Raw genomic sequence first — 55,207 nt, 5'->3', positions numbered from 1 at the left:
GCCCCTCCAGGGGCCGTTCGGGTGCCATGGCCCTGCAGAAGGACCGCCCAGAGTGGCACGATGCGTGCACGTGGTGCGTTTCATGGACAACATGCCCTGGACGCGGCACCGGACGAGGGGACGGAACGATTCATGAGCACTCTCGGCGCCGGACAGACACCCGGGCCCGTACCAACCGCCCGTACGACACCGGCGGGACGGACACCACCGGCCTCCCCCGCACCAGACCCCGGACCTGCGGTACCCGTCCCGCCGGTGCCGCCGGCCGCCTCCACGACGAGCACCACCACGGCACCGACCACTACTGCACCGATCACCACTACGACCACGGCAGCGGCTCGGGTCGAGCCCGCCGGCACCGAGGACGGCCCCATGCTCCAGGCAGGCCAGGCGCAGCACCCCCGCCCCCCGCAGCAGCGCGACCACTGCCGCCCGGCCGACATTCCCGATCTCTCCGGCCTGGGGCTGCCCGAGCTGCGGGTGGTGCGGCGTGACTCGCAGCAGGAGGAGGCCGATCTGAGCTATCTGCGGCGGCTGCTGCAGGGCCGGATCGACATCCTGCGGGCCGAGATCGCCCGCCGTACCGCCCAGCACTCACCGCTGCTCGACCGGCTGCCGGAGATCCTGACGGACCTGCCGTCCCGGCACCGCTCCTCGGCACGGCATGTGACGCTGGGCACCCCGCACAGCGAGGAGTACCGCAGGCTGGCCGACGAGATGCTCGGCGACGTGGAGCTGTCCGATCTCACCGCGCGTACGGACCAGGAACTGCACGACGCGATGGGCCGGCTGATCCGCTACGAGCGGCAGGTCTCGCAGCGCCGTCAGTCGCTGCAGCGGACCACCGACGAGTGCAGCGCGGAAATCGCCCGCAGGTACCGTGAAGGCGAAGCACAAGTAGACGACCTGCTGTCCTGAACGGGCCACAAGCTCGGGGCCAGAAGGTCACTCCCCCACCCGGAAGGCCGCCGATGACCTCGTCCTCGCCCACCCCGATCCCCGCGCCGACCCCGGCGTCCGCCGCTTCCGTGCCTGCTCCGGCTTCCCCGGCTTCTCCGGTTTCTCCCGTCCTCGCCGAGGTCGTGCGTTCCGGTTTCGTCGAGGGCCGCCATCGTGGCTCGCTGGTGGTGCTCGCGGCCGACGGCAGCGTGGAATCGGCGCTGGGCGATGTGGCCGCCCCGGTCTTCCCGCGTTCGTCGAACAAGCCGATGCAGGCGGCGGCGGTGCTGCGGGCGGGCCTGGAGCTGTCCGGTGAGCGGCTGGCCCTGGCCGCCGCGAGCCACTCCGGCGAGGCCTTCCACCTCGATCTCGTCCGCACGATGCTGGTCGAGCACGGACTGACCCCCGACCATCTGCAGACCCCGCCGGACCTGCCGCTGGACCCGGCGGAGGCGGAGGCCTACCTCGCCTCGGGCCGGGTCCGTGACCGCCTCGCCATGAACTGCTCGGGCAAGCACACCGCGATGCTGGCCGCCGCCGCGCTCAACGGCTGGCCGCTGGCCTCGTACCTCGACCAGGACCACCCGCTGCAGCAGCTGGTGGCCGAGGGCGTGCGCAGCGCCAGCGGCGAGGACGTCGCCCACATCGGCACCGACGGCTGCGGCGCGCCGCTGCTCTCGCTCTCCCTGACCGGCCTGGCCCGCGCCTTCCGGCACTTCGTACTGGCCGAGCCCGGCACCCCGGAGCGGCGGGTGGCGGACGCGATGCGCGCCCACCCGGAGTACGTCGCCGGCACCCGCCGCCCCGACACCTGGCTGATGCAGGCGATGCCCGGCACCCTGTCGAAGATGGGCGCCGAGGCCGTGCAGGCGCTGGCCCTCCCGGACGGCCGCGCCGTGGCCTTCAAGATCGACGACGGCGCCACCCGCACCCTCGGCCCGATCCTGGCCCGCACCCTGCGCCAGATGGGCATCGACTCCCCCGTACTGTCCCGCCTGGAGGACGCACCACTGCTGGGCGGCGGCGCACGAGTGGGCGAGATCCGAGCGGCGTTCTGAGGGGGGCGCGGGGACGCGTCCGCCCGGACCGGATCACACGACCCGTGCCGGTTTCCGCGCGGGCCGGATTCCCGCCCGGACCGGGTCTCCGCCCGAATCTCAGGCATCCGCCCGGACCGGGTCTCCGCCCGAATCTCAGGCATCCGCCCGGACCGGGTTGCCGCCCGGACCGGGTTTCGCCCGCATCGGCATACCGTCCGGACCGGATTTCCCCCGCGCACCGGATTCCTGCCCGGACGGGAATGCCACCCGGACCAGACTTCCGCCCGGACCGGGTCTCCGCCCGGACCGGGTCTCCGCCCGGACCGGGTCTCCGCCCGCACCGGGTCTCCTCCCGGACCGGACTTCCGCCCGGACCGGGTCTCCGCCCGCACCAGGTTTCCTCCCGGACCGGATCTCCGCCCGCACCGGAATACCGCCCACACCCACCACGTTGTGGACCCGCAGGGGGCCCTCGCACCCCCTACGGGATCTGTTCGCCCAGCCCGTAGGGCCCGTCGCGCCGAACATGGCCGGGAGCCGTCAGCAGACGGGCAACTCCCGGCCACCATCGGCCCCGCGACCGCTGCCGCGACGGTCATGGCCTGCATAAAGTGGCGATGACAGTGCACGCACCATCCACCACAGCAGGAGGCCGGCGACCATGAGCGACGCGAATCCCGAGCCGCAGGGACCCGAGGCGATCGAGCACGCGCACGACCCCGAGGTGCTGCAGCTCGCGGCGAAGGTCTTCGACCTGGCACGGCACGGTGACACCGACACCGTCGCCGCGTACGTGGACGCGGGCGTCCCCGCCAACCTGACGAACGACAGGGGCGACTCCCTGGTGATGCTGGCCGCCTACCACGGCCACGCCGCCACCGCGGAGGCCCTGTTGCAGCGCGGCGCGGACGTCGACCGCACCAACGACCGCGGCCAGACACCGCTGGCCGGAGCGGTCTTCAAGGGCGAGGACGAGGTCGTCAAGGTGCTGATCGCGCATGGCGCGGACCCGTCGGCGGGTGCGCCCTCGGCGATCGAGACGGCCCGGATGTTCCAGAAGACGGAACTGCTGAAGCTGTTCGGAGCGGAGTAAACCGGCGGGCGGCACCGGTGGCGGCGGGCATCCGCGCCCGTGACGGCGGGTGGGGAACGCCCGTGACGACAGGCGAACGACGCCCTTCATGGCAGCTGAGCAGGGTATTCGTGGCGCTTGACCTCAAGTTCGCTTGAGGTCCTAGCGTCGGGTTCCGACGACGGCGACACCGCCGTTCGCCGCCTCACCCGCCACGCCACGAAGGGCCACACATGTCCGAGCACCGCTACCGCCTCGCAGTGATCGTCGGCAGCACCCGGGAGCACCGGTTCGCACCGGTCATCGCGAACTGGTTCACCCGGCACGCCGAGAGCCACGCCCACATCGACGTGGACGTCGTCGACCTGGACACCATCCGCCCGTACGAACTCCGCCACGGCAGCGAGGAGTTCGAGTCGTTCGCCAAACGCGTCGACGAGGCGGACGCCTTCGTCGTGATCACCCCCGAGTACAACCACTCCTTCCCGGCCCCGCTCAAGCACGCCATCGACCTGCTGCACCCCCAGTGGCAGGCCAAGCCGGTCGGCTTCGTCTCGTACGGCGGGATCTCCGGCGGGCTCCGCGCCGTCGAGCAACTTCGGCTGGTCTTCGCCGAGTTGCACGCCACGACGGTACGCGAGACGGTGAGCTTCCCGTTCGCCGGCAACCTCTTCGACGACGCCGGCCGGCTGCACGACCCGGCCCCCGTCGCACAGGCCGCCGACGCCCTGCTCCACCAGCTGACCTGGTGGGCCGTGGCCCTCCGCGAGGCCCGTACGGCCCGGCCGTACGGCGCCTAGCGGCCCCCGGGGCGACACCCCTACGGGGAGGCCTCCTGGCCCGCCGCACCGTCCTGCGGGACGATCGCGCGGTCGACGAGCGCCGAGATCAGGCCGTCGGTCTCCTCGCCCGGGACCACCCCCGGCAGGGTGAGCTGCTCCAGCATCAGCCCGGTCATCGCGAGATAGATCAGCGTCACGCCGGTACGGTCCCCCGGCAGCCCGTTCTCCAGGTGGAAGCGGATGTCGTCGTCGAGCGTCTCCCGGATCGCCCGGACCATCTCCACCTGCAGTTCGGGGCGCCGGGTCGCCTCCAGACGCAACTCCAGCATCGCCAGATAGCCGGTGCGGTTCTCGGCCACCCGGCGGTTGATCCACCTCATCAGCTCGACGACCAGCGCCCGGCTCGGCGGCGCCGCCATCACCTCGGCGACCTCCTCCGGGTCGGGCGCGATGCGCTGGTGGATCTGCCCGGTGACCTGGCCCAGCAGGTCGTCCCTGTTGGCGAAGTAGTTGGAGGCGGTGCCCTTGGGCACGCCCGCGGCCTCGTCGACGGCCCGGAAGGTCAGCCCGCGCGCGCCGTCCCGCGCCAGCACCTCGATCGCGGCATCCACCAGCGCCGCCCGCCGCTCCGGATTACGCACCATGTCGTCCACCTCGCACCATGCCGACCGCACTCCTTCCGAGCATTTTCAGAAAAAGACTTGCAACCACTACAGTCAGAGTACTACAACTGCAGTTGTTGCCGCGGCCGGACCGGCCGGCCGCGAACAGAGAGGACCACCATGCGCTTCGCCAAGCTCGGAACCGCCCTGCTCACCGACGATGTCGCCGCCAGCACCCGCTTCTACGCCGACCACTTCGGCTTCCGCCCGCTGGCGGAACTGGACTGGTACTCCACCCTCCAGCACCCCCAGCACCCCGAATTCACCCTGGACTTCGTCCAGCGCGGCCATGCGTCCATGCCCGAGGGCTTTCGCGCCCAGGACACCGGCGGCATAGTGATCGCCTTCCTCGTGGAGGACGCCGCGGCCGAGGAGGCCGCACTGCGCGCCAAGGGTGTGCCGATCGCCGAACCGGTGCGCGACGAGCCGTGGGGCCAGCGCCGCTTCAACGTCTGGGGGCCGGAGGGCACCCTGATCGAGGTGCTGCAGCCCATCGACCCCGACCCGGAGTGGATGGCCGCCCAGGGCCTGTGAACGGGGCCGGGACCGGTGAACGAGACCGGCAGGCCCCCACCCCGCCGGCGCCCGGATCAACGAGGCGCCGGCCCCTGACCGCCCGGGGCACCTGGCACCCGCCCGTGGGCCATCGCCCGCACCGTCACCGCCGGACGGGCGGCATGGAAGGTTCACAGAAAGTCTTCCTGAGGCGTCGTCATCCACCAGACCCTAGGAGAGCACGCCGGCATCCGGCTCATGTCCGGAAAGCGGCGACCGGGGCGGGCGAGCCATCGGACCATTGCGGCGGTGGGCCGCCTCGGCCTCTCAGCCGCCCCCGGGCCCCCGGGCCCCGCCCCGGATCCCTCTCAGTCCCGCAGCAGCCCCCTCTCAGCCCCCCCGGCCCCCTCTCAGCCTCCCCCTCGCTCTCCTCAGCCCTCCTCGGGACGCTCCTGCAGTGCCCAGCCGTTTCCGTCCGGGTCGTTGAAGTAGACGAAGGAGTTCCAGGCCCCACCGGGGCCGTCGGCCATCGCGCCGTCCTCGACGTGCTGCACGGGGCTGACCGGGACCCCCCGTTCGACCAGCTGCGCACGGGCCGCGGCGATATCGGAGACCACGAGCTGCAGCCCCTGCACCGAACCGGGCGGCATCCGCGTGACGCCGGCACCGCTCCCGATGACGATCGAGCAGCCCGATCCCGGCGGCGTCAGCTGCACGATGCGCACCCCGCCGTCGCCGACGCAGACGTCGTGGTCCACGGCAAAGCCCAGCTGCTCGCTGTAGAAGCGCTTCGCCCGCTCCACATCGGACACCGGAACCGGCACCAGTTCGAGCTTCCAGTCCATGGGCGCGCCGTCCTTCCGTACGGGCGGCGGCCCCTGCTCGGGCCGCCGTCACCTCCGGCCTTGTCGCGCTGCAAAAAGTCTAGGGAGCGAAGGCGGATACCCGCATCCTGTACGCCGCAGAGGCCGTGGGCACGGACCATGCCCCCCTGCGCGCCCGCCCCGCCCGCCCCCTGGGCCTCCTCACCGGACTCACCCGCCCCCGGGGCCCCGCCTCTCTCCTTCGGGGCTGTCAGCCTCAGCCGTCGACGAACGTCATGCTCGCCTCGTCGTAACGGGTCCCGGCTATTCGGGCCGCGGGGGCCGCGGCGTCGATGGCGGCGAGTTCGTCGGCGGAGAGTTCGACGGCGAGTGCGCCGAGGTTCTCCTCCAGGTACTTCTGCCGACGCGTGCCGGGGATCGGCACGACATCGTCCCCTCGGTACTGGACCCAGGCCAGCGCGAGTTGTCCGGCGCTGACGCCCTTCTCCGCGGCGAGTTCGTTCAGCTTGCCGACGATGGCGAGGTTCTGTTCGAGGTTGCCGTCGGCGAAGCGGGGCTGGGACCGCCGGACATCGGACTCCGCCAGCCCCTGCACCGAGGTGTACTGCCCGGTCAGGAAGCCCCGGCCGAGGGGCGAGAACGGCACCAGGCCGATGCCGAGTTCACGGCACACCGGCGCGATCTCCTGTTCCAGATCACGGGTCCACAGCGACCACTCGCTCTGCAGCGCGGCGATCGGATGCACCGCGTGCGCCCGCCGCAGCGTCGCGGCGCTCGCCTCGGACAATCCGAGGTGCCGCACCTTTCCGGCCGCGACGAGCTCGGCCATCGCACCGACGGTCTCCTCGATCGGTGTACGGGGGTCGACGCGGTGCTGGTAGTAGAGGTCGATGTGGTCGACCCCGAGCCGGCGCAGCGACGCGTCGCAGGCCTGCCGTACGAAGGCGGCGTCGCCCCGGATCGCGGTCGGCTCGCCGAGCCGGTTGGCGAACCCGAACTTGGTCGCCAGCACCACCTCGTCGCGCCGCCCCGCGATGGCCCGGCCGATCAGCTCTTCGTTGTGCCCCGCACCGTAGAAGTCGGAGGTGTCCAGCAGGCTGACGCCGAGGTCGAGCGCCCGGTTGATGGTCGCGATCGACTGCTCGTCGTCCGATTCCCCATAGCCGTGGCTCATCCCCATGCAGCCGAGCCCCTGCGCGGGAACCACCAGGTCACCGAGCCTGCGTGAAGGAATGTTGATCGTGGTCATGCTGCTGCCACCTCCTGGGCCGGGCCTTTCCCGGAGTTCCCTTCGGGACGGTATGCATTGGAGCGCACTCGAAGTCAACGACGCCTGGATTGCGGGTTGCTGTCAGGGCGAGGCGCCCGTTCGGTACCGGTCCGCACAGTCGGCCCGCCCCCCACCAGCCGGCATCCCCCGTCAGCCGGCGTCCCCGTCAGCCGGCGCCCCCGTCAGTCGCTGTCACCCGCTATGGCCCGGAGGGCCTGGCAGTGGGCGGTGAAGGTGGCGCGGCCGGCGGGCGTCAGGGCGAGCCAGGTGCGTGGGCGCTTGCCGACGTACCCCTTGGTGACGGCGACATAGCCGGCCTTCTCCAGGGTGGCGACCTGGCGCGACAGCACCGAATCGCTCACCTCTACGGTGTCGCGGACGAAGGCGAACTCGGCTTTCTCCGCTGCCGCCAGCGTCGCCACGATGGAGAACCGGACCGGTGCGTGGATGACCTCGTCGAGCCCGTGGCGCGGATGGGTTCCCTGGTGCGGGTCGGTCACCGCCGGGCCTCCAAATAGCCGCCTATCAGCCCGGGAAGGGCTACCACCAGTGCGCCGGGCACCCACCATGCCGCCACGTCCTGAAACCAGATCATGCCAGGCACCAGCACCGCGCCGTAGAGCAGCGCCCAGGCGATGATCAGGCCGGCATGCCATCGGCCGAACCCGACCCGGGAGACGCGCTGCCGGGCCGAGTACACCGACAGGCCGGTGATGACGGCGACCCAGAAGCCGATGCCGAGCGCCACACCGTGGGGCCGGCCCAACAGCCCTATGGCGAGCACCAGGACCGCGGAGGCGCAGCCGTAGATCACTTGATACCGGACGTACCACTTCGTGCCGTCCTTGACCGTTGAGCGCAACTCCTGCGCACGGGCCAGCGCGGCCGCCGCGTCCTGTGCCGCGGATGACGCCCCAGAAGCAGATGCGTACTCCGACATGGTGTCAGTCCCCCCTGACGATCCGATGCTTCTTCTCCCCGCCGGCCCTTCGCCGGCCTCGTGCATTCATCGTGACAAGAACTTTCCAATCCGACAAGTACTTTCCGGCCAGGCTCTCCCCGCTCCCCTCCGCAGCCCCCGCCCCCTCCGCAACCCCTGCCCCCTCATGTGCCCCCGCCCCAGGTCAGGTACTGTTGCGTGCCAGCAGTGGACCGACCGAGGAGGTGAGACCGATACCCCGCCAGACCAGGCAGGCGCTTTCGTCTCACGCCCGTACGGCCCACCCGGTGCAGGTGACCGTCCGGCACGCGTGACCCGGTAAGCGCCCTCGGCGCCCCGAAAGGCTCACATGTCGTCATCTCAGAAGTCACCGCCCGTGCAGTCGTCACCTCTCACCCCCGCACAGTCGTCACCTCTCGCCCCCGGGCAGTCGCCCTCTCGCGCCCCCGGGCACGTGACACCGCTCCCCCGCTCCACCGTCGTCGCCAGGCTGCGCGCAGCCGGCTGTGTCTTCGCCGAGGACGAGGCGGAGCTGCTCGTCTCCGCGGCGCGTACGCCGGACGAACTCGCCGTCATGGTGGAGCAGCGCGTGATCGGCCTGCCCCTTGAACACATCGTCGGCTGGGCGGAGTTCCATGGCCTGCGGGTCGCCGTCGGCCCCGGTGTCTTCGTGCCGCGCCGCCGCACCGAATTCCTCGTGGGACGGGCCGTGGAGCTCGGCCGCCGGGCCACCGGCCGCACCCGGCGTCCCCTCGTCGCCGTCGATCTGTGCTGCGGCTCCGGCGCGGTGGGCGCCGCGCTGGCCGCCGGCCTCGAACGGGTCGAGTTGTACGCGGCCGACATCGAGCCCGCGGCGGTGCGCTGCGCCCACCGCAACATCGCCGCCGTGGGCGGTGAGGTCTACGAGGGCGACCTCTTCGACCCGCTGCCCGCCACCCTGCGGGGGCGTATCGACATCCTGGTGGCCAACGTCCCCTACGTACCGTCCGAAGAGGTCGGGCTGCTGCCCCCGGAGGCGCGCGACCACGAGCCGCTGGTGGCGCTCGACGGTGGTACGGACGGGCTCGACGTGCTGCGGCGGGTAACCGCGGCCGCCCCGCAGTGGCTGGCGCCGGGCGGCCATCTGCTGGTCGAGACGAGCGAGCGTCAGGCGCCCCGGGCCGTCGAGGCCTTCACCCGCAACGGGCTGCTGGCCCGGGTGGAAGCCTCCGAGGAGCTGTACGCCACGATCGTCGTCGGGACCCGCCCGGCCTGACGGCGGGGCGGGCCGGGTCTCCGTTCGTCGGCGCGTGCGCGCCGTCAGGCTCGCTTCCGGTCGGGGCGCCGGGCCAGCGCGGCGTCGGCGGTATCGAGGATGTTGCGGAACGTGCGGGTGATGATCGGCCGCGCCAGGTGCCGGGTGAGGAAGGCGCCGAGCAGGGGGACCGGGATCTCGGCGCGGGTGGTCCAGCACACGTGGGTGCCGCCGTCGACCTCGGTGAACGTCATCCGGCCGAGTTCGTGCCGGGACGGCGGCAGGCTGCGTTCGACGACGTACTCGGTGGCATACGGCGGGTCGTACCGGGTGATGCGCTCCCGGAACCAGCCGATGAGCCAGAGGTGGTTGCGTACCGCGCCGACCCCGTAGGGCGCGGCCTCGCCGTGCCGGGTCAGACGGCAGCGCAGGATCAGCGGCGAGGCCGTGTAGTTGGTGGTCGCGGTCAGCCAGGCGAACACGTCCTCGATCGGGGCGTCGATGACGCGCTCGACGGTCATGGTTTCCACGGCTGGTGGCCTCCTCTGTCGAGTGGGAGCACCGTCTCGGCGCGGTGCAGCTTGTCCGGGTTGCGGATGCCGTAGAGGCCGGTGATCCGTCCGTCGTGGATCTCGAACGCGACCAGCCAGTCGAGTTCGCCGTCGGTGACGAACCGGGCCGCGGGCATGCCGTTGTAGGTGGCGTGCTCGATGCGGGTCGCCGCGGTGGTGGTGCGCAGCACGCCGAGGACGAAGCGGGCGACCTCGGTACGGCCGGTGATCGGGCGGCGGGCGGCGACCACCTTCCCGCCGCCGTCGGAGATCTGCACGACGTCGGGGGCCAACAGGTCCATCAGCGCCTGGACTTCACCGGTCGTCGCCGCGAGCAGGAACCGCTGGACGACCTGGCGGGCGGCATCGGAGTCGGGGTCGAAGCGGCGGCGCCGCGCGTGGACGTGCCGGCGTGCGCGGTGGGCGATCTGCCGGACGGTGACCTCGGTCCTGCCGACCGAGGCGGCGATCTCGCCGTGGGTGTAGCCGAACACCTCGTGCAGTACGAAGACCGCCCGTTCGGTCGGGTTCAGCGTCTCCAGGACGAGCATCATGGCCATCGACACCGACTCGGCCAGGATCGTGTCGTCGCTCACGTCGGGCGCGGTGCGGATCGGCTCGGGCAGCCACGGGCCGACGTAGTCCTCGCGCCGCGCCCTGACCGTGCGCAGGTGGTTGAGGGCCTGCCGGGTCACCACGCGGACCAGGTAGGCGCGCGGATGCTCGACCGTGGCCGGATCGACCGCGCTCCACCGCAGATAGCTCTCCTGCAGCACGTCCTCGGCGTCGGCGGCGCTGCCCAGCATCTCGTAGGCGATGGTGAACAGCAGTGGACGGTGTTCGGTGAAGGCGTCCTCAGCCATGGCCCGCCCCCGCCATGAGCATGCGTTGGTACTCCGGCATCACACCCGGCTCCTCTCCTCGGACGCCCATCGAGACACCCCGCACCGGCAAACCGTGACAGCCCTCAGGTGTGATTCACTTCACCACCCGCCCGATGGGGCCGGAGCGCCACAACCTCCCTTACAGGAACGCGGGCCGGTGCGCTGCCCGCCGGGCTCAACCGGTGTGCGCGGGGCGGGAGTCAGGGAGCGTGTCGGCCGGCCAGAGGGTGTCGGGGAAGGCGGCCTCGTCGGAGTCGGTGTCGGGCATGAGGGTGGCGAGCAGCTGCCGTGCGGTCTTCGCGTGGTCGACGGCGCGGGGCAGCATGACGCTTTCGTAGGCGTCGAGTGCCGCGTCGACGGTGGGGTGGCCGATGACGGCCTGGGCGAGTTCGGCGCCGTCGAGCAGGGCGAGGTTGGCGCCGACGCCGACCGGCGGCATCAGGTGGGCGGCGTCGCCGAGCAGGGTGATGCCGGGAACGCGCTGCCAGGTGTGGGGAACGGGGAGGACGAACAGCGGCCGGTTGAGGAAGCCGCCCTCGTTGCCGCGCACGATCTCCAACAGGCTCTCGTGCCAGCCCTGGTACTGGGCGAGGAGTCGGGCGCGTACGGCTTCGGTGTCCGCGAGGTCGAGGCCGGCGTGCCAGTCCTCAGGGCCGCGGAAGGTGATGTAGACGCGCACATGTCCGTTGCTGTTGCGCTGCATCACCAGGCTGCGGCGGCCCGCCTTGGCGGACATGGTGCCGGGGCCGACCAGGTGGGCGATGCCGGGGTGGCGGCGGTCGACGTCGTCGAAGCGGGTTTCCACCATCGTGACCCCGGCGTAGGCGGGCCGGGCGTCGGAGAGCGCGGGGCGCACCCGGGACCAGGCGCCGTCGGCGCCGACGACCAGGTCGAAGTCCTCCGTGGTGCGGTCGTGGTGGTGCAGGCGGGCGGCGCCGTTCGGCAGCGGGGTGGCAGCCCTTACGGAGTGGCCCCAGCGGACCGTGCCGGGGGCGAGGGAGTCCAGCAGGAGGGTGCGCAGCTGGCCGCGGTCGATCTCGGGCCTGCTCAGATCGCCCTCGTCGGCCCGGTCGTGGCGTATCAGGGTCGCGTGACGGTCGTACAGGCGCCACTCCTGGCTTTCGGGCCGAGACAGGGCGAGGAACCGGTCGAACAGTCCGGCCGCGCGCAGGGCGACCTGGCCGGTGTCCTCGTGGATGTCGAGGGTGCCGCCCTGCGCGCGGGAGTGGGGGTCGGCCTCCTGCTCGAGGACCGTGACCGGCAGGCCGTGCCGCTGCAGGACGCGCGCGCAGAGGAGGCCGCCGAGTCCGGCGCCGACGATCGCGATGCGGGGAGTGGTGGACATAAGGGTCACGCTCCGTTCTACGGATCAAGAGAGTGCTGACGAATCAAGGGAGTGCTGACGCAGGGAGCCCTGACGAAGAGGGCGCTGCTGATGAATCGGGCGAATAGGACACCAAGGGGCGGCTCGGGGTCCGGCAGCCGAGTGCCGGTCAGGTGCGCTGCACCCCCTCACAGAAACACAGCCGCTCCAAAAGTACAACTGCTCCGACTTTCTATCCGATCGCCTTTACGATCGAATCCCCTCAAGGGGTAGGGTGGGGGCATGGCCGAGACGACGACGGGGCGCCGCGAGCGCAAGAAGGCCCAGACCAGGCAGGCCCTGTCGGATGCCGCGGTGCGGCTGTTCACCGAGCGCGGCTTCGACGACGTCGGCGTACGCGAGGTGGCGGAGGCGGCCGACGTCTCGCTGAGCACGCTCTTCAAGCACTTCCCCAGCAAGGAAGCCCTCGTCTTCGACCTGGACGCGGACGTCGAGAGCGCGCTGGTCGCCGCCGTCCGCGACCGAGCCCCCGGCCAGTCCGTGCTGCACGCCCTGCGCGACCACATGGTGCGCACCCGTACCGCCGTCCGGACCGACGACCCCACGTTCGTCCTCGTCGAATCCACGCCCGCGCTGCGGGACTACGCCCGGCGCATGTGGTCGCGCCACGAGAAGGCACTGGCCGCCGCCCTCACCGAGGCCACCGGCCTCGCCCCGGACGCCCCCGCCGTCACCGGCCTGGCCCGCTTCGCCCTGGAGGCCCCCGGCATCGCCCGCGCCAGCGAGGACCCGGCCCGGACCATGCGCGAGGTGTTCGACCTGCTGGAAAGCGGCTGGGGCGGCACCCCACTGGCACGGCAGGAAGAGCGCCCGGGCGAGGACGCGTAAGGGCGGCCGGACGCCGCCAACCGGCCGGTCCGAGCGCCACAGTGACCCCTGCACGGTCCCGTGGAGCGAGCGGATCGGGCGGGGAGAAGCCTGCCCGGTAGCGTGGCGATCATGGCGGACTGGGAGATACGACCGGCCTCGGCGTCGGACGTCGAGGCAGTGGCCGAGTTGCGTGCGGTGGTGCTGCGGGCGGATCTGGAACGGCTCGGGCGATACGACGAGCAGCGGGTGCGGCAGCGACTGCGGGACGGCTTCGACCCGGCCCACACCTGGGTGATCGAGGCGGGTGGCGCTTTCGCCGGCTGCGTGGCCCTGCGTCCGGCCGAGGACGCCCACTGGTTGGAGCACTTCTACCTGGCCCCGCATCTTCAGGGCGGCGGTGTCGGCTCGGGCGTACTGCGGCAGCTGCTGCAGTGGTGCGACCGCCGCGGCGTCACCGTCCGGTTGAACGTGCTCCAGGGCAGTGCGGCCCAACGGCTGTACGAGAGGCACGCGTTCTCGGTGGAGACCGAGGGCCCGGTGGACGTGTTCATGGTGCGCAAGCCGGACTGAGGGCGTCACGGCGGCCAACTCAAGTGCACAGGGCCGACCGGCGCCCTCGCCCCCGCCCCCCGCCCCCCCGCACCACTTTTGCTAGCACTTGCTTGCAATAGTTAGCACGAGGATGCAGTATCGAGTCATGGCATCACTCAACGTCGGCAATCTCGGCGAGTTCCTGCGGGAGCAGCGGCGCACGGCGCAGCTGAGCCTGCGGCAGCTCGCGGATGCCGCCGGGGTGTCCAATCCGTATCTCAGCCAGATCGAGCGCGGCTTGCGCAAGCCGAGTGCGGAGATCCTGCAGCAGCTCGCCAAGGCGCTGCGGATATCCGCCGAGACGCTGTACGTCCAAGCCGGGATTCTGGACGAGCGCCGTGGGCTCGACGGGGTCGAGGTGCAGACCGCGATACTCACCGACCCCGCGCTGAACGAGCGGCAAAAGCAGGTCCTGCTGCAGATCTACGAGTCCTTCCGCAAGGAGAACGGGCTGGTCGGCGGCGGCAGGGACGACACTGCGAACGGGTCCGGGAACGGGCGCGGCACGGATACCCGGACAGAGGCCGAAGACGGCCCGCACGCCACCTGAGCAACCGATTTCGTTTCCAGGAGGAACCACGTCATGGCCATCAACACCGATGACCTCCGCAAGGCCCTGACCGACACGACCCCGCTGTACGCCCTGGCCGGCACGGTCGACCTGGCCGCCGAGAAGCTCGGCGAGGTGCCGCAGCTCGTCGAGAAGCTCAAGGCCGAGGCGCCCAAGCGCTTCGAGTCCGTGCGCAGCACCGACCCCAAGGACGTCCAGGCGCTGGTCGCCAAGCAGGCCAAGGACGCCCAGGAGAAGCTGGCCGAGCTGCTGGACTCGCTCGACGGCGACTTCAAGAAGTTCCGCGACCAGGCGCAGGAGCTCGCGCTCCAGGGCGTGGGCCGGGTCGCCGAGACCGCGGTGCGGGCCCGTGAGGGCTACGAGGAGCTGGCCGAGCGCGGCCGCGGCGCGGTGGCGACCTGGCGCGGCGAGGCCGCCGACCAGGTCGAGGAGCTCGCGGTGGCGATCGAGCCGGAGCCGGCCCCGAAGGCGGCGGCCAAGGGCGGCACGAAGACCGACACCGCCAACGGGGCCAAGGCGGAGACCAAGGCCACCCCCTCGACGACCCAGGCCAAGCCCGCCGCCCCGAAGAAGCCGGTGGCGCAGCGCAAGCCGGCGCCGGCGAAGAAGAGCACCCCGCCGTCCGCGAAGTGAGCCGGCGCCCCCTTCACCGGGGACGCGGATTCACCGGCCGGGCCGGGCACCCTTGAGGTGCCCGGCCCGTTGTCCGGGTACGGTGGGGCCGCGGCGGGCCGGTGGACGGCCACGGCCGACGAAGACGACACGACCGGCGAACGGGCGGTGTATGGCGTGCTGATCTACGGGTTCCAGAGCCTTCTGAGCTGGGTGCAGCTCGCCCTGGGCGTCTATGCCGGCGTGATGCTGATCGATGCGGCGGTGCGCCGCGAGGACGCCTACCGCGCCGCGAGCAAGCAGACCAAGGGCATGTGGCTGATCTTCCTCGCCCTCGCCACGGCGCTGCTGTTCATCCTCCCGATCATGTCGTTCCTGCCGATCATCGGCGTCATCGCGGTGATCGTCTACACCGTCGACGTGCGGCCGGCGCTGCGGCAGGTCACCGGCGGCGGGCGCGGCCCGCGGCGCGGCGGCGGCTCCAGCTCGGACGGGCCGTACGGGCCCTACAACGGCGGGCGCTGAGCCCGGCGCCAGGCGGGCGCGTGGGCTCCGGCCCACCCACCGAGCCCGTCCGGCCGTCCAGCAGCAGTGACGTCGGCGGTCAGCGGTCCAGCAGCAGTACGGCCACGTCGTCGGTCAGCTCGCCGCCGTTGAGGTCGCGTACCTCGCGGACCGTGGCGTCGAGCAGGTCCTCGCCCGTGAGGCCGCCCGCCATCTGCCGGCTGACCAGTTCGGTCATGCCCTCCTGGCCCAGGCGCCGGTTGCCCTCGCCGACCCGGCCCTCGATCAGGCCGTCGGTGTACATCATCAGGCTCCAGGAGCCACCCAGCTCGACCTGCCGGCGCGGCCAGCGGGCCTGCGGCAGCAGGCCGAGCGCCGGGCCGCCGCATTCGTACGGCAGCAGCCGCGGGAGCTCGCCGGCGCGGGCCAGCAGGGGGGCCGGGTGGCCGGCCAGGGAGAGGCCGGCGTGGTGGCCGTCGGCGGAGATGTCGACGGTGCAGAGCGTGGCGAAGATCTCGTCGTCGGAGCGCTCGTGCTCCAGGACCTTCTGGAGGGTGGCCAGCAGCTCGTCGCCGGAGAGTCCGGCGAAGGTCAGCGCGCGCCAGGCGATCCGCAGTTCGACGCCGAGGGCGGCCTCGTCGGGGCCGTGGCCGCAGACGTCGCCGATCATCGCGTGGACGGTGCCGTCGGGGGTGCGGACCGTGTCGTAGAAGTCGCCGCCGAGCAGCGCGCGGCTGCGGCCGGGGCGGTAGCAGGCCGCGAAGCGCAGGTCGGAGCCGTCGAGCAGCGGTGTGGGCAGCAGGCCGCGCTCCAGGCGGGCGTTCTCCTGGGCGAGCATCCGCGACTCGGTGAGCTGGCGCTGCGCGAGGTCGGCGCGCTTGCGTTCGACGGCGTAGCGCACGGCGCGGCTGAGCACCGCGCCGTCCAGCTCGTCGCGGAAGAGGTAGTCCTGGGCGCCGACGCGTACGGCGTCGGCGGCGCGCTCGGCGTCCGTCTCGTAGGTCAGGACGAGGACGGCGTGCGAGGGCGCCATCCGCAGGACGTCGTGCAGCATGCCCAGCTCGGCGCCGGGTGCGCCGTCCGGGCCGCCGTCGCGCTCGGTGCGGTCGTCGCGCTCCGCCGGGGGCAGGTCGAGCAGGATGCAGTGCACGTCGTCGGTGAGCAGCCGCTCGGCCTCGGTGAGGTTGCGGGCGGTGCGCAGGCGCACCCTGCGGCCCGCCCAGTCCGACATCTCGGGGACATGGCTGTTGGGGTCCTCGCCGATGAGGAGAAGGGTCAGGCCCTGCTGGGCCGTCCCGTGGTCGGCCGAAAGTCGCCGTTCGCCCATCAGCGGCTCCTCGGGCTCCTGGAGGCCCTGCGGCGCCGCGTGGGCGGTCCAGCGGCCGGCGACGGGTGCCGGGACGCGCACGCCCTGGTCCGTCGCGTCCCCCGCGCCCGGCGCGCCGGCCGCCCGCGCGGAGTCCGCGCAGGCGTCGTTCACCGGTCCTGCCTGGTGAGGCAGCACGACCGTCCGCTGGTGCGGTACGGGTACGGGCATCGGTCTGCTTCCTTCCCTCCCCCCGAGGGGGTTCGGTGAGCGCCGATCGGCGCACCACCGTGCCCGGCTCCGCACCCGCCCGTCGGTCCACCGGGCGGGGCGCGCACCGGCACTGACAGGCGACCATAGCGGCAGCGTGGAGGAAGAGGGAATGGCCGACGGCAATCGGCCATTGTCATATGCCGCGCCCAATAAGGCGTTTGACCTGCGGCAGGCGGAATACGGAATGACGAATATCACCCCGCTTGAGTGCATTCAGCTACACCGCGACAACCCTCGGAGAGGAAACATTCCGGTCATTTATCGTGCGTGCGACCCTCGTCATCGATCCTCGTCATGGTGTCCGCCGTCACGATCGGGGCGGACCACTCCGAGGATCGGCATCGAGCCGGCGCCGGTGATCGTCACCTGGCGGCCGGGGCGCGGTGCGTGCACGATGGCGCCGTTTCCGAGATACATACCGACATGGCTGGCGTCCGAGAAGTAAATGATCAAGTCGCCGGGGCGCATGTCCCGCAGCGCGACGCGCGGCAGCTGCCGCCACTGCTCCTGCGAGGTCCGCGGGATCGTCCGGCCGCCGTGCTGCCAGGCCCGCAGGGTCAGCCCGGAGCAGTCGAAGGTGTCCGGCCCCTCCGCGCCCCACACATAATCCTTGCCGATCTGCGCGGTGGCGTACGAAATCGCCTTCTTGCCCAGGGCGGAGGCTTTGTTGCTGATGTCGTCGAGAACACCCGAGTCGAGCCACTTCTGCTGCTCCCTGAAGGCCCGCTCGTCCTCCAGTTTCCGCAGCCACTCCTTTTCCTTGGCGGCCAGCCTGGATTCCAGCTTCTTTGCCGCGTCGATCTTTTTCTTGATGTCCCGCTGGGCGCTTTCCTTCTTCTTGCGGTTCGCCTCCAGCCGCTCCCAGCGATCGGTGGCAGAGTCCGCATATTTCTTCAAGTCGCCTTCGAGACGGGCGAGTTCACCGATCACGCGCTTGGCGGCGAGCTGCCCCTTACGGGCCAGGGTGACATTGTCGAGAAAGGCCTCGGGGTCGGTGTTGAGCATCAGCTTCGCCTCGGCGGGCAGCCCGCCGCCGCGGTACTGGGCGCTGGCCAGCGCGCCCGCCTGCCGCTTGAGGGCGGCCAGTCTGTGCTGGGTGCCGTCGATGCTGCGGGCCAGCCTGACGATCTCCTTCTGCTGGAGTTCGACCTGCTCCTTGGCCGCGTTGTAGGCGTCGGTGGCCCGCTCGGCCTTGCGGTAGAGGGCGTCGATCTTCTGGCGTACGTCATCGAGGTGCCGGGCGCCGGACTCGGCCGTAGCGTCGGGTTTGGGGTCGTCGGCGTACGCGGTCCCCGCCGTGGCGCCGAGCAGACCCGTCACGCACAGGACGACGGCCGTGCACGCCACCAGCCGGCCGCCCCGGGCGCCGCGCCTGCCCCTTACGCCGCGTGCGCCCTCTTCATCCCCTGGTTCCCGCACATCCCGAACGCCCTGTTGTGCCCCCTGGCGCCCCACCAGCCACCTCCGGTCGTTCCGCACCGATTCGCGTGGTCCTCCGGCGCGGATGCTGCCATACCCATCAGTAATTCAACAGAGCGACGGGCCCTTTAGTACGAGTGGGCGAACACTTCTTCCCCCGCACCCATCCGATGGCCGAGGTTCACCTTGCGTTCACTCTCCTCCATCGGCTGCTTCACCTGATCTGCCTAATTTCGGCCGTACCGAGTGCGCGTCATGCCTGATCGGCAACCGCGGCACGGCTAGCTGACACCGCACCCCCACGGCGGTCACCACACACCACAGACCTCATCACCTCGCACGCCGGAGAAGCGGCGCGCCCCAGGAAGGAATTCCCGACTGTGAAGCTTCAGCGCAAGAACCGGGTTCGCGCCCTCGCCGTTGGCGCTCTCGCCGTCTCCGGTGCCCTGGCCCTGACCGCGTGCGGCTCCGACGACACCACCGGCGCCAACGGTGGCGGCGGCTCCGCCAAGGCCTCGAACATCAAGTGTGAGGGCAAGGGCAAGCTGCTCGCCTCCGGCTCCTCCGCGCAGAAGAACGCCATGGACGTCTGGGTGCAGAACTACTCCGGCGCCTGCAAGGACACCGAGATCAACTACCAGCCGACGGGCTCCGGCGCCGGCGTCACCACCTTCCTGCAGGGCCAGACCGCCTTCGCGGGCTCCGACTCGGCCCTCAAGCCCGAAGAGGTCACCAAGTCCAAGCAGGTCTGCAAGGGCGGCCAGGCCATCGACCTGCCGATGGTCGGCGGTCCGATCGCGGTCGGCTACAACGTCCCCGGCGTGGACGACCTCGTGCTGGACGCCCCGACCCTGTCGAAGATCTTCAACTCCGAGATCACCAAGTGGAACGACAAGGCGATCCAGAAGCTGAACCCGGACGCCAAGCTCCCGGACCTCAAGATCCAGGCGTTCCACCGCTCCGACGACTCGGGCACCACCGACAACTTCACCAAGTACCTCAAGGCCGCCGGCGGCTGGAAGCACGAGCCGGCGAAGAAGTGGGAGGGTGCGGGCGGCCAGGCGGCGTCCGGCTCGGCCGGCGTCTCCTCGCAGGTCAAGCAGACCAGCGGCGCGATCTCCTACTTCGAGCTGTCCTACGCGACCTCCAGCAAGATCCCGACGGTCAAGCTGAACACCGGCGCCAAGGAGCCGGTCGAGGCCACCGTCGACAACGCCTCGAAGGCCATCTCCGAGGCCAAGCAGGTCGGCAAGGGCGACGACCTGGCCCTGCAGCTCAACTACACCACCAAGGCCGACGGCGCCTACCCGATCACCCTGGTGACGTACGAGATCGCCTGCGACAAGGGCAACAAGGCCGAGACCCTGCCGGCCACCAAGTCCTTCCTGACCTACGTCTCCAGCAAGGACGGCCAGGCCGCCCTCAAGGAGCTCGGCTACGCCCCGCTGCCCACCGAGATCGCCGACAAGGTCCGCGCGACCGTCGCCAAGATCTCCTGACCTACCGGGCGGCGGCCCACAGCGCCGCCGTACGGCCGAAGGGGTCCTGTGACCAGGGCCCCTTTCGGGCCGCCGCCCGTCCGGTGCACCGCCGCGCCAGGAGCCCCCACCGGGCTCCGCAGACCGGAGAACCCATGAACACACCCTCCTCGACAACCGACAACCCGCCCGCGCCACGGGCCGACGGCTCCGCCGTGTCCGGCAAGGCGGTCCGTCCCGGTGACCGGATCTTCCTCGGGCTCTCCCGGGGCTCCGGCATCGCCCTCCTGGTGATCATGGCCGCCATCGCGGGCTTCCTCACCTACCGGTCCGTGCTCGCCATCTCCGGCGACAAGGCCAACTTCTTCACCACGCTGGACTGGAACGCCAGCGGCACCGAGCCCAAGTTCGGCATCGCCGTGCTCGCCTTCGGCACCCTGGTCAGCTCGGTGGTCGCGATGCTCCTCGCGGTCCCGGTCGCGGTCGGCATCGCGCTGTTCATCTCGCACTACGCCCCGCGCAGGCTGGCCTCGCCGCTCGGCTACGTCATCGACCTGCTCGCCGCGGTGCCCAGCATCATCTACGGCCTGTGGGGCGCGCTCTTCCTCGTCCCCCACCTGAGCGGCTTCTACGGCTGGCTGGACGACTACCTCGGCTGGACCGGCATCTTCGAGTACGGCGGCGGGGCGGCCCGCTCGCTGTTCACCGTCGGCATCCTGCTCGCGATCATGATCCTGCCGATCGTGACCAGCGTCAGCCGCGAGGTCTTCCTGCAGGTCCCGAGGATGCACGAGGAGGCCGCGCTGGCGCTCGGCGCCACCCGCTGGGAGGTCATCCGGATGTCGGTGCTCCCCTTCGGCCGCTCCGGCGTCATCAGCGCCTCCATGCTGGGCCTGGGCCGCGCGCTCGGCGAGACGATGGCCGTCGCCACGGTCCTGTCCCCCAGCTTCCTGATCAACGCCAGCCTGCTGGACCCGGGCGGCGGCACCTTCGCCCAGAACATCGCCAGCAAGTTCAGCGAGGCCGACGAATTCGGCCAGGACGCCCTGATCGCCTCCGGCCTCGTCCTCTTCGTGATCACGCTCCTCGTCAACGGCGCGGCCCGCCTGATCATCGCCCGTCGCAAGGAGTACTCGGGAGCCGCAGCATGAGTGAGCGAAGCGAACGAATCATCAACAGGTGCGCGTCTGGCGAATGCCACGCCTCGCGTAGCGAGGTGGCGGCATGAGTCTGACCACCGACCGCGTCACGGTCTCCAACGGAGGCACTCCGCTCCCGGTCTCCCTCAAGCACCCCCGGCTGCCCCGCTGGGCCCCCGCGGCCCTCGCGCTGGTCGCGGCCGGCGCGGGCTGCGGCATCGGACTGGCCGCCGGCCTGGACAGCGCGATCCAGTGGGGCCTGATCGCCGCCCTGCTGTTCGTCTTCGGCACCTTCGCGCTGGCCGCGGGCGTCGAGGGCACCCGGCAGGCCAAGGACCGGCTGGCCACCAGCCTGGTCTGGGGCGCCTTCCTGCTCGCCGTCGTCCCCCTCGCCTCCCTGCTGTGGGAGACCGTCGCCCGCGGCATCAAGGTCCTGGACGGCTACTTCCTGTCGCACTCGATGGGCACCCTCCCCGACGCGATGCCCGGCGGCGGTATCTACCACGCGATCATCGGCACCCTGGAGCAGGTCGGCCTGGCCACCCTGATCGCCGCGCCGATCGGTCTGCTCACCGCGATCTACCTCGTCGAGTACGGCCGCGGCCGGCTCGCCAAGGCCGTCACCTTCTTCGTCGACGTGATGACCGGCATCCCCTCGATCGTGGCCGGCCTGTTCATCCTGTCCGTGTGGATCCTGATCCTCGGCTTCGGCCCGTCCGGCTTCGCCGGCGCGATGGCCCTGGCGATCCTGATGATGCCGGTCGTGGTCCGCTCGACCGAGGAGATGCTCAAGCTCGTCCCGAACGAGCTGCGCGAGGCCTCCCTGGCGCTCGGCGTGCCCAAGTGGCGCACCATCCTCAAGGTCGTGCTGCCGACGTCGATCGGCGGAATCACCACCGGCGTGATGCTCGCCATCGCCCGTATCGCCGGTGAGACCGCGCCCGTGCTGCTCCTGGTGTGGGGCGCGAAGACGATCAACAACAACCCCTTCGAAGATGCCCAGCAGTCGCTTCCGCTCTACGTTTTCCAGCAGTGGCAGCAGGGTTCCGAGGCCTCCTACGACCGCGCCTGGGCCGCGGCACTGGTCCTCATCGCCTTCGTCATGATCCTCAACCTGGTGGCCCGCGGCATCGCCCGCTGGAAGGCCCCCAAGACCGGTCGCTGACGCGACCCGCTCCGCTCCCGGGAGCGGGGCCGACCAGCGACCCTCTGAAGCACCGAAAGAAGCAGTGATCCCATGGCCAAGCGAATCGACGTCAGCGGCCTCTCCGCCTTCTACGGCACCCACAAGGCCATCGACGACATCTCGATGACGGTCGAGCCGCGCTCCGTCACGGCCTTCATCGGCCCCTCCGGCTGCGGCAAGTCCACCTTCCTGCGCACCCTGAACCGCATGCACGAGGTCACCCCCGGCGGCCGCGTCGAGGGCAAGGTGCTGCTGGACGACGAGAACCTCTACGGCGCGGGCGTCGACCCGGTCGCCGTGCGCCGCACCGTCGGCATGGTCTTCCAGCGCCCCAACCCGTTCCCCACGATGTCGATCTTCGACAACGTCGCGGCCGGCCTGCGGCTGAACGGGTCGTACAAGAAGAGCGAGCTGACCGAGGTCGTCGAGAAGTCCCTCAAGGGCGCCAACCTCTGGAACGAGGTCAAGGACCGCCTGAACAAGCCCGGCTCGGGCCTGTCCGGCGGCCAGCAGCAGCGGCTGTGCATCGCCCGCGCGATAGCCGTCGAGCCGCAGGTGCTGCTGATGGACGAGCCGTGCTCGGCCCTCGACCCGATCTCCACCCTCGCCATCGAGGACCTGATCGGCGAGCTGAAGGAGCGCTTCACGATCGTCATCGTGACGCACAACATGCAGCAGGCCGCGCGTGTGTCGGACCGTACGGCGTTCTTCAACCTCGCGGCCGTCGGGCAGCCCGGCAAGCTGATCGAGATCGACGAGACCGAGCGGATCTTCTCCAACCCCTCGGTCCAGGCCACGGAGGACTACATCTCCGGCCGCTTCGGCTAGGCCCGCCCGGCCGACGCCCCCTGAGCGTCCTGCGGTGCTGCATGGCGGTGCCACCGCAAGACGAAGGGCCCGCCCCTCCTTCCCGGGGGGCGGGCCCGCTGTTCTTGTCCGGCGCCGTGGCGCCGGCCGTCAGCCGAACGCCAGCTGGACCAGCCAGTACGCCATCGCCGCGACCAGCGCCGCCGCGGGCATGGTGATGAACCAGCCCATCACGATGTTCTTGGCGACGCCCCAGCGCACCGCGCGCGAGCCCTTGGTCGAGCCCACACCCATGATCGCGGAGGTGATGACATGGGTGGTGGAGATCGGCGCGTGGAACATGAACGACGCGGTGTACATGACCGAGGCGGCCGTGGTCTCCGCGGCGAAGCCCTGCGGCGGGTCCAGCTCGATGATCCGGCGGCCGAGCGTCCGCATGATCCGCCAGCCGCCCGCGTACGTACCGAGCGAGAGGGTGATGGCGCAGGCCAGCTTGACCCAGATCGGGATGGCCGCGTTCGCCTCCTCGACATCGGCGATGACCAGGGCCATCACCACGATGCCCATGGTCTTCTGGGCGTCCTGCAGACCGTGGCCGAGCGCCATGCCCGCGGCCGAGACCGTCTGCGCTATGCGGAAGCCCCGCTTGGCCTTGTGCGGATTGGACTTCCGGAACATCCACAGGATGACGACCATCACCAGATAGCCGACGACCAGGCCGATGACGGGCGAGATGAACATCGGCAGGACGACCTTCTCGATCACCCCGGTCCAGATCACCTCGGTGCCGCCCGCCAGTGCCGCACCGACCATGCCGCCGAACAGGGCATGCGAGGACGACGACGGCAGACCGAAGTACCAGGTGACGAGGTTCCAGACGATCGCGCCGAGCAGCGCGGCGAAGAGGATGCCCATCCCCTTGCTGCCGTGCGGGGTGGAGATCAGCCCCTCGCTGACCGTCTTGGCGACGCCGCTGCCGAGGAAGGCTCCCGCGAGGTTCATCACGGCGGCCATCGCCAGCGCGGCACGTGGGGTCAGCGCCCGCGTCGAGACCGAGGTCGCGATGGCGTTCGCCGAGTCGTGGAAGCCGTTGGTATAGGTGAATCCGAGCGCGACCGCAATGGTCACGACGAGCGCGAAGGTGTCCATGGCCGGGGCTCAGGACTCCTTGACCGCGATGGTCTCGACGGTGTTGGCGACGTGCTCGAAGGCGTCGGCCGCCTCCTCGAGGATGTCCACGATCTGCTTGAGCTTGAGGACCTCGATGGCGTCGTACTTGCCGTTGAAGAGCTGCGCGAGCAGCTTGCGGTGGATCTGGTCGGCCTGGTTCTCCAGACGGTTGACCTCGATCCAGTACTCGGTGAGGTTCGACATCGTGCGCAGGTTCGGCATCGCCTCGGCGGTCAGCTCCGCCGCCCGCGCCAGCACCTCGATCTGCTGCTCGATGCCCTTGGGCAGCTCCTCGACCTTGTAGAGGACGACCAGATCGACGGCCTCCTCCATGAAGTCCATGATGTCGTCGAGCGACGAGGCGAGGTTGTAGATGTCCTCGCGGTCGAACGGCGTGATGAACGAGGAGTTCAGCTGGTGGAAGATCGCGTGCGTCGCGTCATCTCCCGCGTGCTCCGCCGCACGCATCCGTTCGGCGATCTCGGCCCGTGCGGAGGCGTCCGCCCCGAGCAGTTCCATCAGGAGCTTGGAGCCCGTGACGATGTTGTCCGCGGAGGCGGCGAACATGTCGTAGAAGCTCGTCTCCCTGGGGGTCAGACGAAAGCGCACGTGAAATCCTCGGGGTGCATGGGATTCGGTCGGGTTGATGCTAGGCGCATCATCCAGCCACAGCTAACCGGCATTCCCTCAGTGTCGCCCATCGGGCAGCATGCTCTGCACGGGGTACCGCAGGTGCCCGCAAAGTTCGGTACCATATACCCACCAGGGGTATATAGATCGCCTAGATACCACGGGAGACGGCCATGACGACCACGGACGCCGACGCCAACGGCCCCGCCGCAGCCGCCGCGGCCCGCCCCGCCCCGAAGCCGGAATCCACCCCCCACGGCGCCCCCCGGACCGTGACCGATACCGCAGAGACTTCCCCCACGACCGGCGTCCACGGCTACGCACAGCAGAAGGACGCGCACATCAAGCGACTGCGCCGGATCGAGGGGCAGATCCGCGGACTGCAGCGGATGCTCGAAGAAGATGTCTACTGCATCGACATACTCACCCAGGTCTCGGCGAGCACGAAGGGCCTGCAGTCCTTCGGTCTCCAGCTCCTGGAGGAGCACCTGCGGCACTGCGTCGCCGACGCCGCCGTCAAGGGCCCCGAGGCCATCGACGCCAAGGTCCAGGAGGCGACCAAGGCCATCGAGCGGATGCTGCGCACCTGACGGCGGCCGGGGGCTCCTCCCCCCTTAAGCCGGCTCACGCGGCGGTTCGCGGCCGTCCCCGTCCACGTCCAGTACCTCGTCGATACGGTCCGGGCTGAGCCGATCCTCGCTCGCGGCCGCGGCCGCGATCATCAGCTCACCAGTCAGGTCGATCTCGACGAGGGCTACGTGGTCCTGAACCGTCGTATGGCGGTGTCCGGCCACGTACGACACCTCCTCCTTCGAGCGCCTTCCCACGCCTCTGAGTGGTTACCGCCCAGCGTAAGGACGGCCGCCCCCTGGGCCCATGGCACGGATGGACCATTTCCGCCACGGGGCAACCGCCCTCGTCACGTGCCCCGGCCCGAGGGAGCGGCGGAAGCGATCTTTCCCGCGTAGATGTCGCGCCGGTCCGGCAGCCGGACGGCGATCCGGCCGCCGAAGCCGGACAGCTCCGTCGTGGAGGTCACCGAGGCCCCCTGGGGCGCGCCGTTGGCGAAGCGGAACCGCTGGCGCACCTTGCGCAGCCGGCCGGCCTCGTCCAGATACGCGTCGAACGGCACCACGTCGGTGGTGAACCCTTTCTCCGCGGCGACCAGCGCCGGCCTGGTGCGCGGCGAGGCCGCCCGCGCGGCCTCGCCGATGTCGGTCGTGCCGCGGTAGTGCCGCACCACGACGCCGTCCAGCCGCTCCTGGCCCTGGTAGGTCACGTCCCGCGCGCCGCGCAGCAGCTCCGCGGCGGCCAGCGGATCGGTGGCGCCGCCCGTGACCAGGTTTCCGTCGGTCAGCGTGCCGGTGTCCACCCGCACCCATTTGTCGGCGGGCACCCCCGCACCCCGGTTCTTCATGAACAGCGCGCCGGGCGCGAGGATCTCCGTGATCGGCTGGCGGCCCTCGCTGGGCCGGCCCGCGGGGTCGGGCAGGACGACGCGCAGCTGCCCGCTGCTGGTGGTGAAGTCATAGCCGCCGGTGCCGCGGATGGCGACGCGGGTGCCGCCGCTGACCGTCTCCATGGCCGTACGGACCTCGGCGGAGCGGGCGCGGACCAGGGCGTCGGCGCTGGCGCGTACGGCGGCCGCGGCGCCGGCGGCCCGGCCGGGCACCTGCTGGTCGTCGGCCGCGGCGCCCTCGGAGGAACAGCCCGTCGCCAGCAGCCCGACCGCCAGACCCGTCCCGCACGCCACGGCCACGGCGGCCGCCCCGCCTCGTCTGTCCTGCACCACCATCGCGTACGAGCCCCCTCGGCCGCCGTCTTCGGGAGCGGCCTGGTCCGGCCGGTCCGCTCGGGAGGGTCGGACGTACCGCCAACGCCACCTCTGACGTTCCGTCGACCGACCCGTTCAACGACCGTTGCGGGGGCTCGTCACGCAACGGTGGCCGGGGCGCGTAGCGTGGACGGGTGCCCGACCGAGCCCACCACGCGACCTCCACCACCGAGCGAGGTTCCTTCTGCACGGCCCGCTGCACCTGCGGCTGGCGCGGGCCGGCCCGCCGTGCCCGCTCACAGGCGCGCACGGACGCGGAGCGGCATCTGGTCGAGGCCGGGGCCGGAGCCGGCCCCCGGCCCCCTGTGGAATGACCCAGTCCGTTCCGGGAACCCCCAACGCCCTTACGGCATCTGGCTAATGGAGGGAAGCAACGGCGCGGCACGCCCCGCGACCACCGGCCGCCATCGGCCGCCGGGGCCGGGCCGCAGACATCGAGGGGGACTCATCCCAGTGAAGCGGCGCACACTCCTGCAGGCCGGCACCGGACTGGCGGCCACCTCGGTCGCCCTGGCCACCGGCTGCGACACCAAGACCGGCGCGGCGGCCGCGGCGTCCTCGACCTCGGCCAACGGGGCCGTCGCCGGTGGCGCGCGGACCCAGACGGCGGCCGCCGGCCGCGCCACCCAGGCCTCCTGGACCGCGCTCGGCAAGAGCCTGGACGGGCGGCTGATACGGGCCTCCGACGCCGCCTACGCGACCGCCCGCCGCCTCTACAACACCCGTTACGACACGCTCAAGCCGTCGGCCATCGCCTACGTCAAGCACCCGTCCGACATCGCCGAATGCCTCGCCTTCGCCCGGCGCCACGGCACCCCGGTCGCCATCCGCAGCGGCGGCCACTCCTACGCGGGCTTCTCCAGCGGCAACGGCCGGCTCGTCGTCGACGTCTCCGCGCTCTCCAAGGTCGGCGCGCCCTCCGGCGGTATCACCCGCATCGGCGCCGGAGCCAAGCTCATCGACGTCTACCAGGGGCTGGCCGCGCACGGCGTGACCATACCCGGGGGCTCCTGCCCCACCGTCGGCATATCCGGCCTCACCCTCGGCGGCGGCCATGGCGTGGTCTCCCGCGCCTACGGTCTGACCTGCGACAGCCTGGTCGGCGCGACCCTCGTCACGGCCGACGGCAAGACCGTCTCGTGCGACAAGGACCACCATCCGGACCTGTTCTGGGCACTGCGCGGCGCCGGCAACGGCAACTTCGGCGTGGTCACCGAACTCCGCTTCCGTACGCATCCGGCGCCGCGCGCGGTGATGGCGTACCTGACCTGGCCGTGGGCCAAGGCGGCGAAGGTCGTGGCCTCCTGGCAGAAGTGGGGGCCGGTGCAGGCCGACGAGATCTGGTCCGCCTGCCATCTCGACACTCCCCCAGCTAACGCTGGGGGTACCCCCAGGCCCCATGGGGGCACTCCGGCGGTGTCCGTCGCGGCGTTCTCCCTGGGCGGCTACGGCGAGCTGAAGAACGCCCTCGACAAGCTCGCCGACCAGCCGGGCGGCCCCGGCCCCGCCGCCACCGTCCGCCTCACCCCGATCGGCTATCTGGACGCGATGGAGGCCTACGCGGGCTGCTCGTCGAAGTCCACCGCGCAGTGCCATACGCCCGGTTCGCTGCCCGGCCAGACCGGCGCCGGCCAGCTCGGCCGCGAGACCTACGCGGCGCGTTCGCACTTCTTCGACCGCTCGCTGTCCGCGGCCGGCATCCGCACCCTGATGGACCAGATCGAGAGCGGCGGCCGCAAGGGCGTCGGCGGCAATGTGGCGCTGACGGCGCTGGGCGGTGCGATCAACCGCGTCGGCCGCACCGACACCGCGTTCGTGCACCGCGGATCGCGGTTCCTCGCCCAGTACTTGACGTCCTGGCCGGCGGGGGGCTCGCCCGGCACGCGCACAGCGTGGCTGAATTCGTTCCATGACGCGATGCGCCGCCATGCGTCGGGCGCCGCGTACCAGAACTACACCGACCCCGGACTGACCGACTGGAAGTCCGCCTACTACGGCGCCGCCGCCGGGCGCCTGGACCGGGTCAAGCGGACCTACGACCCGCAGCGGCTGTTCAGCACCTTCGCGCAGGCACTCTGAGCGCCTGCCGGCAGCCCGGCGGACATACGGACGGCCCGGCCCCGTGAGGGGTCCGGGCCGTCCCTATCCGCCAGGCTCCGTCGTGCTTCTGTGCCGCCCTCAGGCCGCCAGGTCCTTGTCCCGCTCCTTGTGTCCGCTCGGCAGCGCCGATCCCGCGGCCACCACCCGGCTGCCCTCGGCGCCGTCCTCCGCCTCCGTGCCCGGCGCCCGCACCAGCCACGCCAGCGGGGAACGGGCGACGGCCGCCGTCAGCGGCACCAGCAGCGCCTGGGCGAGCGGCGCGAGCAGCAGCGCGACGGCGGTGCCCAGCGCGAAGCCGCCGACCACGTCGGTCGGGTAGTGCACGCCCATGTAGACGCGGCTGAAGCCCTCGGCGAGCGCCAGCGCGATCCCGATCAGGCCGTACCTGCGGTGGGCGACGAACAGGCCGACGCCGACCGCCATCGTGAGCGTCGCGTGGTCGCTGACGAAGGAGAAGTCGCTCTTGCCGGGGATGAGCACTTCGAGGCCGGCGTGGTCCTTGAAGGGCCGCGGCCGCTCGACGAACTCCCGGATGGGGATGTTGGCCAGCAGGGCGATACCGGCGGCCAGCGGCGCCCACACCAGGCCCGCGACCGCGGACGGCGCGCCGGGCCGGCGGCGCGCGGACCACCAGGCGACCAGGCACAGCACCGCGAGGGCGGCGATGATGCCGTACTCACCGATGAACTCCATGGCCTTGTTGACCCAGTGGGGGGCGTCCTTCGCGAGGCCGTTGATGCCGTCGAGCACGTCGACGTCGGGGTTCGGCCCCTCGAGTGCGAGTCCAGCCATCTGCCGCGGCCCCTTATCTTTCGCGCGCGCGAGCGCCTTCGTGTTGCTGCCAGCCCCCGTGGTCGTCGAGCGTGTGCTGCTTCGAGCGCGCCTTACGTCCCCACGCAAAGGAAACGCCATGCCCGCCCCGGTCGTTCCACTCTCCACCGGAAGATCACCAGGACGTTATCGAAGCTTGACTCATCGCTGCAGTTCAGGGCCTTATGTTTACGCAGCGTTGGCGCGAGGGAGTGCTTTTGCGCCATCCGAGGTGACGCGGGTCGCACCGATGTAGTCCGGCGTATCGATCTTGTCGAACCGGATCACGGCACCGGTGTAGGGCGCGTTGATCATGTACCCGCCGCCCACATAGATCCCCACGTGGTGGATCGACCGCGGATCGTGCAGGTCGTAGGCGAAGAACACCAGGTCCCCCGGGAGCAGCTCGTCGCGCTTGGGGTGCGGACCGGCGTTCCACTGGTCGTTCGCCACCCGCGGCAGCTCGATGCCCACCGAGTGGTACGCGGCCTTGGTCAGCCCCGAGCAGTCGAACCGCCCGCCCTGCTCCGGCGTCCCGTTGCCGCCCCACAGATAGCGGGTACCGAGCCGGTCCTGCGCGAAGTAGATGGCGCCCGCGGCCTGCCGCGACGGCGCCACCGGCCCGGCCGGCGCCTCGAAGCTCTTCGCCAGCGTCGTGATCGTCTTCACGTAGTTCTGTGTCTCGCGGTACGGCGGGACCCCGTTGTACTGGATCACCCGGTACGCGCCCGCGTTGTACGCGGCGAGCATGTTGTGGGTGTCGTTGCCCGGCGCGCGCTCGACGTATCTGGCCAGCTCGCAGTCGTACGACGCGGCCGACGGAATCGCGTCCTCCGGGTCCCACACGTCCCGCCTGCCGTCGCCGTTGCCGTCGATGCCGTGCGTCTGCCAGGTGCCGGGGATGAACTGCGCCATCCCCTGCGCGGCCGCCGGGCTCTGCGCCTTGGGGTTCCAGCCGCTCTCCTGATAGAGCTGCGCCGCCAGCAGCGCGGGGCTTATCGCCGGGCACAGCGTGCCCCACTTCTGCACCAGCGACTGATACGCGGCCGGCACCGCACCCTTGGCCAGCCCGACCGCCCGGCCGCCGGTCAGCCCGGCAGCCGCCGTGTACGTACCGATCACAAGCAGCCCGAGCAGGCAGAACACCAGCCCTGCCCCGAGCCCGCCGGCCACCCAGAATTTCCGCACCTCACAACCCTCCCCCATTCAGCGGCGGTTCACTGCCTTTTTCCGGCCGCGCGGTGCGCGTTGCGTCACACGGGGGCGCAGCGGCGCTCCGGCCCGGGCGTGACTGCGCGCACCGCGGCGCCCGGGGGCTCCGCCGGATGCGCGACACTGCATCCAGCATCCGGAACAGGACGAGAGCCATGGACCCCAACAATCAGAAGCAGATGAACCGGCACCTGTGGTGGCGGGTGGCGTACTTCCTCTTCGCCATCCACCTGGTGGCCCTCGTGATGATCTTCGCCATGTCGCACGCCCCGAAGTAGCCGCCCGCGCCCGTCCAGGATCGCCGCGCACCCCCGGCCCGATGATCATTGCTCAGGGTTACCACCCGTGATACACACGGTGAGACCAGTCGGTTCAATGGAGGACGTGCGCCCACCCGCGCACGTCACTCGCATCGGATCCGCCAAAGAAAGGCGCCAAGTCGATTTCTGACGGCGCCTTCGTCAGCGAAGATAGAAGCCGACCCGTGCCGCACCGGCGCGGGCGAGGGCAACCAACTACCCATAAAGGGCGGTGAGTTCACACATGGCACACATGTCACACATGTTCCTTGCGGCCGAAAAGGGCGACATCACCACCATCATCGGCGGAATCGCCCCGGACTGGGGCCCGTTCGGCAGCCTGGGCAACGAGGCCCGTGTGATGGTCGAAGTGGTCATGGCGGTGGCGATCCTGCTGTGCCTCGGCATCGCGATCTGGGGCGCCGCCAAACAGCGCATCGGCGCCACCGCGCTGCGCGACACCTTCAGCGCCGAGCAGGGCAAGGGCCTGATCGTGGCCGGCCTGACCGGCGTCTTCATCATCGGGTCCCTGGGGACGCTGTTCACGATCGTCTACGGCATGGCGGTCTAGCCCGGCCGCGGCGCGGCGCCCGGCGCGCCGCTGTCGTACCGCGCGGCGGCCGCCACCGCCGCCACACCGCCCGCGCACCCTGGGCACCCGCCCGTCCCCGTGCCGCCGCGCGTGCGCCCCCGTCCGACATCTCTCCGCCGTCCCGTGCCCCCACTCGCCTCCACCGGCCGCCCCCACCCTGCCGAGGCCCCATGCTGACGCCCCCTCACCCCGGACCGCCGCACATCGCCGCCACCCCCGCCACCAGCGGACCGATTGGGCGGCCCACCGCACGGGGACAGGTCAATCCGGGGCCAGCAGGCTCCGGACGGCGATGGCGCACGCGGAGCAGGCGATGATCACAAACAGCCCCAGAGTCCCCCATGTCCCCCATTCGCCTCCGCCGCACCGCATCTGAGGACCCGTCACGGTGAGATGTACTCGTACCACTGCGCCCGAGCCGCCGCCCGCGCGGCTACGGTCATATGAGGGCGGCACGACAACAGCACGCACGGCGGCGGCAGAGGGGGCACAGGCGCGATGAGTCTCAGTGACGACGGCGGCTACGGCGGCGACGGCCACCGTGGGTCCGAGACGGGCCAGACACGGACCAGACTCCCCGTCGACGACGGCGACCTGTACGGCTCGGGGCGCCGGCCCCGCGCCGGCATGTCCAGCCGCAACCTCGTCACGATCGTCGGCGTGATCGTCCTGCTGCTCGCGGCCATCGCCTTCGCCAACCGCGACGGGAGCGGCAACAGCGAGTCCGGCGGCGACTCCCCCAAGGACGCCGGCGCCGGCGCCGCCCGCCCCACCGCCCCCACCGGCACCAAGCCGGTCACGGGCAAGAACGGCCAGATCGCCTCGGGGTTCGCGAAGACGGAGCAGGGGGCCGAGTCGGCGGCGGCGAACTACGTGGTGGCGCTGTCCAGTGACGGCATGTACGCCTCGGACCGGCGGGACGCGATCGTCAGCGCCGTCTACACCCCCTCCGCGGCCGCGGCCCGCAAGGAGAGCCTGCGCAAGGTCTACACGGACCCGAAGTTCCTCGGCCGGGTCGGCCTCAAGCCGGACGGCAGCGCGCCCGGCGGGATGACCTTCGTCTCCCGGGCGAACCCGGCGGGCACGAAGACCGAGAAGTTCGAGGGCACCACCGCCAAGGTCGCGGTCTGGTACTCCCAGTTGTTCGGCCTCGCCGGCCAGGGTTCCCAGACTCCGGTCGCGGAGAGCTGGTACACGTCCACGATGGAGCTGCAGTGGGTGAACGGTGACTGGAAGGTCGCCGGCTTCACACAGAAGGCCGGGCCGGCCCCGGTCGGCGGCGACCAGACCGCCGCGACCGCCAAGGACATGTCCAAGGCCGTCCAAGGGTTCGGAGGGTTCACCTATGCGAGGTAACAACCGACGCCGGGCCCTCGCCGTCGCCTCGGCGCTGACCGGCCTGCAGGCGGCAGGCGTGCTGCTGTCGACCCGAGCCTTCGCCGCTCCCTCGCCGAAGCCGACCGAGGGCGCCTGCGACCTGCTCACGGACAAGGCCAAGGAGCTCTGCGAACAGCGGAGCACGGGCGGTGGCAGCGGTGGCACGAGCGATCCGGGCGGCGGCGGCCTCACCGACGCCAACCCCCTAGACCCCCTCGAATCCCTCGCCAAAGGCTGCGCCAAAGCCGCCGCGTGGATTGTCGACAAGCTGTCCGGCGCGGTGAACGCCACCTCCCAGGTGGACTTCACCAACGCCGCCTTCCTGCGGCAGTACGCCGTCGTCTTCGCCGCCTCCACCGTGCTCACGCTCGTGCTGTGGCTGCTGGCCGTCGCCAAGCGGGCGGTGCGGGGGGTGCGGCTGACGGAGGCGATCAGCGAGGCGATCGGGTTCCTCTGGCTGACGGTGCTGGCGTCCGCCTTCACGCCGCTGATCCTCTATACGGTCGTCTCGGCGACGGACGGCGTCACCGAGATCATCGCGAAGGGGACGGGGGCGCAGACCGACACCTTCTTCGGGTCGTTCTCGCAGGCGCTCACGAAGGGCACCGACATCGGCGGCGGCCCGATCATGCTGATCGTGGTGTCGCTGGTCTCCGTGCTGGCCGCCGGTGTGCTCTGGCTGGAGCTGGTGATCCGGGCCGCGCTGCTGTACGTCGGGGCGCTGCTGGGGACGGTGGTCTACGCCGGGCTGGTCGACAAGAACATGTGGGGGCATGTGCGCCGCTGGGCGGGCATCATGATCGCGGTGATCATGGTGAAACCGGTCATCGTGATCGTGCTGGGCGTCGCCGGGGCGCTGTCGTCCGACAAGGGGCCGAACGCCATCTCCGCGGTGGTCTCCGGGCTCGCGATCATCCTGCTGGCCATCTTCGCCAGCGCCGTGATCTACCGCTTCGTGCCCGGTTTCGGCGACGAGATCGCCGCGTCGCGGAACAACCGGATGAGCCGGGGGGCGGAGAACACCGCGGCGGCCGTCCTCAGCTCGCCGGCCGCGCTGGTGTCCCAGGGCATCAAGACGCACAGCTCCCGCAGCTCCGGCGGGGACGGCGGCGGCCAGGCGCAGGGCGGCCAGTCCCGGCCGGCCGACGCGGTCTCCGGTGGCGTCGCGGCCCACGGCTCCCGCTCCGGCGGCGGCTCGTCCCCCGCCGCCCCCGCTCCCCGTACGAACCCCCGGACCGGCAGCGACGCCCGCACCGGCAAGACAGCAGGAGGTGATGGGCGTTGAGCACGCAGTCCCACCCGATCGCGCCGCGTCGCACATATCTGATCGGCCGCGCCCGGCCGCACGCCATCGTCGGCAAGAACCGCGAGACCGGCGAGATCGCGCTGATCATCGTGGGCGCGTTCCTCGGCATGATGTGCGGGCTGCTGGTGCCCATGCTGCCGCTGCGGATCATGACGCTCACGGGCTTCCCGATGCTGGGCCTGGCCGCCGTCTACGTCCCGTACAAGGGCCGGACGTTCTACAAGTGGTTCGAGATCCGGCGCAGCTTCCGCCGTACGGTCCGCAGCGGCGCGGCCTACCGCTCCGGCGCCGCCGAGGCGGGCGTACGGCTCGACGGCCGGGAGGTCGAGATCGGCCCGCCGCCCGGGATCGGGCGGATCAACTGGCTGTCCGCGCCGTTCGGCCCGGACGAGATCGCCGTCCTGCTGCACGCCGACCGCAAGACGGTGACGGCCGCCATCGAGATCGAGGGGCCGGGCGTCGGGCTGCGCGACAGCGAGGACCAGGAGGCCCTCGTCGACCGATTCGGCACGCTGCTCAAGCACGTCGCCAACGGGGACGGCTTCGTCACCCGGCTGCAGATGCTGGCACGGACGCTGCCGGCCGACCCCGACGCGCACGCCAAGGACGTCGCCCAGCGCGGCGACAAGGGCTCCCCCCGCTGGCTGCAGGACTCCTACGACCAGCTGCAGTCGATGGTCTCCACCTCCTCCGAGCAGCACCGCGCCTACCTCGTCGCCTGTATGCACTACACCCGCGAACTGGCCTCCGAGGCGCAGACGATGGCCCGCGCGGCCCGGATGCACCAGGGCGGGCTGCTGCGCAGGAAGCTCGACCGGGACGCCGGGCTCGCGGTGGTGATGGCCCGTGAGCTGACCGACATCTGCGCCCGGCTCGCCGAGGCCGACATCCGGGTGCGCCAGCCCCTGGGCCAGGCCCGGCTCGCCTCCCTGGTGCACTCGATGTACGACCCGGACCACCCCATCGACCACATCCAGGCGATGAGCAGGCGCAACGCCTGGCCCGCCGAGCTCGATGCGATGGAGCCGACGTATCTGCAGGCCAAGACGCGGGAGTCGACGACGCGGGCGCCGTGGTGCCATGCCACCGCCTGGGTCAAGGAGTGGCCGCTGACCCCGGTGGGCGTCAACTTCCTCGCGCCGCTGCTGGTGCACACCCCGGATGTGATCCGCACGGTCGCGGTCTGCATGGACCTGGAGCCCACCGAGGTCGCCATCGAGCGGATGCTGACGGAGAAGACCAACGACGACGCCGAGGCGAGCCGGGCGGCGAAGATGAACCGGGTGGTCGACCCGCGGGACGTGGCGCACCACGGGCGGGTGGACCAGCGCGGTGAGGACCTCGCGTCCGGCGCGGCCGGCGTCAACCTCGTCGGCTACATCACGGTCTCCTCCCGCTCGCCCGAGGCGCTCGCCCGCGACAAGCGCACCATCCGCGCCTCGGCCGGCAAGTCCTATCTCAAGCTGGAGTGGTGCGACCGCGAGCACCACCGGGCGTTCGTCAACACCCTGCCGTTCGCGACCGGGATCCGCCGCTAAGCCGCTGGGAGGCGCGTACGTCATGGCCCTGCACGATCCGCTCGGAGCGCTCACCGACGCCTTCACCAGCTTCCTGTTCGGGAAGGTGGAGACGACCCGGCTGCCCGTACGCACCTCCACCGGCCAGGCCCAGGCGGTGTATCTGCCGACCGCGGCCCCCGGTCTCGGCGACTCCGGCGTGATCATCGGCCGCGAGGTCTACAGCGGCAAGGGGTACATCTACGACCCGTTCCAGCTGTACGGACAGCAGCTGCCGGCGCCGCACTGGCTGGTGCTCGGCGAGTCCGGCAACGGCAAGTCGGCACTGGAGAAGACCTACGTCCTGCGGCAGTTGCGCTTCCGCGACCGGCAGGTCGTCGTCCTGGACGCGCAGGGCGAGGACGGCGTCGGCGAGTGGAACCTCATCGCCGAGGAACTGGGCATCACCCCCATCCGCCTGGACCCGACCGCCGCCCTCAACGGCGGCATCCGCCTCAACCCGCTCGACCCGTCGATCACCACCACCGGCCAGCTGGCCCTGCTGCGTACGATCATCGAGGTCGCGATGGGCCACGGACTCGACGAGCGCTCGGGCTTCGCCCTCAAGGTCGCGCACGCCTACGTCAACGAGACGATCACCGACCGCCAGCCCGTCCTGACCGACATCGTCGAGCAGCTGCGGCACCCGGAGGCGGAGTCCGCCGAGGCGATGAACGTCGACATAGACGACGTGCGGGCCTGGGGCCTGGATGTGGCGCTGGTCCTGGACCGGCTCGTCGACGGCGACCTGCGCGGCATGTTCGACGGGCCGACGTCGGCGGGCATCGACCTGGACTCGCCGCTGATCGTCTTCGACCTCTCGCACATCGACCGCAACTCCATCGCGATGCCGATCCTGATGGCGATCGTGGGGGTGTGGCTGGAGCACACCTGGATCCGGCCCGACCGGAAGAAACGCATCTTCCTGGTCGAGGAGGCCTGGCACATCATCAATTCGCCGTTCGTGGCGCAGCTGTTCCAGCGGCTGCTGAAGTTCGGGCGCCGGCTGGGCCTGTCGTTCGTCGCGGTCGTCCACCACCTGTCCGACGTGGTGGACGGGGCGGCCGCGCGGGAGGCCGCGGCGATCTTGAAGATGGCCTCGACGCGGACCATCTACGCCCAGAAGGCGGACGAGGCGCGGGCCACCGGACGGGTGCTGGGCCTGCCGCGCTGGGCCGTGGAGATCATTCCGACCCTCACCCCCGGCATCGCGGTCTGGGACGTCAACGGCAACGTCCAGGTCGTCAAACACCTGATCACCGAGGCCGAACGCCCGCTGGTCTTCACCGACCGGGCGATGACCGAGGCGTCCGCGATGCCGACGGACGAGGCCCGCGCCCTGGAGGCGGCGGCGGACGCCGAGGCCGAGGCGCGCGCGGAGGCGATGGCGATGGAACGCCGGTGGTCGGACGAGTCGAGCGAGACGGTGGCGTGAGGCGCGGATACGACGACGAACGAGGCGGCGGCCGAGGCGGCCACCGCGATCAGCACGGCGGCCGGGGGCGCGGCATCCCCGACTCCCTGCTGGTCGGGCTGCTGGCCTTCCTGCTGGGCCTGACCGTGCTGGTGTGGACGGCGACCGGTCTGGCCGGTCTGTTCGCGCACGGCGCCTGGCCCGACGGCGTCAGCTACCCCCAAACTCCCATGGCCCTGCGCCATCTCGTCTCCGCACCGCACGACATGGCCGCCGCCTGGCCCACCACCCCCAAGGGCCAGCTCTCCGGCTACGGCCTGTTCTGGGGCATCCTCATCGGCGAGCTGATGGTGCTGCTGGTCCTGGCCATCTTCACGATGGGGACGGTCACCCGCTATCGCGCCGTACGGGCCGCGCGGCGGGCGAAGATCCGGGAGGCCGGGTCCGCGCGCACGGCCGGGGAGGCCGAGCGGGCGGCAGAAGACCTCGCGCGCCGGGACCGGGAGGAGCGGGAGGACCGCGAGGCCCTGGCGGCGGCCCGCGCCGCGCGGGCGGGCGCGGCCGTACCCGCCGTACCGTCCGCGCCCGCCGAGGACGCCCTCGCCGAGGACGCCCCCGCCGTCCCGGCCGTCCCCGCCGCCCACGCCACCCCGGCGGGCCCGGTCCCCGAGCAGCGCACCGGCTCCCCGGCGGCCGCCGGCCCACTGGCCGAACCCACCCTCCCCCGCGTCCAGTTCGCCACCTCCGGCCGGGCCGCGGCCCTCGCCGCGGCCGTCGCCACCGCCACCGCCGCCCCGGGCCCCCTGATCGTCGCCACCACCGATCCCACGCTGTGGTCCGAGACCAAGGACGCCCGCGCCAAGCTCGGCCCGCTGCTGACCTACGATCCGACGCACCGCCTCGACACCCCGGCCCGGCTGCGCTGGTCGCCCACGTCCGGCTGCGACGACCTGGCCACCGCCGCCGCCCGGGCCGCCGCGCTGCTCGCCCCCGTACGGCCGTCCGGCGCGCCGGACTCGGCGGTCGCCGACGCCGCGCAGACCCTGCTGCGCTGCTGGCTGCACGCCGCCGCGGTCGACGGCCGCCCGTTCCGCCAGCTGCACCGCTGGGCCCATGCCGCGGGCAGCGCCCAGGAGCCGGTGCGTATTCTGCGCACCAGCCCGAAGGCGTCCGGCGGCCAGGCCGGCGAGCTGGAGTCGGTGCTCACCGCCCACGCCGAACGCCGCGAGCTGGCGACGGAGTTGGTCGGCCGGGCGCTGACCGCCCTGTCCTCCCTCCACATCCGGGATGTCTGCAATCCACTTCGAGCGGATTCGGTCATTCTCGAATCATTCATCGATGAGGGGGGAACGCTGTACGTGGTAGGCGAACCCATCGAGGATCCGCGTACCGACCCGGGTGCGATGCCACTGCTCACCGCACTCCTCTCCAGCGTGGTCGAGCACGGCCGCCGCATGGCCGAACGGTCATCTGACGGTCGGCTCGACCCACCACTCACCCTCGTCCTGGACGACATCGCGGCGCTCGCCCCGCTGCCCGCCCTCCCCGACCTGCTGGAAACGGGCCGGACGCGCGGCCTTTTGACCCTGGCGACGATGCGTTCCCAGGAGCAGGCCCGGGCCCGCTGGCCGCACCGCTCACTGCCGGTGTGACGCCGCCGGCCGCGCCCCCTGGACCAGCCGCTCCGCCAGCTCCGGCCAGTGCGCGCGCAGCGCGAAGTGGTCACCGCCCGGGAAGATCCGCATCCGGAAGTCCCCGGCGGTGTGCGCACGCCAGGCGGCCGCGTCTCCGACGGCGACCAGCGGATCGGCGTCGCCGACCAGCGCGGTGACGGGCGTGCGCAGCGGCGGGCCCGGACGGTGCCGGTAGCTCTCCACGGCCTTGTAGTCGCCGCGCAGCACGGGCAGGGCCATGGCCAGCAGCCCTGGGTGCTCCAGCAGCCGGGGGTCGGTGCCCTGTGTCCGGCGGATCTCCTCGATGAGGCCGGCGTCGTCGCGCAGGTGGACGGTGCCGCCGCGCACCCGGGACGGGGCCCAGGCGCTGGAGACGACCAGCCGGACCGGGTCGTGCCCCTCGTGCTCCAGCAGCCGGGCCACCTCGTACGCCACCAGCGCGCCCATGCTGTGCCCCAGCAGGGTCAGCGGCCGGCCGGCGAGCGGCGCCACCGCCTGGTGGGCCCCGGCCGCCAGCGCCTCAAGGTCCTCGATCCGCTCCTCCGCGACGCGGTCGTGGCGGCCCGGGTACCGCACCGCCAGCACCTCGGGGCGGGCGCCCTCGGGAACGGCGGCGGCGAGGGCCTTCCCCAACGGCCGGAAGGCGCCCGCGCCGCCGCCCGCGTGCGGGAAGCACACCACGACGGCGGCGCCGGCGCCGGCCGCCCCCGGAGCCAGCCGGCGCAGCCAGGGGCTACATGCCACGGGTGAAGCCCCCGTCGACGGTCAGGCTCTGCGCCGTGATCGCCGCCGCCCGGCCGGACACCAGGAAGCCGACGAGGTCCGCGGCCTCCCGTGCCTCCACCAGCCGGCGCAGCGGGATGCCCTTGCGGGCCTGGCGCAGCATCCGTACCGGGTCGGCGCCGATCTCGTCGGCCTGGGCGGCGAGTTCACGGCGGAGCATGGGGGTGTCGATCCAGCCCGGCAGCACGGCGTTGACCGTGATCCCGCGGGCGGCGAGATCGAGGGCGAGGCCCTTGGTGTAGCCGATCAGGCCGTGCTTGGAGGCGCAGTACGCGGTGTTCCGCATCTTGCCGGCCTTGCCGAGGATGGAGGACACATTGACGATGCGGCCGTGGTCGGCGAGGTACTCCAGGCAGGTGGCGGTGACCGCGAAGGTGCCGTTGAGGTTGATGTCGAGCACCCGCAGCCAGGTGCTCTCGTCGTCGGGCCCGTTCTCGTCGGCCACCCCGGCGTTGTTGACGAGGATGTCGAGCCGGCCGGCGGCCCGCAGTTCGGCGCGCAGCCGGGTACGGACCGTCTCGCGCTCGCGCAGGTCGGCCGCGACGGCCACGGCGGCCGCGCCCAGCTCGCGGACCTCCTTGACGACCGTCTCCAGCCCGCCGGCGTCCCGGTCGAGGAGGATCAGGCGGGCCGCGCCGGCCTCGGCCAGCACCAGCGCCACTTCGCGGCCGATGCCCTGGGCGGCGCCGGTGACCACGGCCGTCTTGCCCGCCAGTTCGCCGGGCCGCGGCCGCTCGGTGCGCCCGCCGTCCTCGCTCACGTCGCCTTCGCTCACGTCGCTCATCTTGCGCTCCCTCACGCCATCTTCAGTCCGCCGTCGACGTGGAGTACCTCGCCCGTGGTGTAGGTGTTGCGGGGGCTGGCGAGGTAGGCCACGGCGTCGGCGATCGTCTCGGGTTCGGCGTAGCTCTTCACCAGCAGCCGGCGCATGATCTCCTCCTCGCCGTGACTGCGGATGGTGTCGGTCATCTCGGTGTTAATCACGCCGGGGGCGACGGCGTTGACCAGGATCCCGCGGGAGCCGAGTTCCACGGCCATCGCCTTGGTGAACGCCTCCAGGCCGCCCTTGGCCGCCGCGTAGTTGGACTGGCCGCGGCCGGGCTTGGAGGCCGCGGACGAGGAGATGTTGACGATCCGTCCGTAGCGGCGGCGCAGCATCAGAGGCGCCGCGGCCTGCACGGTGAGCATCGGGGCGACCAGGTTGGTGGCCAGCACCTCCTCGATGTCCTTCAGGCTCTGGTTGACCAGCAGCTCGTCGCGGGTGATCCCGGCGTTGTTGACGAGTACGTCCAGCCGCCCGAAGGCGCCGCGTACGCCGCCGACGACCGCCTGCGGCACATCGGGATCACAGACGTCCCCCTGGAAGAGCTCGACTCTGCGGCCGAGTCCGGCGATGTGCTCGGCGACCTGCTCCGCCTCCCGGGTCGCGCTGCGGTAGTTGAGCGCGATATCGCACCCGGCCGTCGCCAGCTTCACGGCGATCGCGCGGCCGATGCCCCGGCTGCCGCCGGTCACCAGCGCCACCTGGCCTTCGAATTCCATGGTGTCCTCTCGCATCGGTGGGCCCGGTCCTCAGACCGAGTGCGCGCTCTTGTAGTCGGCGAGCCGCAGCCCGTGGGCCTTGGCCAGCGCGGCGATGTCGATGACCTGTTGGCGGCTGATGTTCCCGTAGGAGTAGTGGTGGTCGAGGCCGGCCAGGCCCATCAGAGCCGTCTCCGCCATGCAGGCGAACAGCTGGCCGGCCTGGAGGAAGGCGCGCGCCGAGGGGTGCAGGCTCTCGCCGTGGGGCGTGGCGACGATGCCGCCGAGCATGTACGCCAGGTCGGGCCGCTGCTCGGCCAGGCCCGCGACGGCGTTGTTGGGCACGGCGATGTCGCAGATCACCGTGTTCGGCGCGAAGTGCTCGCCGGTCAGGAACGGTTCGGGGCTGTTGGAGGCGCACAGCACCAGCTGCGCCTCCTTCAACGCGGCGCTGTCCTGGGTGACGGTCAGGAACGGGTCGCTGCCGTAGCGCTCCCGCAGGTACTCCGCGATCGCCCGGCCCCGGCCCGCGTCGTCGGCCGGCCCCTCGGCCAGCCACTTGGTGATCAGCGGCTCCTCGGCGAGCCGCGCCGGGATCCCGGTCAGCTCCCCGCCTTCCGCGATCCGCGACCAGCACTCCTGGTAGACGCCGTGCACGGTGTTCTGCAGCCGCCGGGCCGAGCCGTCCCGCCGGCTGCCGACCAGCACGATGCGGCCGAGCCGCTCGGCGAAGAGCTGGCTGTAGACCGAGGCGATGTTGCCGGCCGCGCCGACCACGGCCAGCGTGGCGTCCTCGACCCGCCAGCCGCGGTCCTTCGCGCCCCGCTCCATGGCCTGCACACCCATGGCCACCGTCAGCGCGTTGCCGGAGGTCAGCGCGATCCCCGGGACCCGCAGCGAGGTGCAGTTGGCGGTGACGATGGAGGTGTACATCCCCAGGCCCGCCACCACACAGCCGTCGTCGCGGGCGGCCTGCACCCGCTCCTCGATGTCCGCGCGGATGCCCGTGACATCCCCCGAGGCGAGGTAGCCGCCCATCTGCTCGGAGGCGACCATCAGCGGATAGAGGGCGAACTCGACGGCGCTGCCGAGCGGCGAGTCGATCCGCACGCCGGGGTAGGGCGCCGCCGTCTTGACCGGGTCCATGCCCAGGACGAAGGAGCGCAGCGCCGCGTCGCCGAAGTCGGCGAGCGCCGGGTCCACCTGCCGCAGATGGGCCGGTTCGATGAGGTGGTTGAGGAACGCCACCTTGCGCACCGGCCCGGTCGCCGGGCGCCCCCCGTCCTGCTCGTATCCGGCCACCGCGCCCCGGAAGTCCCTGATCTCCGCCCGCGGTTTGGGGATCCGCCGGTCGCTGGCCGGGTGGACCAGGTGCAGGGTGTCCTCGTAGCGCAGGATGCGGCACAGCCGCTCCAGGGCCCCGCGCAGGTGCTCGATCTCCTCGTCGGTGAGGTACGCCGAGGGCTGGATGCGCAGCACGTTGCCGGCGCTGCCGGTCGGCGCGATCCGGATGCCTTCCTGGCGCAGCAGGTAGCCGGAGAGCAGATAGCCCAGCGAGCCGGTGTAGGCGCTGCCGCGCAGCACCATGGAGCGGGCCTCGCCCTGGTCCTTGAGCTGCAGGCCGATGAACAGGCCCGTGCCGCGGACGTCCTCGACGACGTCGGGGAAGGCCGCCTGGAGGCCGGTGAGCATGGCGGTGAGTTTCTCGCCGCGCTCGGCGACCCGCCGGTAGACCGCTCCGTCGTCCGCCTCCAGCAGCTCGACGACCTTGTGCGCGACGGACGAGGAGAAGTCGTCCATGGCGAAGGTCGAACTGTGGATGATGTCGAACTCGCCCTCGTACAGCGACCGGCGGACCAGCATGGCGGAGATCTTGGCGAGCCCGCCGCCGAGCGACTTCGACAGCGCGTAGTAGTCGCCGCGCAGCCCGATGAGCGAGCTGGCCAGGAACGCGCCGCAGCGGCCCATGCCGCTCTGCACCTCGTCGAGGATCAGCGGGGCGCCGGCCTGGTTGCAGAACAGCCGGATGGCCCGGCCCTGCTCGGCCGTCAGCGCGTGGATGCCGCCCTCGCCCTGCACCGGCTCGGCCAGGAACGCGGTGATGACCGGCAGGCCGCGTTCGACGACCTTGATCCGCCCGGCGTCGATCTCGGTGTCCAGCAGCGTCACCCGCTCCTCGTCGGCGATCTCCTCCAGCGTCTGAAGCCCGTCCATGGGCACGAACCGCACCCGCGCGCCGAGGCCCGTGAACGGGGCGCGGAAGCCGCTGTTGTAGGTGAGCTGGACGCTGCCGACGAGCTTGCCGTGGAAGGAGCGCTCCAGCGCCAGGAACAGCGGCCGGGTGGCCAGCGCCGCCGCGTTGTGGGCGTCGAGGGCCGCCAGCAGCGCCTCGACGCCCCGGTCCTGCGGCGCCCGCTCCCGCACGGCCGGCAGCCGGAAGGCGTCCGCGTCGAGGACGGCGTCCCCGCGACCGACGGCCTGCCGTGCGGCCGCCGCGTTGCCGGCGATCTCGTCGGCGAGCGCGGTGACCTTGCGCACCCGGACGAGTTCGGCGTGCTTGACGGCCGCCTCGACGGCCTCGGCGCCGCTGTTGCCGAAGGTGGCGACGTACGGTTCCTTGACCGAGGTCTCCCGGCGGACGACGTCGCTGAGCGCGGCGCCGAGCCGGCCGGCCTCGCCGCGCAGCGAGAACTGCGCGTGCACGGCCGGGTTCCGGTCCAGCAGCGCCCGGGCGTGCGCGACGATCTCGGGGTGGTTGTGGCCCAGGATCAGGGAGCCGTAGCCGCCCATGAGGTCGAGGACCGGGATGTCCCTGCCCTGCTCGTCACGGTGGTAGAGGGTGTTGCCCTGCGCCCGGACGTACTCCACGTCCAGCCCCAGGGCGGCGAAGATCCGTCCCATCCGGGGCTGAACGAAGTCGGTGAACTGCGACATGGTGATGGTGTTCCCCTCGTGCGTCAGGGCGTGTGCGGGCGCTGGGCGAGCAGCGCGCCGGCGAACCCGTTGAAGGTGCTGTGCAGGCTCAGCACGGAGTCGATCCGGCGCTTCCTGGGCGCGCCCATGACGAAGTCGGTGCCGTCGTCGGGCGGGGTACGCAGATGGGCGATCGGCGGCAGCTCACCCTCGTCGAACAGGTGTGGCGCCAGGGCGAGTTCGGCCAGCGGCCCGGCGGCGCCGAGCGTGCCGGTGACCGGGCGCAGCGAACCGACCGGGACGCCGCTGTCCTTCAGCAGCGCCCGCAGCAGCTCGGCCTCGGCGGCGTCGTGTGCGACGGTGCCCTTGCCGTCGGCGAGGACCGCGCCCAGGGTGTCGGGCGTCAGACCGTGGTCGGCCAGCAGCCCGCGGGGCCCTTCGGCGAGGGCGGACGGGCCGACGCCGCTGTCCACCGCGGGCCGCAGCGCGGCGCCGAGGAACTCCACCAGCGGCCGTGCGCCGCGCCGGGCGGCATCGCCGGCCCGCTCCAGTACGAGCGCCACCGCGCCCTCCGCCAGGACCGTGCCGTCGCGCTCCGCGTCGAAGCTGCGCACCGCCGCGCCGCCGGCGCCGCCCGCGCTCAGGTGCCCGGCACGGTACTGCGCGGCCAGCTTCAGCGGCTCGTTGTAGCTGCCCGCGCCGACCACCAGGGCCGTGTCGCAGTGGCCCTGGCGCAGGGTGAAGGCGGCCCGCTGCAGCGCCCCGAGCGCGGCACCGGCGTCCTGGACGAACGCCGCGCAGTCGCCGCGGAAGCGCTGGGCGATGCTGACCATCGCCAGGGTGTTGTTGTTCAGCGCCCTGATGACGGTGAACGGGTTGAAGGTGGCCGCGTTGCCGAACGCCTCGGCCACCAGCCGCTGCAGGTCCACCCCCGCCTGCGGGGAGGTGTCCGACCGGGCCCGGTCGAGCGCCTTGTGGAAGGCGGCGGCGCTCAGTTCGGTGGAGTCGTCCTGGGCGACGTAGAGCCCGCGGCGCTCCTCCGGGATCGCCTGCCAGCTCTCGCCGGCCTGCTCCATGGCGTCCTGCGCGGCGAGCACCGCGTTGAAGGTGAAGGCCGTGCCGAACTTCCGCAGCTTGTGCGGCACGCTCTCCCGGCTCTGCTGCTGCAGCTCGTCGGGGACGTGCCCGAAGTGGGTGATCTTCTCGGTCCGTACGTAGGGGTCCCGGTAGCGGGAGAGCGCGGGCTGCGCCGCGCGCCAGGCCGACCACAGGGCCTGCGGCCCGCGACCGGTGGGCAGCACCGTACCGATGCCGGTCACCACGACGGCGTCGGGGTCGGGGGAGCGGTCCGCGGGGCCGCCGGGAGGGTTCGTGTTCGCAAGGTCAGGAGTCATAACCGCGCACCACCAGACTGGCGTTGAGTCCGCCGAAGCCGAAGGAATTGCTCACTGCCACCGACACCTCCTGGTGCCGGGCCTTGTCCGGGACGTAGTCGAGGTCGCAGGCCGGATCCGGGTTCTGCAGGTTCAGCGTCGGCGGCACGATGCCGTCGCGCACGGACAGCACCGTGGCGATCAGCTCGGGCGCGCCGGCCGCCGCGATCAGATGGCCCAGGGCGGTCTTGTTGGCGGTGACCGCGAGCCTGCGGTAGTGCCCGCCCCGGGCGAAGACGTCCTTGATCGCCCGGGTCTCGGCCGGATCGTTGAGCGGCGTGGAGGTGCCGTGCGCGTTGACCGAGGCCACCTCGTCCGGCTCCACCCCGCCGTCGGCCAGCGCCCGGCTCATCGCCAGCGCCGCGCCCCTGCCCTCCGGATGCGGCGCGGTGACCTGGTACGCGTCCAGGGAGCTGCCGAATCCGGCCACCTCCGCGTAGATCCGCGCACCGCGCCGGCGGGCGCTCTCCGCGCTCTCCAGCACCAGCATCGCCGCGCCCTCCCCGGCGACCAGACCGCTGCGGTCGCGGTCGAAGGCGCGGCACAGCCGGTCCCCGAACAGCTCGGACGTCGACGGCGCGCCCAGCAGGTGCAGGCCCGTCATCGTCGGCAGGTTCAGCACCGAGTCGGCGCCGCCCACCAGCATCGCGTCCACCTCACCGCGCCGGATCATCCGGAAGCCGTGGCCGATGGCGTGGGTGGCGCCCGCGCAGGCGGTGCTGTAGTTCAGCGCCGGCCCGCGCAGCCGGTGGCGGGTGGCGATCCCGGCGGCCAGCGCGTCGTTGGTGCAGAACAGGCCGCTTGCGCGGTCGAGTGCGGCGCGCCGGTCGTACAGCGTCTGCCAGCTGGGCTGCCCGTCGTCGCCGAGGGCGTGCAGCAGTTCGTGGGCGTCGCGTTCGGGGACGCCCGAGCCGACGGCCGTACCGATCCGGCGCGGCGGGCGCGCGACGTCGCCGCCGGCGTCGAGTCCGGCGTCGGCCAGCGCCTGCCCGGCGGCCGCCAGGCCGAACCGCATCCGCCGCTCCATCGGCCGGTCCATGCCCTCGTCGGCGCCGTGGCGCCGCGCGAACTCCTCGTCGTCGACCGGCGCCGCATAGCGCACCGGAAAGTCCTCGATACCGGGCAGCTGCCAGGCGCGGATCGCCGAGCGCCCCTCGCACAGGCCCTCCCACAGCGTCCGCCAGTCGAGCCCCAGTCCGCAGACGGCGCCCATGCCGGTCACCACGACGCGGCTCATCTGTCCCCTCCTTCCAGTACGACGGCGCACACCTGGCCGCGCACCCCGCACGCCAGCACCAGCACCCGCGGGATGCCCAGGTCCTCCTCGCGCACCGCGGCGCCGTCGGCCACCAGCCGGCGCCCGCCGGCCAGGCCGTGCAGCGCCAGCAGCACATGGGCGAGCGGATGGGCGGGACCGAGCACGCCGGTGACGGAGGCACTGGTGAACTCCGCGGGCCGCTCGACGGCCTCCGCGAAGACCGCGTCGAGCGCGGCGCGCTGGGCCCGCCGCCCGTCCGGCGTCCAGACCGCGTCCGGCAGCACCCAGCCGATGCCGCCGGCGTCGGTGCCGGCCATCCGCAGCGCCGCGCGCACGGCCTCGGCGACCGCCTCGGTCCGGCCCGCGCCGTCCGCGCCGAACGCCCGCCCGTAGCCGGCCAGCCGGACCGCCGCCGCGGGCACGTCCGGGGTACGCGCGGCGAGGAGGAAGGCGGCCCCCTCGCCCGGGGCGGCCCCGTCCCAGCCCAGCTCCTCGTACTGCGGCAGCAGCAGCGGATGGACCTTGGGGCTGACCGCCCCGATGACGGCCGCCTCGTTCTCGTCCTCGGCGACCGAGAGCACCCCGTCGATCAGGGCCTGCAGCCCCGCATCGGAGAACGGCGAGTACGCGGCCATCGCCCCGGTCAGCCCGAAGACGGCCGAGATATGGGCGGCGGCGGTGCTGTTGAGGTGGGACAGGCCGCTGAACGGCGGGACCTCGCGGGCGTAGAGCGCCGCCACCGCGTCGGGCGAGCCGGCGGCCCTGCGCAGCCCGTCGAGCGCGGAGAAGCGCACCAGCTCCTCGTCCACCGTGGGCAGTCCGAGGTAGAGCCCCCAGCGTTCCCCGCCCACCGGCCCGGGGTGGCCGCCCAGCGACAGCCGGGCGCCGTAGAGCGCCATCCGGGCCTGCTTCTCCGAGGTGCGCAGCACCCGGCGGTGCACGCCGAGCGTCGCGGCATCGGGGTCGTCGACGAGGAAGGCGCTCACGGCCCCGGGCCAGGGCGACGCCGGCAGTCCGCTCGGCCGGCTGGTGTCCTTGCCGGCGACCAGGGCCTCCCACAGGGCTGCCGGGTCCGGCCCCGCCGCCGTGTACAGGCCGGGTGCGGTCAGCCGGACCGCGTCCAGGTTCGTCATCGCCCGCTCACCCCGCCTTGGCCAGGATCAGCGAGCAGTTCTGCCCGCCGAAGCCGAAGGAGTTCGACAGCACGGCGTTCACCGGCGCCGCCCGGCGCTCGGTGACGATGTCCAGCCCGCTCGTCACCTCGTCCGGCTCGGTGAAGTTCAACGTCGGCAGCACGGACTGCCGCTGCAGGCTGAGCACCGACAGCACCGCCTCGGCCGCGCCGCTGTTCGCCAGGGAGTGCCCCATGGCGGACTTGTTGCCGGTGACCGGGATACGGGCGGCCCGCTCCCCGAACACGGTGTGCAGCGCCGCGGCCTCGCAGGTGTCGTTGGCCTCGGTCGAGGTGCCGTGCGCGTTGACGTGGTCGATGTCGCCCGGGGTGAGCCCGGCGTCGGCGAGGGCGGCGCGGATGCACTGCGCGTAGTCGGCGCCGTCGCGGGAACTGGACGTCATCTTCACCGCCTCGGTCACCCCCGCGTACCCGGCGACCCGGGCCAGGATGTGCGCGCCGCGGGCCTCGGCGTGCGCCCGCGACTCCAGTACGAGGAAGGCGGCGCCGTCGCCGATGACGAAGCCCGAGCGGTCCTTGTCGAAGGGGCGGCTGATCCGGCCGGCCTCCCGCCCGTCGGAGGGAGCCAGCGCACCCACCCCGTAGAAGGCGGCGACGGAGGTCAGCGTCGTCAGGCTCTCGGCGCCCCCGGCGAGCGCCACGTCCAGCGCTCCGCTGCGGATGTAGCGGTAGGCGCTGCCGATGGCCATGCCGCCGGCGGCACAGGCGTCCGCGTGGGTCTCCAGGACGCCGGCCGCGCCGAAATAGTCGGCCAGGCGCACGGTGGCGGTGTCCGGCTGGATCTGCTCGTAGCGCCGCGGGTCGAGGCCGCCCTCGTCGAGGTAGCCGTCCAGGTCCAGTGCGCCGCGCTCGAAGTCCACATGGCCGGCCAGGCCGGTCAGTTCGGCGGGTTCCATGACCATGCGGTTGCAGGCGAGGAAGACGCCGCCGCGCTCGGTCCGAAGCCGTCGGGGCAGGCCGCTGCGCTCCCAGGCCTGGGCGGCGGCGTGCCAGGCGAGCGTCCCGGCCGGCCCCAGCGGCCCGGCCTCCTCGGGCACCGCGTCCGCCAGCGCCTGCCGGACGTGGGGGTCGATGTGCGCCGAGACGGCGCAGGGCACCCCCCACTCCTTGTGGAGCGGGTGCTCGGCGATGAGCGTGTGTCCCTGCCCGAGATGGTCGAATAACGACTCGGGGTCGGTCAGCTGACCGGCCACCAGGCCGATCCCGGTCACCACGACCTCATGACCGGCCCCGGCGGGTGTGTGGGGGTTCACGTGCGTTCCTTTCCGGCGAGGGGAGCCATCTGCGACTGCCCGCCGCCTCAGCCGACGGGCTGGGCGTGCCCCAGCGCCTCGAGTGCCGCGCGGACGCCGTCCGCCATCACCTCGTCACCGGTGGCCGGCTCCAGCGCCACGCCGCAACCGGCGCACTGGGCCTTGCCGGACGGGGCGATCTGCGCCTTGTCTGCGGCGCACTCGGTGCACACCTCGGGCAGGTGGTCGAAGATCCGGTGGGTGAAGGCGGCCCAGTGCGCGCTGGTGGCCGCCCCGGCGACCTCGTACGGGCGCATCCCGGCGTGCACCTGCTCCTCGGAGTAGCCGAACGCGCTGCGCCGCAGCACCTCGGCGGCCAGCTCGGAGATGCCGCCCCGCTCGTCGTAGAGCTGCTCCGAACCGCCGAGCGCCGACGCCAGCTGGTCGAGCACGTTCGACTTGGGCAGCGCCACGCCGAGCTTGGTCTCCATCTCGAAGCGGAACTCGACCAGGTCGAGCGATTCGGCGCCGAGGTCGGCGACGAGGGTGGCGTCCGCGGTGATCTCGTCGATACCGCTGCCCAGGACCTGTGCCAGGCCCTCGCGCACAATGTCGTGGATCTGCTCCGTCTCGAAGGGGTTCTGCATCGTTCTCTCCTCGTCTCTGCGCACTGCGGACGCATGGGTACGCACTGTGGATGCGGCCGTTTCCAGCCATGGAAAATCCAGGAAAACGGCAGCGGAAGATAGTTGGAGACGCGCTTCCTCGCGCATGTGAATCGATAGGCCGGCGCCGGAACGAAAGCGTCGGCAAAGGGCACTGATAAGACCTGAAAAAACCCGCGGCAAAATAGACCGGAGCTACTGTGAGTCGGTCCGCGCGAAGGGTTCAGAAATTCACGTCAGGAGTGCCCGACAAGAGGTGAAGGCCGCCGCGGCGGCGCACTCAACCTAGGAACACAGAAGGTCGGAACACGCTTCCCGTCTGCGGGAAGGTCCGATTTCAGACACCGATTCAGACACAGCTGAAGGTGCTACACATGCCATCCCCCGTAGCAAAAGATCCCCCGGTACCTGTATACACAGGAACAGGCCAGAAATCGTCGGCGAGCACCTCGTCGTGATCCCCCACAAGGCCTGCACCGCCTCTCCTGGAGGCGCGATAAAAACGTTACCAGAGCCGCCCGGCACCGTCACGGAAATGTGCGATAGGTCACCTGACCCAATCACATCCGGAAGGGATTAATCCAAAAGCATCCGTGGTAATGGGAACCTTAACGACCGGTTCACATTCCCGAGGTTTTGTTTTCCACCGGCCCGTTGCACCGCTCCGCGCGCAGCCGCCGCGCGTACACCGGCAGCAACCGCCCCTGGTCCACACTCACCGCACCGACCAGCCGGTCCCCGCGGTAGTGCGCCACCAACGCCGTGCCCTCGGCCGGCTCCCCCGCCTCCACGACCACCCGGTCACCACTGCCGGGCAACCCGACCGACCTGATCCGCAGCCCGAACGCCGCCGTCCAGAACGAGGGCACATGGTCATACGGCTCGGCCGCCGCCGGCCCGGCCAGCAGATTGCGCGCCGCCAGCTCCCCCTGCGCCGCCGCATTGCTCCAGTGCTCCAGCGGAACCGGCCCGTCAGCCCCCCGCACCGCATCGCACCACGCCGCGTCCCCGGCCACCACCACCCCGGGATCCGGCGCCCCCGGCGCCCCGGCACCCCGCGCGAAAAGCCGCTCGTCACAGTGGATCCGACCACCCGGCAGCGCCAGCCCCGACCCCGCCAGCCACCCGGTCGCGGGCTCCATCCCGATCGCCACCACCACACAGTCCGCGGGCAGCACACCCCCGTCGACCAGCTCCACGGCGCCGACCCGCCCGCCAGTGGCCCGAAAACCCCGCACGCCGACGCCCAGCCGCAACGCCACCCCCGCACGGCGCGCCGCCGCGGCCACCACCTCGGAGACCACCCCGCCCAGCGCCCGCAGCGGCGCGTCGGACGGCTCCACCAGCGTCACCCGCACCCCCAGCCCGCTCAACGACGACGCCAGCTCGACCCCGACGAACCCGGCCCCCACGACCACCACCTCACGGGCCCCGCCGGCCACTTCGGCCCGCAGCGCACGGACGTCCGCCAGCCCCCGCACCGTCAGCACCCCGGCCGGCACCGGCGCCCCGGGCCAGGACCTGGCCTTGGCGCCGGGCGCCAGCACCAGCCCGTCGTACGGCAGCGCCCTGCCGTCGGCCAGCCGGACCCGCCGCCGCTCCCGGTCCAGTCCCACCGCCGCGGTCCCCCGGATCCAGCGGGCGCCGAAGTCCTCGGCGCCCGCCAGCCGGATATCGGCCTCCGTCAGCGTCCCGGACACCAGCTGCTTGGTCAGCGGCGGCCGGTCGTAGGGCAGTTCCCGCTCGTCCGACACCAGGGTCAGCCGGCCGGCGAACCCCTGCGCCCGCAGCGACTCGCCGGCCCGCACACCCGCCAGGCCGGCCCCCACCACGACCACCTCGCGCAAGGTCAGGCCCCTTCGACCGAGATGGCCCGCACCGGACACGCCCGCGCCGCCGCGGCCACCCTGCCGGCCAGCTCAGGAGCCGGGTCCGGCGCGACCACCAGCCGCTCGTCGTCGTCCAGCGCGAACACCTCGGGCGCCACCAGCGCACACTGCCCGAGCCCGTCGCACAGCCCGTGATCCACAGTGATCTTCACCTTGCCCACTCCCCCACTCCTCAGCGCGCGTAGCGCAGCGGCAGCTCGACCAGGCCCCGGATCGCATCCGACGGCAGCCACCGCACCTCCTCGGCCGGCACCGCCAGTTCCAGCGTGCCGAACCGCCGCAGAATCTCGGTGAGCGCGATCGTCGCCTCCTGGCGGGCGAGGCGCTGCCCCAGGCAGAAGTGCGCCCCCATCCCGAACGCCACATGCTGTGCGGTCGCCCGGTGGATGTCGAACGCATGCGGATCGGCCCGCACCTCGGGATCGCGGTTGGCCGCGTTCAGCAGAAAGCGGACCAGCTCCCCCGCACGGATCGTCACGCCCCCGGCCTCGATGTCCTCGCGCGCCACCCGGTTGACCGTGGTCATCGCCGATCCCCGAAAGCGCAGCGCCTCCTCCACCGCCGCGCCCACCAGCGACGGATCGCGGCGCAGCGCGGCCAGCTGCCCGGGATGGGCCAGCAGATCGTGCAGCGCGTTCGCCAGCAGATTCGTGACCGTGTCATGCCCGGCGATCAGCAACACCGCGGCGAACGACGACAGTTCCTCGTCGCTCAGCGCGCCGCCGTCCTCGAACCGGGCGGCGATCAGCTCGCTGAGCAGGTCCTCGGTGGGCCGCTCCCGCTTGGCGCCGATCAGCCCGATGCAGTAGCCGAACAGCTCCACCGCCGCCGACTGCATCGCCTCCGCGGACGGCGCCGCGGAGATGTCCATCGCCCACTGGCGGAACGGCTCCCGGTCCTCGGCCGGCACCCCCAGCAGCTCGCAGATCACCTCCAGCGACATCGGATAGGTGAACTCCTCGATGAAGTCCGCCGTACCGCGATCCCCCAGCTTGTCCAGCAGCTGCCGGGTGATCTCCTCGATACGCGGCTCCAGCTGCCGCACCGCCCGCGAGGCGAAGGCCGCACTCACCAGCCGCCGGTTCCGGGCGTGCCCGGGGTCGTCCTGCTCCAGGAGCATCACGGCCATCCCCGGGACCAGCGCCCCGTGCGGGGCGTGCGCGTGCACGTCGTTGGACAGCCGCGGATCGCCGAGCAGCTCCCGCGTCAGCCCCGCCCCCAGCACCGTCCAGGTCTCCTGCCCGTTCAGCTGCCGCGTACGGATGATGCCCTGGCTCCCGGCGAGCCGGTCCAGCTCCTGCTCCAGTCCGGCCGTCGAAGCGAGCTCGGCCAGATCCACTACCTCGGTCATGTACAGATCCCCCCTAGATGACCCCGGGCCCTTCAGTCCCGGAGCAACTGCACTGCGAAGTACGCCAGTTGTGCATCCATCGCGGCCGACCGGCTGCCGGCGATACCCGACCGCATCAGCGCCGCCCCCTCCACCAGCGCCACGAACGTCTCGGCCCGGGCCCGGCAGAGCTCACCGGACCAGTCCGGCCGCCCCTGCTGGACGAACGCCTCCACATGGGCGACGTACTTGCCGTAGAACTCCCGCACCACCGCGGCGATCTCCTCGTCCCGCGCCGCCAGCGCCCACACCTCGACGTAGAGGCGGACCAGCTGCGGATCCTCCTGCTCGGCGAGGACCACGGCCACCACCTCGTCGGGGTTCGCCGGGCCCGCCGGGCTCTCAAGGGCCGACGGGTCGTCGCGCACCACCCGCAGCCCCGTCGTCTCGGCCAGCCGCTCCAGCGAACGCTCCAGCGCCCGCTCCAGCACCGCCTTGATCAGCTCGGCCCTGGTCGGGAAGTAGTGCTGCAGATGCCCGACCCGCACCCCGGCCTCACCGGCGATGGCCCGCAGCGAGGCATCCGCCCCCTTGGCCACCAGCACCGCCTCGGCCGCGTCCAGCAGGCTCGTCCGGCGGATGCTGCCCTGCCGGGTCAGCGTCGAGCCCTTCCCGGCGCCGCCCGGCCCCTTCTCCTCCGTCATGACACCTCGACCTTCACGCCCGCCTTCTCCAGCGCGGCGACGACGTCCTGCGGCACCGGCGTCATCTCGGGGAAGGCCACCCCCTGCGGCGCGGCGGCACCGTCCTCACCCAGCACCCGGCGCAGCCCCAACAGCCCGCCCAGCGCGGTGAGATGCGCCTGCCCGGCCGGATCGGTGAGCGTCGCCGTACGCCGCTGACCGCCCCGCCCCCGCACATCGATCCGCAGCAGCGCGCTGCCGCCCTCGCCCGGCGAGTACAGCATCGACCGACGCGTCGACTCGAAGCGGTCCCCGCGCCCCCACCGGAAGAACCCGGTCTTCTTGAGCGCCAGCAGGGTGGACGTCGAGGAGTTGGCGCTGAACCCGATCCGGGTGAGGGCCGTGTCCACACCGAGCACCAGCGGCAACGTGAACTGCTCCGGCGTGTCGATCCGCGCGACCTTGGTCCGGTGCCCGCCGATGTCCACATACCCGGCACCGCTCAGCGGCATGATCATCCGTCGCCGGCCGCCCTCGGTCACCTCGTAGTCCAGGCCCAGCCGGTCCATGAACTCCACCGAGTCGGTGCCCGCACGGTCCTTGAGGTCGTAGCGGATGGCGATCTCCACCGCCGACGCCCCGCCGACCTCCGCCGCCAGCGCCGCGGCGACCAGCCCGGTCACCCCGCCCATCCAACTGGACGACAGCAGCACCGGAGCCCGCACCGACTCCACCGCCGCCACCGCGGTGGCCCGCTGCAGCCGCGCCGTCCAGCGAGTGATGTCCACGTACGGGACACCGCCCCGGATCGCGGCCAGCAGCACCCGGTCCTCGGGGTCGTTCACCGTACTGATCACGGCCCGCACCTTGGCCGCAAAGGGCTCCGGATCGCTCAGATCCCAGCGCCGCACCTCCGCACCGACCTCATCGGCCAGCGCCCGTCCACGCTCCGGGGTACGCCCCGTGAGCAACAGCGGCCACGAGGGAGCCGCGAGCCGCGCCAGATCCCCGCCGACGGTGCCGTAGCCGCCGACCACCAGGACCGGCCCTGTCACATCAAGCTGGATGTCATCGTCCACACGGACGAGACTAGGTCACGCGACCTAGAAAGACAACGACGACTTTCCCGCGGCCCGACCGGCCGCTGGCACGCCGGCCACGGCATCCCCATCACCGCGGTGGCCCTGCCACCCCCGCACCCCTGACACCTCCGGTCCCGAAAACGGAAAGGCCGGAAAACGCAAAAAAGCCTCGTTCCCCGAGTCGAAACTCGGGGAACGAGGCTATTTCAAAATTTGTTCGGCGGCGTCCTACTCTCCCACAGGGTCCCCCCTGCAGTACCATCGGCGCTGAAAGGCTTAGCTTCCGGGTTCGAAATGTAACCGGGCGTTTCCCTAACGCTATGACCACCGAAACACTATGAAGTTAACCAACCCGGCACAAACACAGGTCGTTACTTCAGAACCTACACAGTGGACGCGAGCAACTGAGGACAAGCCCTCGGCCTATTAGTACCAGTCAACTCCACACCTTACGGCGCTTCCATATCTGGCCTATCAACC

Annotated in this window: 55 protein-coding genes and 1 rRNA gene; 25 read left to right on the top strand and 31 right to left on the bottom strand. The window is 71.8% G+C overall.

Annotated elements, in window-relative coordinates:
- Window positions 1–372 precede the first annotated feature (372 nt).
- The 4 genes from ACZ5XZ_RS12955 to ACZ5XZ_RS12940 all read left to right on the top strand — a co-directional run bounded on the left by ACZ5XZ_RS12955 (window position 373) and on the right by ACZ5XZ_RS12940 (window position 3,851).
- Window positions 373–918 carry an RsiG family protein gene (locus ACZ5XZ_RS12955; protein ID WP_384425609.1) on the top strand — a complete coding sequence of 182 codons (546 nt, stop codon included), beginning with the start codon at window positions 373–375 and terminating at the stop codon, window positions 916–918.
- A 53-nt stretch (window positions 919–971) separates the two neighbouring features.
- Window positions 972–1,997: an asparaginase gene (locus ACZ5XZ_RS12950; protein ID WP_468977142.1), complete on the top strand. Its 1,026-nt coding sequence runs from the start codon at window positions 972–974 to the stop codon at window positions 1,995–1,997.
- Between the two features lie 643 nt (window positions 1,998–2,640).
- A complete protein-coding gene (locus tag ACZ5XZ_RS12945) occupies window positions 2,641–3,072 on the top strand; it encodes an ankyrin repeat domain-containing protein (protein ID WP_384424742.1) in 432 nt (143 codons plus the stop codon).
- A 212-nt stretch (window positions 3,073–3,284) separates the two neighbouring features.
- Entirely contained in the window at window positions 3,285–3,851 is a 567-nt protein-coding gene (locus tag ACZ5XZ_RS12940; protein WP_468977140.1) for an NADPH-dependent FMN reductase, read from the top strand.
- A gap of 20 nt (window positions 3,852–3,871) precedes the next feature.
- Here the strand turns inward: ACZ5XZ_RS12940 and ACZ5XZ_RS12935 are convergent, their stop codons facing one another.
- On the bottom strand, window positions 3,872–4,477 hold the full coding sequence (locus tag ACZ5XZ_RS12935; protein WP_468977139.1) for a TetR/AcrR family transcriptional regulator: 606 nt from the start codon (window positions 4,475–4,477) through the stop codon (window positions 3,872–3,874).
- A 138-nt stretch (window positions 4,478–4,615) separates the two neighbouring features.
- Here ACZ5XZ_RS12935 and ACZ5XZ_RS12930 point away from each other — a divergent pair, with 138 nt between their 5' ends.
- On the top strand, window positions 4,616–5,029 hold the full coding sequence (locus ACZ5XZ_RS12930; protein ID WP_468977137.1) for a VOC family protein: 414 nt from the start codon (window positions 4,616–4,618) through the stop codon (window positions 5,027–5,029).
- A 392-nt stretch (window positions 5,030–5,421) separates the two neighbouring features.
- Here the strand turns inward: ACZ5XZ_RS12930 and ACZ5XZ_RS12925 are convergent, their stop codons facing one another.
- The 4 genes from ACZ5XZ_RS12925 to ACZ5XZ_RS12910 form a co-directional block, all read right to left on the bottom strand.
- Window positions 5,422–5,835, bottom strand: a complete 414-nt coding sequence (locus tag ACZ5XZ_RS12925; protein WP_468977134.1) for a VOC family protein — start codon at window positions 5,833–5,835, stop codon at window positions 5,422–5,424.
- A 235-nt stretch (window positions 5,836–6,070) separates the two neighbouring features.
- Entirely contained in the window at window positions 6,071–7,063 is a 993-nt protein-coding gene (locus ACZ5XZ_RS12920; protein WP_468977132.1) for an aldo/keto reductase, read from the bottom strand.
- Window positions 7,064–7,266: 203 nt separating this feature from the next.
- Entirely contained in the window at window positions 7,267–7,584 is a 318-nt protein-coding gene (locus ACZ5XZ_RS12915) for a winged helix-turn-helix domain-containing protein (protein WP_468977130.1), read from the bottom strand.
- Window positions 7,581–8,024 carry a hypothetical protein gene (locus ACZ5XZ_RS12910; protein WP_468977128.1) on the bottom strand — a complete coding sequence of 148 codons (444 nt, stop codon included), beginning with the start codon at window positions 8,022–8,024 and terminating at the stop codon, window positions 7,581–7,583. The genes ACZ5XZ_RS12915 and ACZ5XZ_RS12910 overlap by 4 nt, the downstream gene beginning before the upstream one ends.
- Before the next feature lie 349 nt (window positions 8,025–8,373).
- Between ACZ5XZ_RS12910 and ACZ5XZ_RS12905 the strand changes: the two genes are divergently transcribed.
- Window positions 8,374–9,279 (top strand): putative protein N(5)-glutamine methyltransferase, encoded by a 906-nt coding sequence (locus ACZ5XZ_RS12905; protein ID WP_468977127.1) that lies wholly within the window; start codon window positions 8,374–8,376, stop codon window positions 9,277–9,279.
- Between the two features lie 44 nt (window positions 9,280–9,323).
- Here ACZ5XZ_RS12905 and ACZ5XZ_RS12900 read toward each other — a convergent pair whose 3' ends face one another.
- From ACZ5XZ_RS12900 to ACZ5XZ_RS12890, 3 genes are all read right to left on the bottom strand, one after another.
- Window positions 9,324–9,788, bottom strand: a complete 465-nt coding sequence (locus tag ACZ5XZ_RS12900; RefSeq protein WP_468977126.1) for an SRPBCC family protein — start codon at window positions 9,786–9,788, stop codon at window positions 9,324–9,326.
- Window positions 9,776–10,672 carry an RNA polymerase sigma-70 factor gene (locus ACZ5XZ_RS12895; protein WP_468977125.1) on the bottom strand — a complete coding sequence of 299 codons (897 nt, stop codon included), beginning with the start codon at window positions 10,670–10,672 and terminating at the stop codon, window positions 9,776–9,778. Before ACZ5XZ_RS12895 ends, ACZ5XZ_RS12900 begins: the two co-directional genes overlap by 13 nt.
- Before the next feature lie 196 nt (window positions 10,673–10,868).
- Window positions 10,869–12,038 (bottom strand): FAD-dependent oxidoreductase, encoded by a 1,170-nt coding sequence (locus tag ACZ5XZ_RS12890; RefSeq protein ID WP_468977124.1) that lies wholly within the window; start codon window positions 12,036–12,038, stop codon window positions 10,869–10,871.
- A gap of 261 nt (window positions 12,039–12,299) precedes the next feature.
- Between ACZ5XZ_RS12890 and ACZ5XZ_RS12885 the strand changes: the two genes are divergently transcribed.
- The 5 genes from ACZ5XZ_RS12885 (at window position 12,300) to ACZ5XZ_RS12865 (ending at window position 15,186) form a co-directional block, all read left to right on the top strand.
- Window positions 12,300–12,905 (top strand): TetR/AcrR family transcriptional regulator, encoded by a 606-nt coding sequence (locus ACZ5XZ_RS12885; RefSeq protein ID WP_468977122.1) that lies wholly within the window; start codon window positions 12,300–12,302, stop codon window positions 12,903–12,905.
- A gap of 111 nt (window positions 12,906–13,016) precedes the next feature.
- Window positions 13,017–13,457 carry a GNAT family N-acetyltransferase gene (locus tag ACZ5XZ_RS12880; RefSeq protein WP_468977119.1) on the top strand — a complete coding sequence of 147 codons (441 nt, stop codon included), beginning with the start codon at window positions 13,017–13,019 and terminating at the stop codon, window positions 13,455–13,457.
- A gap of 127 nt (window positions 13,458–13,584) precedes the next feature.
- A complete protein-coding gene (locus tag ACZ5XZ_RS12875) occupies window positions 13,585–14,028 on the top strand; it encodes a helix-turn-helix domain-containing protein (protein WP_468977117.1) in 444 nt (147 codons plus the stop codon).
- 33 nt (window positions 14,029–14,061) lie between these two features.
- Window positions 14,062–14,682: a hypothetical protein gene (locus ACZ5XZ_RS12870; protein ID WP_468977115.1), complete on the top strand. Its 621-nt coding sequence runs from the start codon at window positions 14,062–14,064 to the stop codon at window positions 14,680–14,682.
- Window positions 14,683–14,838: 156 nt separating this feature from the next.
- Window positions 14,839–15,186, top strand: coding sequence for a DUF2516 family protein (locus tag ACZ5XZ_RS12865; RefSeq protein ID WP_468977471.1), 348 nt, complete (start codon window positions 14,839–14,841; stop codon window positions 15,184–15,186).
- A 79-nt stretch (window positions 15,187–15,265) separates the two neighbouring features.
- On the opposite strand, the gene ACZ5XZ_RS12860 is transcribed toward ACZ5XZ_RS12865, so the two are convergent.
- Complete coding sequence (locus ACZ5XZ_RS12860) at window positions 15,266–16,702, bottom strand: PP2C family protein-serine/threonine phosphatase (protein WP_468977113.1); 1,437 nt, start codon at window positions 16,700–16,702, stop codon at window positions 15,266–15,268.
- 321 nt (window positions 16,703–17,023) lie between these two features.
- Window positions 17,024–18,091 (bottom strand): C40 family peptidase, encoded by a 1,068-nt coding sequence (locus ACZ5XZ_RS12855; protein ID WP_468977112.1) that lies wholly within the window; start codon window positions 18,089–18,091, stop codon window positions 17,024–17,026.
- A 452-nt stretch (window positions 18,092–18,543) separates the two neighbouring features.
- On the opposite strand from ACZ5XZ_RS12855, the gene pstS reads away from it, so the two are divergent.
- From pstS to pstB, 4 genes are all read left to right on the top strand, one after another.
- Window positions 18,544–19,662: a phosphate ABC transporter substrate-binding protein PstS gene (pstS, locus tag ACZ5XZ_RS12850; RefSeq protein WP_468977110.1), complete on the top strand. Its 1,119-nt coding sequence runs from the start codon at window positions 18,544–18,546 to the stop codon at window positions 19,660–19,662.
- Between the two features lie 134 nt (window positions 19,663–19,796).
- On the top strand, window positions 19,797–20,792 hold the full coding sequence (pstC, locus tag ACZ5XZ_RS12845) for a phosphate ABC transporter permease subunit PstC (protein WP_468977109.1): 996 nt from the start codon (window positions 19,797–19,799) through the stop codon (window positions 20,790–20,792).
- Between the two features lie 73 nt (window positions 20,793–20,865).
- Complete coding sequence (gene pstA, locus ACZ5XZ_RS12840; protein WP_468977108.1) at window positions 20,866–21,945, top strand: phosphate ABC transporter permease PstA; 1,080 nt, start codon at window positions 20,866–20,868, stop codon at window positions 21,943–21,945.
- Window positions 21,946–22,017: 72 nt separating this feature from the next.
- On the top strand, window positions 22,018–22,794 hold the full coding sequence (gene pstB, locus ACZ5XZ_RS12835; RefSeq protein WP_468977106.1) for a phosphate ABC transporter ATP-binding protein PstB: 777 nt from the start codon (window positions 22,018–22,020) through the stop codon (window positions 22,792–22,794).
- Window positions 22,795–22,923: 129 nt separating this feature from the next.
- Here the strand turns inward: pstB and ACZ5XZ_RS12830 are convergent, their stop codons facing one another.
- Both ACZ5XZ_RS12830 and ACZ5XZ_RS12825 read right to left on the bottom strand, forming a co-directional pair.
- Entirely contained in the window at window positions 22,924–23,922 is a 999-nt protein-coding gene (locus ACZ5XZ_RS12830) for an inorganic phosphate transporter (RefSeq protein WP_468977104.1), read from the bottom strand.
- A 9-nt stretch (window positions 23,923–23,931) separates the two neighbouring features.
- Entirely contained in the window at window positions 23,932–24,552 is a 621-nt protein-coding gene (locus tag ACZ5XZ_RS12825) for a DUF47 domain-containing protein (protein ID WP_468977102.1), read from the bottom strand.
- 194 nt (window positions 24,553–24,746) lie between these two features.
- Here ACZ5XZ_RS12825 and ACZ5XZ_RS12820 point away from each other — a divergent pair, with 194 nt between their 5' ends.
- The gene (locus ACZ5XZ_RS12820; RefSeq protein ID WP_468977101.1) at window positions 24,747–25,163 is read left to right on the top strand and encodes a metal-sensitive transcriptional regulator; all 417 of its coding nucleotides are present in this window, start codon (window positions 24,747–24,749) and stop codon (window positions 25,161–25,163) included.
- A gap of 24 nt (window positions 25,164–25,187) precedes the next feature.
- Here the strand turns inward: ACZ5XZ_RS12820 and ACZ5XZ_RS12815 are convergent, their stop codons facing one another.
- Together ACZ5XZ_RS12815 and ACZ5XZ_RS12810 are read right to left on the bottom strand one after the other, a co-directional pair.
- Window positions 25,188–25,376: a hypothetical protein gene (locus ACZ5XZ_RS12815; protein ID WP_468977469.1), complete on the bottom strand. Its 189-nt coding sequence runs from the start codon at window positions 25,374–25,376 to the stop codon at window positions 25,188–25,190.
- Between the two features lie 116 nt (window positions 25,377–25,492).
- Complete coding sequence (locus ACZ5XZ_RS12810; protein WP_468977099.1) at window positions 25,493–26,368, bottom strand: SCO4651 family lipoprotein; 876 nt, start codon at window positions 26,366–26,368, stop codon at window positions 25,493–25,495.
- Between the two features lie 173 nt (window positions 26,369–26,541).
- On the opposite strand from ACZ5XZ_RS12810, the gene ACZ5XZ_RS12805 reads away from it, so the two are divergent.
- Together ACZ5XZ_RS12805 and ACZ5XZ_RS12800 are read left to right on the top strand one after the other, a co-directional pair.
- The gene (locus tag ACZ5XZ_RS12805; RefSeq protein WP_468977098.1) at window positions 26,542–26,721 is read left to right on the top strand and encodes a hypothetical protein; all 180 of its coding nucleotides are present in this window, start codon (window positions 26,542–26,544) and stop codon (window positions 26,719–26,721) included.
- A 139-nt stretch (window positions 26,722–26,860) separates the two neighbouring features.
- Window positions 26,861–28,486 (top strand): FAD-binding oxidoreductase, encoded by a 1,626-nt coding sequence (locus ACZ5XZ_RS12800; protein WP_468977096.1) that lies wholly within the window; start codon window positions 26,861–26,863, stop codon window positions 28,484–28,486.
- A gap of 99 nt (window positions 28,487–28,585) precedes the next feature.
- On the opposite strand, the gene ACZ5XZ_RS12795 is transcribed toward ACZ5XZ_RS12800, so the two are convergent.
- Both ACZ5XZ_RS12795 and ACZ5XZ_RS12790 read right to left on the bottom strand, forming a co-directional pair.
- Window positions 28,586–29,299, bottom strand: coding sequence for a phosphatase PAP2 family protein (locus ACZ5XZ_RS12795; RefSeq protein ID WP_468977094.1), 714 nt, complete (start codon window positions 29,297–29,299; stop codon window positions 28,586–28,588).
- A gap of 207 nt (window positions 29,300–29,506) precedes the next feature.
- A complete protein-coding gene (locus ACZ5XZ_RS12790; RefSeq protein ID WP_468977092.1) occupies window positions 29,507–30,505 on the bottom strand; it encodes a C40 family peptidase in 999 nt (332 codons plus the stop codon).
- A gap of 179 nt (window positions 30,506–30,684) precedes the next feature.
- Here ACZ5XZ_RS12790 and ACZ5XZ_RS12785 point away from each other — a divergent pair, with 179 nt between their 5' ends.
- The 7 genes from ACZ5XZ_RS12785 (at window position 30,685) to ACZ5XZ_RS12755 (ending at window position 38,725) form a co-directional block, all read left to right on the top strand.
- Window positions 30,685–30,807, top strand: a complete 123-nt coding sequence (locus ACZ5XZ_RS12785) for a hypothetical protein (RefSeq protein ID WP_280525004.1) — start codon at window positions 30,685–30,687, stop codon at window positions 30,805–30,807.
- A 283-nt stretch (window positions 30,808–31,090) separates the two neighbouring features.
- Window positions 31,091–31,399, top strand: coding sequence for a hypothetical protein (locus tag ACZ5XZ_RS12780; RefSeq protein WP_046930918.1), 309 nt, complete (start codon window positions 31,091–31,093; stop codon window positions 31,397–31,399).
- A gap of 519 nt (window positions 31,400–31,918) precedes the next feature.
- On the top strand, window positions 31,919–32,776 hold the full coding sequence (locus ACZ5XZ_RS12775) for a DUF8175 domain-containg protein (protein ID WP_468977090.1): 858 nt from the start codon (window positions 31,919–31,921) through the stop codon (window positions 32,774–32,776).
- Window positions 32,766–34,082, top strand: coding sequence for a hypothetical protein (locus tag ACZ5XZ_RS12770; protein ID WP_468977089.1), 1,317 nt, complete (start codon window positions 32,766–32,768; stop codon window positions 34,080–34,082). Before ACZ5XZ_RS12775 ends, ACZ5XZ_RS12770 begins: the two co-directional genes overlap by 11 nt.
- Entirely contained in the window at window positions 34,079–35,641 is a 1,563-nt protein-coding gene (locus tag ACZ5XZ_RS12765) for an SCO6880 family protein (protein ID WP_468977087.1), read from the top strand. The genes ACZ5XZ_RS12770 and ACZ5XZ_RS12765 overlap by 4 nt, the downstream gene beginning before the upstream one ends.
- 22 nt (window positions 35,642–35,663) lie before the next feature.
- Complete coding sequence (locus tag ACZ5XZ_RS12760; protein WP_468977085.1) at window positions 35,664–37,094, top strand: ATP-binding protein; 1,431 nt, start codon at window positions 35,664–35,666, stop codon at window positions 37,092–37,094.
- Window positions 37,091–38,725, top strand: a complete 1,635-nt coding sequence (locus ACZ5XZ_RS12755; RefSeq protein ID WP_468977084.1) for a TraM recognition domain-containing protein — start codon at window positions 37,091–37,093, stop codon at window positions 38,723–38,725. Before ACZ5XZ_RS12760 ends, ACZ5XZ_RS12755 begins: the two co-directional genes overlap by 4 nt.
- Here ACZ5XZ_RS12755 and ACZ5XZ_RS12750 read toward each other — a convergent pair.
- The 15 genes from ACZ5XZ_RS12750 to rrf all read right to left on the bottom strand — a co-directional run bounded on the left by ACZ5XZ_RS12750 (window position 38,711) and on the right by rrf (window position 55,059).
- Window positions 38,711–39,490, bottom strand: coding sequence for a thioesterase II family protein (locus ACZ5XZ_RS12750; RefSeq protein WP_468977082.1), 780 nt, complete (start codon window positions 39,488–39,490; stop codon window positions 38,711–38,713). The genes ACZ5XZ_RS12755 and ACZ5XZ_RS12750 overlap by 15 nt on opposite strands.
- On the bottom strand, window positions 39,480–40,313 hold the full coding sequence (locus ACZ5XZ_RS12745; RefSeq protein ID WP_468977080.1) for an SDR family NAD(P)-dependent oxidoreductase: 834 nt from the start codon (window positions 40,311–40,313) through the stop codon (window positions 39,480–39,482). The genes ACZ5XZ_RS12750 and ACZ5XZ_RS12745 overlap by 11 nt, the downstream gene beginning before the upstream one ends.
- Before the next feature lie 11 nt (window positions 40,314–40,324).
- Window positions 40,325–41,086, bottom strand: a complete 762-nt coding sequence (locus tag ACZ5XZ_RS12740) for a 3-oxoacyl-ACP reductase family protein (RefSeq protein ID WP_468977077.1) — start codon at window positions 41,084–41,086, stop codon at window positions 40,325–40,327.
- Window positions 41,087–41,101: 15 nt separating this feature from the next.
- Window positions 41,102–43,984 (bottom strand): aminotransferase class III-fold pyridoxal phosphate-dependent enzyme, encoded by a 2,883-nt coding sequence (locus ACZ5XZ_RS12735; protein WP_468977075.1) that lies wholly within the window; start codon window positions 43,982–43,984, stop codon window positions 41,102–41,104.
- Window positions 43,985–44,007: 23 nt separating this feature from the next.
- Complete coding sequence (locus tag ACZ5XZ_RS12730) at window positions 44,008–45,357, bottom strand: beta-ketoacyl synthase N-terminal-like domain-containing protein (protein ID WP_468977073.1); 1,350 nt, start codon at window positions 45,355–45,357, stop codon at window positions 44,008–44,010.
- On the bottom strand, window positions 45,347–46,633 hold the full coding sequence (locus ACZ5XZ_RS12725; RefSeq protein WP_468977072.1) for a beta-ketoacyl-[acyl-carrier-protein] synthase family protein: 1,287 nt from the start codon (window positions 46,631–46,633) through the stop codon (window positions 45,347–45,349). The genes ACZ5XZ_RS12730 and ACZ5XZ_RS12725 overlap by 11 nt, the downstream gene beginning before the upstream one ends.
- Window positions 46,630–47,787 carry a beta-ketoacyl synthase N-terminal-like domain-containing protein gene (locus ACZ5XZ_RS12720; RefSeq protein WP_468977070.1) on the bottom strand — a complete coding sequence of 386 codons (1,158 nt, stop codon included), beginning with the start codon at window positions 47,785–47,787 and terminating at the stop codon, window positions 46,630–46,632. The genes ACZ5XZ_RS12725 and ACZ5XZ_RS12720 overlap by 4 nt, the downstream gene beginning before the upstream one ends.
- A gap of 7 nt (window positions 47,788–47,794) precedes the next feature.
- The gene (locus ACZ5XZ_RS12715) at window positions 47,795–49,099 is read right to left on the bottom strand and encodes a beta-ketoacyl-[acyl-carrier-protein] synthase family protein (protein ID WP_468977068.1); all 1,305 of its coding nucleotides are present in this window, start codon (window positions 49,097–49,099) and stop codon (window positions 47,795–47,797) included.
- A gap of 47 nt (window positions 49,100–49,146) precedes the next feature.
- On the bottom strand, window positions 49,147–49,725 hold the full coding sequence (locus ACZ5XZ_RS12710) for an acyl carrier protein (protein WP_468977065.1): 579 nt from the start codon (window positions 49,723–49,725) through the stop codon (window positions 49,147–49,149).
- A gap of 638 nt (window positions 49,726–50,363) precedes the next feature.
- On the bottom strand, window positions 50,364–51,581 hold the full coding sequence (locus ACZ5XZ_RS12705; RefSeq protein WP_468977467.1) for an NAD(P)/FAD-dependent oxidoreductase: 1,218 nt from the start codon (window positions 51,579–51,581) through the stop codon (window positions 50,364–50,366).
- Between the two features lie 11 nt (window positions 51,582–51,592).
- Complete coding sequence (locus ACZ5XZ_RS12700) at window positions 51,593–51,784, bottom strand: ferredoxin (protein WP_384424660.1); 192 nt, start codon at window positions 51,782–51,784, stop codon at window positions 51,593–51,595.
- 20 nt (window positions 51,785–51,804) lie between these two features.
- Window positions 51,805–52,983, bottom strand: a complete 1,179-nt coding sequence (locus ACZ5XZ_RS12695; protein WP_468977063.1) for a cytochrome P450 family protein — start codon at window positions 52,981–52,983, stop codon at window positions 51,805–51,807.
- Between the two features lie 32 nt (window positions 52,984–53,015).
- The gene (locus tag ACZ5XZ_RS12690; RefSeq protein WP_468977060.1) at window positions 53,016–53,666 is read right to left on the bottom strand and encodes a TetR/AcrR family transcriptional regulator; all 651 of its coding nucleotides are present in this window, start codon (window positions 53,664–53,666) and stop codon (window positions 53,016–53,018) included.
- Window positions 53,663–54,724, bottom strand: a complete 1,062-nt coding sequence (locus tag ACZ5XZ_RS12685; RefSeq protein ID WP_468977058.1) for a saccharopine dehydrogenase family protein — start codon at window positions 54,722–54,724, stop codon at window positions 53,663–53,665. The genes ACZ5XZ_RS12690 and ACZ5XZ_RS12685 overlap by 4 nt, the downstream gene beginning before the upstream one ends.
- A gap of 218 nt (window positions 54,725–54,942) precedes the next feature.
- Window positions 54,943–55,059 (bottom strand): 5S ribosomal RNA (rrf, locus tag ACZ5XZ_RS12680).
- Window positions 55,060–55,207 lie beyond the last annotated feature (148 nt).

The organism is Streptomyces sp. NPDC033270, from assembly GCF_055576575.1.
The sequence above is the reverse complement of the archived record's forward strand: the minus strand, read 5'-3'. Positions and strand labels throughout refer to the sequence as shown.

Excerpts from the sequence above, each read along its gene's own strand:
- ACZ5XZ_RS12955 (WP_384425609.1), top strand. The coding sequence starts at position 373 with ATGCTCCAGGCAGGCCAGGCGCAGCACCCCCGCCCCCCGCAGCAGCGC.
- ACZ5XZ_RS12950 (WP_468977142.1), top strand. The coding sequence starts at position 972 with ATGACCTCGTCCTCGCCCACCCCGATCCCCGCGCCGACCCCGGCGTCC.
- ACZ5XZ_RS12945 (WP_384424742.1), top strand. The coding sequence starts at position 2,641 with ATGAGCGACGCGAATCCCGAGCCGCAGGGACCCGAGGCGATCGAGCAC.
- ACZ5XZ_RS12940 (WP_468977140.1), top strand. The coding sequence starts at position 3,285 with ATGTCCGAGCACCGCTACCGCCTCGCAGTGATCGTCGGCAGCACCCGG.
- ACZ5XZ_RS12935 (WP_468977139.1), bottom strand. The coding sequence starts at position 4,477 with ATGGTGCGTAATCCGGAGCGGCGGGCGGCGCTGGTGGATGCCGCGATC.
- ACZ5XZ_RS12930 (WP_468977137.1), top strand. The coding sequence starts at position 4,616 with ATGCGCTTCGCCAAGCTCGGAACCGCCCTGCTCACCGACGATGTCGCC.
- ACZ5XZ_RS12925 (WP_468977134.1), bottom strand. The coding sequence starts at position 5,835 with ATGGACTGGAAGCTCGAACTGGTGCCGGTTCCGGTGTCCGATGTGGAG.
- ACZ5XZ_RS12920 (WP_468977132.1), bottom strand. The coding sequence starts at position 7,063 with ATGACCACGATCAACATTCCTTCACGCAGGCTCGGTGACCTGGTGGTT.
- ACZ5XZ_RS12910 (WP_468977128.1), bottom strand. The coding sequence starts at position 8,024 with ATGTCGGAGTACGCATCTGCTTCTGGGGCGTCATCCGCGGCACAGGAC.
- ACZ5XZ_RS12905 (WP_468977127.1), top strand. The coding sequence starts at position 8,374 with ATGTCGTCATCTCAGAAGTCACCGCCCGTGCAGTCGTCACCTCTCACC.
- ACZ5XZ_RS12895 (WP_468977125.1), bottom strand. The coding sequence starts at position 10,672 with ATGGCTGAGGACGCCTTCACCGAACACCGTCCACTGCTGTTCACCATC.
- ACZ5XZ_RS12890 (WP_468977124.1), bottom strand. The coding sequence starts at position 12,038 with ATGTCCACCACTCCCCGCATCGCGATCGTCGGCGCCGGACTCGGCGGC.
- ACZ5XZ_RS12885 (WP_468977122.1), top strand. The coding sequence starts at position 12,300 with ATGGCCGAGACGACGACGGGGCGCCGCGAGCGCAAGAAGGCCCAGACC.
- ACZ5XZ_RS12880 (WP_468977119.1), top strand. The coding sequence starts at position 13,017 with ATGGCGGACTGGGAGATACGACCGGCCTCGGCGTCGGACGTCGAGGCA.
- ACZ5XZ_RS12875 (WP_468977117.1), top strand. The coding sequence starts at position 13,585 with ATGGCATCACTCAACGTCGGCAATCTCGGCGAGTTCCTGCGGGAGCAG.
- ACZ5XZ_RS12870 (WP_468977115.1), top strand. The coding sequence starts at position 14,062 with ATGGCCATCAACACCGATGACCTCCGCAAGGCCCTGACCGACACGACC.
- ACZ5XZ_RS12860 (WP_468977113.1), bottom strand. The coding sequence starts at position 16,702 with ATGCCCGTACCCGTACCGCACCAGCGGACGGTCGTGCTGCCTCACCAG.
- pstC (WP_468977109.1), top strand. The coding sequence starts at position 19,797 with ATGAACACACCCTCCTCGACAACCGACAACCCGCCCGCGCCACGGGCC.
- pstA (WP_468977108.1), top strand. The coding sequence starts at position 20,866 with ATGAGTCTGACCACCGACCGCGTCACGGTCTCCAACGGAGGCACTCCG.
- pstB (WP_468977106.1), top strand. The coding sequence starts at position 22,018 with ATGGCCAAGCGAATCGACGTCAGCGGCCTCTCCGCCTTCTACGGCACC.
- ACZ5XZ_RS12830 (WP_468977104.1), bottom strand. The coding sequence starts at position 23,922 with ATGGACACCTTCGCGCTCGTCGTGACCATTGCGGTCGCGCTCGGATTC.
- ACZ5XZ_RS12820 (WP_468977101.1), top strand. The coding sequence starts at position 24,747 with ATGACGACCACGGACGCCGACGCCAACGGCCCCGCCGCAGCCGCCGCG.
- ACZ5XZ_RS12810 (WP_468977099.1), bottom strand. The coding sequence starts at position 26,368 with ATGGTGGTGCAGGACAGACGAGGCGGGGCGGCCGCCGTGGCCGTGGCG.
- ACZ5XZ_RS12795 (WP_468977094.1), bottom strand. The coding sequence starts at position 29,299 with ATGGCTGGACTCGCACTCGAGGGGCCGAACCCCGACGTCGACGTGCTC.
- ACZ5XZ_RS12785 (WP_280525004.1), top strand. The coding sequence starts at position 30,685 with ATGGACCCCAACAATCAGAAGCAGATGAACCGGCACCTGTGGTGGCGG.
- ACZ5XZ_RS12780 (WP_046930918.1), top strand. The coding sequence starts at position 31,091 with ATGTTCCTTGCGGCCGAAAAGGGCGACATCACCACCATCATCGGCGGA.
- ACZ5XZ_RS12775 (WP_468977090.1), top strand. The coding sequence starts at position 31,919 with ATGAGTCTCAGTGACGACGGCGGCTACGGCGGCGACGGCCACCGTGGG.
- ACZ5XZ_RS12770 (WP_468977089.1), top strand. The coding sequence starts at position 32,766 with ATGCGAGGTAACAACCGACGCCGGGCCCTCGCCGTCGCCTCGGCGCTG.
- ACZ5XZ_RS12760 (WP_468977085.1), top strand. The coding sequence starts at position 35,664 with ATGGCCCTGCACGATCCGCTCGGAGCGCTCACCGACGCCTTCACCAGC.
- ACZ5XZ_RS12745 (WP_468977080.1), bottom strand. The coding sequence starts at position 40,313 with ATGAGCGACGTGAGCGAAGGCGACGTGAGCGAGGACGGCGGGCGCACC.
- ACZ5XZ_RS12740 (WP_468977077.1), bottom strand. The coding sequence starts at position 41,086 with ATGCGAGAGGACACCATGGAATTCGAAGGCCAGGTGGCGCTGGTGACC.
- ACZ5XZ_RS12735 (WP_468977075.1), bottom strand. The coding sequence starts at position 43,984 with ATGTCGCAGTTCACCGACTTCGTTCAGCCCCGGATGGGACGGATCTTC.
- ACZ5XZ_RS12730 (WP_468977073.1), bottom strand. The coding sequence starts at position 45,357 with ATGACTCCTGACCTTGCGAACACGAACCCTCCCGGCGGCCCCGCGGAC.
- ACZ5XZ_RS12725 (WP_468977072.1), bottom strand. The coding sequence starts at position 46,633 with ATGAGCCGCGTCGTGGTGACCGGCATGGGCGCCGTCTGCGGACTGGGG.
- ACZ5XZ_RS12720 (WP_468977070.1), bottom strand. The coding sequence starts at position 47,787 with ATGACGAACCTGGACGCGGTCCGGCTGACCGCACCCGGCCTGTACACG.
- ACZ5XZ_RS12710 (WP_468977065.1), bottom strand. The coding sequence starts at position 49,725 with ATGCAGAACCCCTTCGAGACGGAGCAGATCCACGACATTGTGCGCGAG.
- ACZ5XZ_RS12695 (WP_468977063.1), bottom strand. The coding sequence starts at position 52,983 with ATGACCGAGGTAGTGGATCTGGCCGAGCTCGCTTCGACGGCCGGACTG.
- ACZ5XZ_RS12690 (WP_468977060.1), bottom strand. The coding sequence starts at position 53,666 with ATGACGGAGGAGAAGGGGCCGGGCGGCGCCGGGAAGGGCTCGACGCTG.